53 protein-coding genes (2 of these 53 cut by a window edge) are annotated in these 57,242 nt (G+C 57.7%); 26 read left to right on the top strand and 27 right to left on the bottom strand.

The window, feature by feature from the left end:
* The 5 genes from AC2FGE_RS04765 to AC2FGE_RS04745 all read right to left on the bottom strand — a co-directional run.
* Window positions 1–997, bottom strand: partial view of an aldehyde dehydrogenase family protein gene (locus AC2FGE_RS04765; RefSeq protein WP_496818057.1) — the 5' portion only. It extends 527 nt beyond the left edge of the window; the window shows 997 of its 1,524 coding nt (coding positions 1–997); the start codon lies at window positions 995–997; its stop codon lies beyond the left edge, outside the window.
* A gap of 5 nt (window positions 998–1,002) precedes the next feature.
* Complete coding sequence (locus AC2FGE_RS04760) at window positions 1,003–1,770, bottom strand: enoyl-CoA hydratase/isomerase family protein (RefSeq protein WP_496818056.1); 768 nt, start codon at window positions 1,768–1,770, stop codon at window positions 1,003–1,005.
* On the bottom strand, window positions 1,767–3,338 hold the full coding sequence (locus AC2FGE_RS04755; RefSeq protein WP_496818054.1) for an acyl CoA:acetate/3-ketoacid CoA transferase: 1,572 nt from the start codon (window positions 3,336–3,338) through the stop codon (window positions 1,767–1,769). The genes AC2FGE_RS04760 and AC2FGE_RS04755 overlap by 4 nt, the downstream gene beginning before the upstream one ends.
* Window positions 3,338–4,339 (bottom strand): Gfo/Idh/MocA family protein, encoded by a 1,002-nt coding sequence (locus AC2FGE_RS04750; RefSeq protein ID WP_496818053.1) that lies wholly within the window; start codon window positions 4,337–4,339, stop codon window positions 3,338–3,340. The genes AC2FGE_RS04755 and AC2FGE_RS04750 overlap by 1 nt, the downstream gene beginning before the upstream one ends.
* 133 nt (window positions 4,340–4,472) lie before the next feature.
* On the bottom strand, window positions 4,473–5,597 hold the full coding sequence (locus AC2FGE_RS04745; RefSeq protein WP_496818296.1) for an ROK family transcriptional regulator: 1,125 nt from the start codon (window positions 5,595–5,597) through the stop codon (window positions 4,473–4,475).
* Window positions 5,598–5,851: 254 nt separating this feature from the next.
* On the opposite strand from AC2FGE_RS04745, the gene AC2FGE_RS04740 reads away from it, so the two are divergent.
* The 4 genes from AC2FGE_RS04740 to AC2FGE_RS04725 all read left to right on the top strand — a co-directional run bounded on the left by AC2FGE_RS04740 (window position 5,852) and on the right by AC2FGE_RS04725 (window position 9,465).
* Entirely contained in the window at window positions 5,852–6,868 is a 1,017-nt protein-coding gene (locus AC2FGE_RS04740; RefSeq protein ID WP_496818052.1) for a sugar ABC transporter substrate-binding protein, read from the top strand.
* A gap of 112 nt (window positions 6,869–6,980) precedes the next feature.
* Entirely contained in the window at window positions 6,981–8,054 is a 1,074-nt protein-coding gene (locus AC2FGE_RS04735) for an ABC transporter permease (RefSeq protein ID WP_496818051.1), read from the top strand.
* The gene (locus AC2FGE_RS04730; RefSeq protein WP_496818050.1) at window positions 8,054–8,830 is read left to right on the top strand and encodes an ATP-binding cassette domain-containing protein; all 777 of its coding nucleotides are present in this window, start codon (window positions 8,054–8,056) and stop codon (window positions 8,828–8,830) included. Before AC2FGE_RS04735 ends, AC2FGE_RS04730 begins: the two co-directional genes overlap by 1 nt.
* Complete coding sequence (locus AC2FGE_RS04725; protein WP_496818049.1) at window positions 8,827–9,465, top strand: nucleoside/nucleotide kinase family protein; 639 nt, start codon at window positions 8,827–8,829, stop codon at window positions 9,463–9,465. The genes AC2FGE_RS04730 and AC2FGE_RS04725 overlap by 4 nt, the downstream gene beginning before the upstream one ends.
* Window positions 9,466–9,477: 12 nt before the next feature.
* Here AC2FGE_RS04725 and AC2FGE_RS04720 read toward each other — a convergent pair whose 3' ends face one another.
* The gene (locus AC2FGE_RS04720) at window positions 9,478–10,263 is read right to left on the bottom strand and encodes an ABC transporter permease subunit (protein WP_496818048.1); all 786 of its coding nucleotides are present in this window, start codon (window positions 10,261–10,263) and stop codon (window positions 9,478–9,480) included.
* Window positions 10,264–10,407: 144 nt separating this feature from the next.
* Between AC2FGE_RS04720 and AC2FGE_RS04715 the strand changes: the two genes are divergently transcribed.
* The 3 genes from AC2FGE_RS04715 to AC2FGE_RS04705 all read left to right on the top strand — a co-directional run bounded on the left by AC2FGE_RS04715 (window position 10,408) and on the right by AC2FGE_RS04705 (window position 12,182).
* On the top strand, window positions 10,408–10,917 hold the full coding sequence (locus AC2FGE_RS04715; RefSeq protein WP_496818047.1) for an MbcA/ParS/Xre antitoxin family protein: 510 nt from the start codon (window positions 10,408–10,410) through the stop codon (window positions 10,915–10,917).
* A complete protein-coding gene (locus AC2FGE_RS04710; RefSeq protein ID WP_496818046.1) occupies window positions 10,914–11,603 on the top strand; it encodes an RES family NAD+ phosphorylase in 690 nt (229 codons plus the stop codon). The genes AC2FGE_RS04715 and AC2FGE_RS04710 overlap by 4 nt, the downstream gene beginning before the upstream one ends.
* Before the next feature lie 147 nt (window positions 11,604–11,750).
* Window positions 11,751–12,182: a hypothetical protein gene (locus tag AC2FGE_RS04705; protein WP_496818045.1), complete on the top strand. Its 432-nt coding sequence runs from the start codon at window positions 11,751–11,753 to the stop codon at window positions 12,180–12,182.
* 9 nt (window positions 12,183–12,191) lie between these two features.
* On the opposite strand, the gene AC2FGE_RS04700 is transcribed toward AC2FGE_RS04705, so the two are convergent.
* From AC2FGE_RS04700 to AC2FGE_RS04680, 5 genes are read right to left on the bottom strand one after another with little or no spacing between them, the layout of a single operon-like run.
* Window positions 12,192–13,262: a polyprenyl synthetase family protein gene (locus AC2FGE_RS04700; protein WP_496818044.1), complete on the bottom strand. Its 1,071-nt coding sequence runs from the start codon at window positions 13,260–13,262 to the stop codon at window positions 12,192–12,194.
* A 4-nt stretch (window positions 13,263–13,266) separates the two neighbouring features.
* Window positions 13,267–15,390 (bottom strand): hydroxysqualene dehydroxylase, encoded by a 2,124-nt coding sequence (locus AC2FGE_RS04695; RefSeq protein ID WP_496818043.1) that lies wholly within the window; start codon window positions 15,388–15,390, stop codon window positions 13,267–13,269.
* Window positions 15,383–16,213: a DUF3237 domain-containing protein gene (locus tag AC2FGE_RS04690; protein ID WP_496818042.1), complete on the bottom strand. Its 831-nt coding sequence runs from the start codon at window positions 16,211–16,213 to the stop codon at window positions 15,383–15,385. Before AC2FGE_RS04690 ends, AC2FGE_RS04695 begins: the two co-directional genes overlap by 8 nt.
* Window positions 16,214–16,226: 13 nt before the next feature.
* Window positions 16,227–17,105: an encapsulin gene (locus tag AC2FGE_RS04685; protein WP_496818041.1), complete on the bottom strand. Its 879-nt coding sequence runs from the start codon at window positions 17,103–17,105 to the stop codon at window positions 16,227–16,229.
* A gap of 25 nt (window positions 17,106–17,130) precedes the next feature.
* Window positions 17,131–20,361 carry an adenylate/guanylate cyclase domain-containing protein gene (locus AC2FGE_RS04680; protein WP_496818040.1) on the bottom strand — a complete coding sequence of 1,077 codons (3,231 nt, stop codon included), beginning with the start codon at window positions 20,359–20,361 and terminating at the stop codon, window positions 17,131–17,133.
* Between the two features lie 335 nt (window positions 20,362–20,696).
* On the opposite strand from AC2FGE_RS04680, the gene AC2FGE_RS04675 reads away from it, so the two are divergent.
* Genes AC2FGE_RS04675 through AC2FGE_RS04665 form a run of 3 tightly spaced genes read left to right on the top strand, consistent with a single transcriptional unit; the run spans window position 20,697 to window position 24,521 of the window.
* On the top strand, window positions 20,697–22,286 hold the full coding sequence (locus AC2FGE_RS04675; RefSeq protein WP_496818039.1) for a DUF4153 domain-containing protein: 1,590 nt from the start codon (window positions 20,697–20,699) through the stop codon (window positions 22,284–22,286).
* A 13-nt stretch (window positions 22,287–22,299) separates the two neighbouring features.
* Window positions 22,300–22,992, top strand: coding sequence for a response regulator transcription factor (locus tag AC2FGE_RS04670; RefSeq protein WP_496818038.1), 693 nt, complete (start codon window positions 22,300–22,302; stop codon window positions 22,990–22,992).
* Window positions 22,977–24,521 (top strand): sensor histidine kinase, encoded by a 1,545-nt coding sequence (locus tag AC2FGE_RS04665; protein WP_496818037.1) that lies wholly within the window; start codon window positions 22,977–22,979, stop codon window positions 24,519–24,521. Before AC2FGE_RS04670 ends, AC2FGE_RS04665 begins: the two co-directional genes overlap by 16 nt.
* A 20-nt stretch (window positions 24,522–24,541) precedes the next feature.
* Here the strand turns inward: AC2FGE_RS04665 and AC2FGE_RS04660 are convergent, their stop codons facing one another.
* Genes AC2FGE_RS04660 through AC2FGE_RS04640 form a run of 5 tightly spaced genes read right to left on the bottom strand, consistent with a single transcriptional unit; the run spans window position 24,542 to window position 29,397 of the window.
* Complete coding sequence (locus AC2FGE_RS04660) at window positions 24,542–26,005, bottom strand: aldehyde dehydrogenase (protein ID WP_496818036.1); 1,464 nt, start codon at window positions 26,003–26,005, stop codon at window positions 24,542–24,544.
* 14 nt (window positions 26,006–26,019) lie between these two features.
* Window positions 26,020–27,057: an LLM class flavin-dependent oxidoreductase gene (locus AC2FGE_RS04655; RefSeq protein WP_496818035.1), complete on the bottom strand. Its 1,038-nt coding sequence runs from the start codon at window positions 27,055–27,057 to the stop codon at window positions 26,020–26,022.
* Between the two features lie 6 nt (window positions 27,058–27,063).
* Window positions 27,064–27,999, bottom strand: coding sequence for a flavin reductase family protein (locus AC2FGE_RS04650; RefSeq protein ID WP_496818034.1), 936 nt, complete (start codon window positions 27,997–27,999; stop codon window positions 27,064–27,066).
* Window positions 27,996–28,823 carry an alpha/beta fold hydrolase gene (locus tag AC2FGE_RS04645; RefSeq protein ID WP_496818032.1) on the bottom strand — a complete coding sequence of 276 codons (828 nt, stop codon included), beginning with the start codon at window positions 28,821–28,823 and terminating at the stop codon, window positions 27,996–27,998. Before AC2FGE_RS04645 ends, AC2FGE_RS04650 begins: the two co-directional genes overlap by 4 nt.
* Window positions 28,795–29,397: an amino acid synthesis family protein gene (locus AC2FGE_RS04640; RefSeq protein ID WP_480544699.1), complete on the bottom strand. Its 603-nt coding sequence runs from the start codon at window positions 29,395–29,397 to the stop codon at window positions 28,795–28,797. Before AC2FGE_RS04640 ends, AC2FGE_RS04645 begins: the two co-directional genes overlap by 29 nt.
* Before the next feature lie 121 nt (window positions 29,398–29,518).
* Between AC2FGE_RS04640 and AC2FGE_RS04635 the strand changes: the two genes are divergently transcribed.
* Entirely contained in the window at window positions 29,519–30,178 is a 660-nt protein-coding gene (locus tag AC2FGE_RS04635; protein ID WP_496818031.1) for a GntR family transcriptional regulator, read from the top strand.
* A gap of 144 nt (window positions 30,179–30,322) precedes the next feature.
* Window positions 30,323–31,357: a GlxA family transcriptional regulator gene (locus AC2FGE_RS04630; RefSeq protein ID WP_496818030.1), complete on the top strand. Its 1,035-nt coding sequence runs from the start codon at window positions 30,323–30,325 to the stop codon at window positions 31,355–31,357.
* A gap of 7 nt (window positions 31,358–31,364) precedes the next feature.
* On the opposite strand, the gene AC2FGE_RS04625 is transcribed toward AC2FGE_RS04630, so the two are convergent.
* The 5 genes from AC2FGE_RS04625 to AC2FGE_RS04605 form a co-directional block, all read right to left on the bottom strand.
* Complete coding sequence (locus AC2FGE_RS04625; RefSeq protein WP_496818029.1) at window positions 31,365–31,937, bottom strand: sarcosine oxidase subunit gamma; 573 nt, start codon at window positions 31,935–31,937, stop codon at window positions 31,365–31,367.
* Window positions 31,930–34,890, bottom strand: a complete 2,961-nt coding sequence (locus AC2FGE_RS04620) for a sarcosine oxidase subunit alpha family protein (protein WP_496818027.1) — start codon at window positions 34,888–34,890, stop codon at window positions 31,930–31,932. Before AC2FGE_RS04620 ends, AC2FGE_RS04625 begins: the two co-directional genes overlap by 8 nt.
* A complete protein-coding gene (locus AC2FGE_RS04615; protein ID WP_496818026.1) occupies window positions 34,887–35,174 on the bottom strand; it encodes a sarcosine oxidase subunit delta in 288 nt (95 codons plus the stop codon). The genes AC2FGE_RS04620 and AC2FGE_RS04615 overlap by 4 nt, the downstream gene beginning before the upstream one ends.
* Before the next feature lie 12 nt (window positions 35,175–35,186).
* The gene (locus AC2FGE_RS04610) at window positions 35,187–36,437 is read right to left on the bottom strand and encodes a sarcosine oxidase subunit beta family protein (RefSeq protein WP_496818025.1); all 1,251 of its coding nucleotides are present in this window, start codon (window positions 36,435–36,437) and stop codon (window positions 35,187–35,189) included.
* A gap of 116 nt (window positions 36,438–36,553) precedes the next feature.
* Window positions 36,554–37,426, bottom strand: a complete 873-nt coding sequence (locus tag AC2FGE_RS04605) for a LysR family transcriptional regulator (protein ID WP_496818024.1) — start codon at window positions 37,424–37,426, stop codon at window positions 36,554–36,556.
* Window positions 37,427–37,525: 99 nt separating this feature from the next.
* On the opposite strand from AC2FGE_RS04605, the gene AC2FGE_RS04600 reads away from it, so the two are divergent.
* From AC2FGE_RS04600 to AC2FGE_RS04580, 5 genes are read left to right on the top strand one after another with little or no spacing between them, the layout of a single operon-like run.
* The gene (locus AC2FGE_RS04600; protein ID WP_496818023.1) at window positions 37,526–38,971 is read left to right on the top strand and encodes an aldehyde dehydrogenase family protein; all 1,446 of its coding nucleotides are present in this window, start codon (window positions 37,526–37,528) and stop codon (window positions 38,969–38,971) included.
* Window positions 38,971–39,945: a membrane dipeptidase gene (locus tag AC2FGE_RS04595; protein ID WP_496818295.1), complete on the top strand. Its 975-nt coding sequence runs from the start codon at window positions 38,971–38,973 to the stop codon at window positions 39,943–39,945. The genes AC2FGE_RS04600 and AC2FGE_RS04595 overlap by 1 nt, the downstream gene beginning before the upstream one ends.
* 4 nt (window positions 39,946–39,949) lie before the next feature.
* Window positions 39,950–41,638, top strand: coding sequence for a hypothetical protein (locus AC2FGE_RS04590; protein WP_496818022.1), 1,689 nt, complete (start codon window positions 39,950–39,952; stop codon window positions 41,636–41,638).
* Window positions 41,635–42,264: a DUF3726 domain-containing protein gene (locus tag AC2FGE_RS04585; RefSeq protein ID WP_496818021.1), complete on the top strand. Its 630-nt coding sequence runs from the start codon at window positions 41,635–41,637 to the stop codon at window positions 42,262–42,264. Before AC2FGE_RS04590 ends, AC2FGE_RS04585 begins: the two co-directional genes overlap by 4 nt.
* Before the next feature lie 12 nt (window positions 42,265–42,276).
* Window positions 42,277–43,287 (top strand): Ldh family oxidoreductase, encoded by a 1,011-nt coding sequence (locus AC2FGE_RS04580; protein ID WP_496818020.1) that lies wholly within the window; start codon window positions 42,277–42,279, stop codon window positions 43,285–43,287.
* A 42-nt stretch (window positions 43,288–43,329) separates the two neighbouring features.
* Here the strand turns inward: AC2FGE_RS04580 and AC2FGE_RS04575 are convergent, their stop codons facing one another.
* On the bottom strand, window positions 43,330–43,941 hold the full coding sequence (locus AC2FGE_RS04575; RefSeq protein ID WP_496818019.1) for a TetR/AcrR family transcriptional regulator: 612 nt from the start codon (window positions 43,939–43,941) through the stop codon (window positions 43,330–43,332).
* A gap of 188 nt (window positions 43,942–44,129) precedes the next feature.
* Here AC2FGE_RS04575 and AC2FGE_RS04570 point away from each other — a divergent pair, with 188 nt between their 5' ends.
* From AC2FGE_RS04570 to AC2FGE_RS04555, 4 genes are all read left to right on the top strand, one after another.
* Window positions 44,130–45,074, top strand: a complete 945-nt coding sequence (locus AC2FGE_RS04570; RefSeq protein WP_496818018.1) for a homocysteine S-methyltransferase family protein — start codon at window positions 44,130–44,132, stop codon at window positions 45,072–45,074.
* A gap of 35 nt (window positions 45,075–45,109) precedes the next feature.
* Window positions 45,110–45,775 (top strand): hypothetical protein, encoded by a 666-nt coding sequence (locus AC2FGE_RS04565; protein WP_496818017.1) that lies wholly within the window; start codon window positions 45,110–45,112, stop codon window positions 45,773–45,775.
* Between the two features lie 70 nt (window positions 45,776–45,845).
* Entirely contained in the window at window positions 45,846–46,439 is a 594-nt protein-coding gene (locus AC2FGE_RS04560) for a GNAT family N-acetyltransferase (RefSeq protein ID WP_496818016.1), read from the top strand.
* Between the two features lie 211 nt (window positions 46,440–46,650).
* Window positions 46,651–47,469 carry a sulfotransferase domain-containing protein gene (locus tag AC2FGE_RS04555; protein ID WP_496818015.1) on the top strand — a complete coding sequence of 273 codons (819 nt, stop codon included), beginning with the start codon at window positions 46,651–46,653 and terminating at the stop codon, window positions 47,467–47,469.
* Here AC2FGE_RS04555 and AC2FGE_RS04550 read toward each other — a convergent pair.
* Entirely contained in the window at window positions 47,460–48,353 is an 894-nt protein-coding gene (locus AC2FGE_RS04550) for a LysR family transcriptional regulator (RefSeq protein ID WP_496818014.1), read from the bottom strand. The two genes, AC2FGE_RS04555 and AC2FGE_RS04550, sit on opposite strands and share 10 nt — an antisense overlap.
* A gap of 78 nt (window positions 48,354–48,431) precedes the next feature.
* On the opposite strand from AC2FGE_RS04550, the gene AC2FGE_RS04545 reads away from it, so the two are divergent.
* The 5 genes from AC2FGE_RS04545 (at window position 48,432) to AC2FGE_RS04525 (ending at window position 53,659) form a co-directional block, all read left to right on the top strand.
* Window positions 48,432–49,553, top strand: a complete 1,122-nt coding sequence (locus AC2FGE_RS04545; RefSeq protein ID WP_496818013.1) for an ABC transporter ATP-binding protein — start codon at window positions 48,432–48,434, stop codon at window positions 49,551–49,553.
* A complete protein-coding gene (locus tag AC2FGE_RS04540) occupies window positions 49,553–50,473 on the top strand; it encodes a carbohydrate ABC transporter permease (RefSeq protein ID WP_496818012.1) in 921 nt (306 codons plus the stop codon). Before AC2FGE_RS04545 ends, AC2FGE_RS04540 begins: the two co-directional genes overlap by 1 nt.
* Window positions 50,466–51,401 (top strand): carbohydrate ABC transporter permease, encoded by a 936-nt coding sequence (locus AC2FGE_RS04535; protein WP_496818011.1) that lies wholly within the window; start codon window positions 50,466–50,468, stop codon window positions 51,399–51,401. Before AC2FGE_RS04540 ends, AC2FGE_RS04535 begins: the two co-directional genes overlap by 8 nt.
* A 103-nt stretch (window positions 51,402–51,504) precedes the next feature.
* On the top strand, window positions 51,505–52,764 hold the full coding sequence (locus AC2FGE_RS04530) for an extracellular solute-binding protein (protein ID WP_496818010.1): 1,260 nt from the start codon (window positions 51,505–51,507) through the stop codon (window positions 52,762–52,764).
* 70 nt (window positions 52,765–52,834) lie between these two features.
* Window positions 52,835–53,659: a metallophosphoesterase gene (locus AC2FGE_RS04525; RefSeq protein WP_496818009.1), complete on the top strand. Its 825-nt coding sequence runs from the start codon at window positions 52,835–52,837 to the stop codon at window positions 53,657–53,659.
* Between the two features lie 42 nt (window positions 53,660–53,701).
* On the opposite strand, the gene nagA is transcribed toward AC2FGE_RS04525, so the two are convergent.
* The 4 genes in view from nagA to AC2FGE_RS04505 are tightly spaced (at most 12 nt apart) and all read right to left on the bottom strand, a layout consistent with a single transcriptional unit that may run on beyond the window.
* Complete coding sequence (nagA, locus tag AC2FGE_RS04520; protein ID WP_496818008.1) at window positions 53,702–54,832, bottom strand: N-acetylglucosamine-6-phosphate deacetylase; 1,131 nt, start codon at window positions 54,830–54,832, stop codon at window positions 53,702–53,704.
* Window positions 54,829–55,857, bottom strand: a complete 1,029-nt coding sequence (locus tag AC2FGE_RS04515; protein ID WP_496818006.1) for an SIS domain-containing protein — start codon at window positions 55,855–55,857, stop codon at window positions 54,829–54,831. Before AC2FGE_RS04515 ends, nagA begins: the two co-directional genes overlap by 4 nt.
* Window positions 55,858–55,869: 12 nt before the next feature.
* Entirely contained in the window at window positions 55,870–56,625 is a 756-nt protein-coding gene (locus AC2FGE_RS04510; RefSeq protein WP_496818005.1) for a GntR family transcriptional regulator, read from the bottom strand.
* Window positions 56,612–57,242 carry the 3' portion of a glucosamine kinase nucleotide-binding domain-containing protein gene (locus AC2FGE_RS04505; RefSeq protein WP_496818004.1) on the bottom strand. It continues 257 nt past the right edge of the window, so 631 of the gene's 888 nt are visible here — the last part of the coding sequence; the start codon falls outside the window, past its right edge; its stop codon occupies window positions 56,612–56,614. Before AC2FGE_RS04505 ends, AC2FGE_RS04510 begins: the two co-directional genes overlap by 14 nt.

Genomic DNA, 57,242 nt, shown 5'->3' with positions numbered 1-57,242 from the left:
GCGGGTCGCCAAATTTCACCTTCCGCGACAGCGCGATGACCTTATCGGTAAAGGCTTGCGCAATGTCCTCGTGCACAATGATGCGACTGCTGGAGTTGCAGCACTGACCGACATTGAAATAGACGCCAAACACCACCGCATCTGCGGCTGAGTCGAGCTTCGCATCGGGAAAGATCACCTGGGGGTTCTTGCCGCCCAACTCCAGCGCAACTTTCTTCAGAGTATCCGAGGCGGTCTTGCTGATGGTTTTGCCCACAGCGGTCGAGCCAGTGAAGCTGACCATGTCCACGGCCTCATGGCTGGCCAGTGTACTTCCGACTGGTTGGCCATAGCCCAGAACAATGTTGCAGACCCCTGCAGGCAATCCAGCCTCCATCAGCAGTTCGCCCAGCATTAGCGTAGTCGAAGGCGTCATCTCGGACGGTTTCACCACTGCCGTGCAGCCAGCCGCCAGTGCAAATGGCAGCTTCTGGCTGAGAATCCAGAACGGGAAATTCCATGGCGTTATGATCGATACGACGCCGATGGGTTCCTTCAGAACCACGCCCACCATATCTGCGCCCAGCGTATTGTGGCTGTCGCCATGGGTGCTGCGCGCCAGTGATGCTGCATAGCGCCATAGATCAGCGGCACCTCCTACCTCACCTTTGGACTGGCTGATCGGCTTGCCGCTTTCCAGTGTTTCAATCACAGCGATCCGGTCGACGTTTTGTTCGATTAGATCAGCCACCTTCAGCAAAACCTCGGCGCGGTCTTTGCCCGAAGCGCGGCTCCAAACGCCGCTATCGAAAGCGTCCCGCGCTGCGAGGATCGCAGCTTCGGCTTCGGCCTCAGAGCCAAGTGCTGATCGGCTGACAATATGCCCATGTGAAGGTGAGCGGCGCTCGAAGGTCTCACCCGACGCGCTGTCCCGCCACCGACCGTTGATCAGGTGGCGACCCTCGAACAACTGGGGCAGATCGTAGGGGATCGCTGGGTTGATCGTGAGGTCTTTCATATGCGTCAGAGCCCTGAAAACTGAGGGTTACGTTTTTCCATGAAGGCCGCGACGCCTTCGTCACGGTCGGTTGAGGCCGCCGCAGCAGCGCTGCCAAGTGCCTCGATTACCGCATCGGTGTCCTCGCCCACTGCTGCATGGATCATGTTCTTGGCAATCTCGGTGGCGCGCGGGGACAGAGCCTGTGCCTCAGCGGCGATCTCAAGCGCGCGGGTCAGGACATCGTCGGCCAGTTCGACGGCATAGCCCAGGGCAACCGCGCGGTCCGCGCCGAGGCGACGACCAAACAGAGCCATCTCTTTAACGGCCGCTTCCGGCATCAACCGCGCCACGCGCTGTGTCCCCGACCAACCCGGTACGATCCCAATCCGCGCTTCGGGCAGGGCCAGAGTTGCGCGCGGTGCCAGCAAGCGCAGATCGCAACAACTGGCCAATTCCAGCCCGCCGCCAAAGGCATGGCCGTTGATTGCGGCAATCGTTGGTTTGCCGAGTCGCGCGAGGCGGTCAAAAATCCGATGCCCGTCGCGCACCCAGTGCCGTGCAAACTCTGCAGGGCTCAGCCCACCCCAGGCACCAATATCCGCGCCGCAGCAAAACGCCTTTTCTCCGGCTCCGGTCAGCACCAAAGCCCGGATCGCATTGTCCCGCTCGACCTGCTGCACATGCGCCTCAAGCGCATCCAGCATGTCAATGGTCAGCGCATTCAGCTTGGAGGGATTGTCCAGCGTCAGGATGGCGGTGCGCCCGTCGATATGAAAGCCAATCCCGCTCACACCGTCATCCCCATGGGACCTTCGGCGAACAGCGAAGTCGGCATCAATATCGCGTTTTCCGCCACTTTGACGCGGCCTTGTGATGCCGCCACAATGTCGTGCTGCACGTTGATGCCCGGCATGAGCTCGGTCGCGACCAGCCCCTGATCGGTCAGGCGGATGACACAGCGCTCGGTCACGTAGATCACATCCTGCCCAAGCTCGCGCGCCCGGCGGCCCGAGAAGGTGACGTGCTCCACCTGATCCACCATCTTGGTAAACTTACCGGGGGCTGCGACGCTGATCCCGTCCGAACCCAGGGCGATCTTGGCGCCAGCCTCGAACCAGCCCGAAAACACGATCTTTTTCGCGCCTGCAGTGATGTCGACAAACCCGCCGCACCCGGCAGTCAAATACGGTTTCTTACCCAGTTTCGAGACATTCACATTGCCTTCCACATCGACCTCAAGGAAAGACAGGAAGGACATATCGAACCCGCCGCCCTGAAAGTAGATGAATTGCTGCGGCGAGGGCACATAGGCGTGCGCGTTAGACGCACAGCCGAACGCGAAACCGGTCAGCGGCACGCCCCCAACAGCCCCTTGTTCAATGGCCCATGTTACGGCTTTGGGATGCCCTTCCTCCAGCAGAATGCGAGGCACCATAGCGCTGATACCGAAGCCCAGATTTGCGCTCATCCCGGCGCGCAATTCCATCGCGGCGCGGCGTGCGATCACCTTTTCGACCCCATGTTCAGCCAATGAGAAACTGTCCCATGGGCGCATGATCTGGCCTGAGATAGCGGGATCATAGGGTGTTTCGGTGGTCTGTTTCTGATCAGGGTCTTCGACGATCAGATCCACCAGATGGCCCGGTACGCGTACATCATGCGGGCGCAGGCTACCCTCGGCAGTCACCCGTTGAACCTGAGCGATCACCAGACCGCCATAGTTGCGCACGCAGATGGCCTGTTCCAGCCCGCCCAGATAGGCCCCTTCATGCTCATAAGTCAGGTTGCCGAATTCATCCGCCGTGGTGGCGCGCAGGATGCAGACAGTCGGGATGATGTTGGGAAAGTGCAGCCAAGTCTGACCGCCAAATTCGGTGCGTGTGACGATTGGCGAAGCAGCACCGCGTGCATTCATCGCACAACCCTCTCGGAGCGGGTCAACAAACGTGTCCAGCCCGACCTGTGTCAGGACACCCGGTCGCCGGGCCGCCGCTTCGCGATGCATGTCGAACATGATGCCCGAAGGTACGTTGTAAGCGGCCACGCGATTTTCGACGATCATCTTCCAGATCTCGGGCATATCAAGGTTTGATGGTCCCGAGGGGTAAGACCCGGCCAGCACACGGGCTAGCAACCCATCCTGCGCCAGATGCTCCATGCCTTTCACGCCATACATATCGCCTGCAGCAATCGGGTGGAGCGTAGTGATATTGCGTGGATGCCCTTCTGCCCGGAACCGTTCGCCCATGGCTTTTAGGACCAGATCGGGGCATCCCAGCGCCGAAGAGGACGAAACCGTGACAATCGCATCGTCCGGGATGCGGGATACGGCGTCAGAGGCTGAAACAAGCTTGCTCATCAGAAGCCACCATAGTCGATGTCAACGCGCTGCCCGGTTGCCGCTGCCTCGCGCACGCTGAGCGCGACAGACAGGGATTTGACGCCATCCGGGCCATCGGCAGCGGGGCGTCCCTGCCCTGCCGAGGCGGCGACGAATTCCGAGACGCCCTGCACGTAAAGGTCATGGTTGGAATAGGGGATCGCTTCGCTGCCCTTTACGGTGATGAGGGTGATTTCACCGACCGGCTGCTGGGTCATGACGCCGTTAGCAAAGATCGACCCTTCGGTACCGTGCACCTCAAGACCCGAGCCCGCATATGGATGGGTGAAACTTTCATGGGTCATCACCATCGCGCCCGAGGGCATGGTCCAGACCGACATGCAGGAATCCTCGACCCCCTGCCCCATGCCGGAACTGGTCATCTGCGCCACGACGCTTGCGGGGTCTTCCTTTAGCAGGAAGCGGGTAACGTCCGCGTCATGCACAACGATATCGGGGATTACGCCGCCACCGGCGCCCGCATCATTGATCCGCCAGCCCTGCAAGTGCCCCGGCAGGTGAACTGCGTGATGAATGCGCAGTGACAGCACCTTACCAACCCGGCCGGCCGCGATGAGATCGCGGATCGCGCGGTGGGTGCCCGAGCAGCGCAGGTGGTGGTTGGTTCCGAAGGTAACACCAGCGGCATCAGCCGCTCGCACCATCTCAACCGCTTCGTCCTGCGTCATGCCAAGGGGCTTTTCACACAGAACATGTTTGCCTGCGGCAATCGCAGCCATAGCCTGGGAATGGTGCTTTTCATTGGTTGATGAGATGTAGACCGCCTGCACGTCCGGATCAGCGAGCGCTTCGGTTAGATTGGTCGAGGCGTTTGCAATGTGGTGATCCTTGGCCCACACCCTCACCCGATCGGGTGAGGTGCTGACAACCCATGTGACATCATTACCAGGCTGCTTTCGCACGGCATCCAACATGTGTTGTGACGCAATCGTGCTTGCCCCCACAAATACCCAGTTCATTGCAACCCTCATTACTGGAACGTTCCAGAATTATGCTTACTGGAACGTTCCATATTGATCAAGATGAATCTTGGAACCGACTTTTTTAGTGTACGTTTCGCGTCGCCAGCAGTCTTGTTTCTTGTTGGCAGGCCTATGCTTCTACTAAATATCGCTCGGACAAAGGCAGGCTGGCCGCACCAAGCGATCGCGCATTCGGACCTACGGTACCAGCTGCAATCACCGGTCGTTCTAAACCAGTAAGGTTGAGGCGCGAGATCTGCGATTCGACCTCGGCGATCAACCGGTCTTTAACATCGGAGGGCATCCAGCCATCGATTATGACACATTCAAAATCGATCAGGCTGCACGACGACACAATCGCATGGGCCAGTCCAATCGCTGCGTGGTGCAGCCAGTTGTTCAGTTCCTCTTTTGGGATGTCCCAGTGATCGGTCGTCTCCCAAATCAGCCCGGCGGTTTGACCGACCCCGGCAATGGCGCGTTCAAGGGTATAGAGGCTGGCAAGGTCGATCAGAGGCTTCACGTCACCGGCCCCGATTGACACTGGCATCGGACCCAACGCGCCCGCATTTCCGCGACCCGAATAGATCGCACCATTCAAAACAACGCCGCCACCTATGAAGTAGCCGACGTAGAAATACAGAAAATCACGTGGGCCACCCGTTGGTCCGAATACAAGTTCGGCCCCGCAGGCCGCTGTGGCGTCATTTTGCAGAAACACCGGGAAATCATAGATATCCGCCAGTTCCGACTGTATGTCGGCGGTACGCCAAGGCTCCATCTCTTCCTGCGGTACCTGCAAGGTCTGGGCCCAATCCCACAGATAAAACGGCATGGCGATCCCCAGCCCCGCGATGCGGTCTCGTGCTTCGGGCGCCAGCGCGGATATCATCTGGTCCAGGGCCTTTTTGGCAAAGACCAACGTCGCCTGTGGTTGCGGGTATTCATAGGTCTGCCGCTCATGCATGAGCACCCGGCCGAGAAAATCGATCAATACCAGCTCAGTGCTGCGTCGCCCGATTTTCAGCCCAAAAAACAGTGCCCCATCCGGGTTGAGTCGCATCGGGATTGATGGCTGGCCGACCTTACCCCTCACAGGTTCGCCCCGCAGCAAGAGCCCATCTTTTTCAAGCTGCCGCATGATCACGGAAACGGTCTGCGCGGAGAGGCCCGTCATGCGCGCAATTTCAGCTTTGGCCAGCGCTTCATGCCTGCGCACCAGGGTCAGGACCAAACGCTCATTACGCGCCCGCATCCCGCTTTGGTTGGTCCCGCGCACCTCGGAAACCTGATCCAAAGGCGTGCTGCCCTGTGGCACCTCAACAGACACGGCTAGTCCTCCCCTGTCAAAGGATGAGAATAAGCGGTCATTCTGTCAATAATAAATAAGAGTGATTTATTTATTGACTCATTTTGAGATTCTTGTGATGATTTTCGGGTGTGATCGGGCCCGACCCGGACGATTGCGCATATGCCAACACGGCATGGGAGAAACTGGGAGGATACTTCATGAAACTTGCGACTTTCGCAGGCGCGACAGCAATGGCCCTGACCGTCACGGCGGGTAGTGCGTTTGCTGATACCACCGTATGTTTGATCACCAAGACCGACACCAACCCCTTCTTTGTGAAGATGAAAGAGGGCGCAACTGCCAAAGCAGAAGAGCTTGGCATGACGCTCAAGGCCTTCGCGGGTAAGGTGGATGGCGACCACGAGACCCAGGTTCAGGCGATTGAAACCTGCATTCTGGACGGCGCTAAAGGCATTTTGCTGACTGCCTCGGACACCTCATCGATCGTACCCGCCGTACAGCAAGCGCGCGATGCAGGTGTACTGGTGATTGCGTTGGATACTCCGCTTGAGCCTATCGATTCAGCGGATGCGACCTTTGCTACTGATAACTTCCTGGCCGGGCTTCTGATTGGCCAATGGGCCAAGGCAACGCTGGGCGATGCCGCAAATGACGCCAAAATCGCCACATTGGATTTGGCTGTAAGCCAACCAACAGTGGACGTGCTGCGCAATCAGGGCTTCCTAAAAGGGTTTGGCGTTGATCTGGCCGACCCAAATGTGATCGGTGATGAGGATGACCCGCGTCTGGTTGGCAGCGACGTGACCGCTGGTAACGAAGAAGGTGGTCGCCGCGCGATGGAGAACCTGCTGGCCAAGGATCCGACGATTAATGTGGTCCATACGATCAACGAACCAGCTGCCGCGGGCGCGTATGAGGCGCTCAAAGCCATTGGGCGCGAGAATGACGTGCTCATCGTTTCTGTTGATGGCGGTTGCCCCGGCGTTCAGAACGTGGCGGATGGCGTGATCGGCGCAACATCGCAGCAATACCCGTTGCTGATGGCCTCGCTTGGTGTTGAAGCTGTCAAGAAATGGGCCGATGAGGGTGTGAAGCCTGAAAACACGCCGGGCAAAGACTTTTTTGACACCGGAGTCGCGCTTGTCACGGGCGCAGCCGCCGATGGGGTCGAGTCCATCTCTGTCGAAGAAGGCATGAACCTCTGCTGGGGTTAAACTGATCATGCAGGAGGCTGCGAAGTGGCCTCCTGCCATCTCATCACATTCTCACCCAAAAACTTGCTAAAGTGGTCCGCAGACGGGCTCTTGACGCTTGGGGGATCCATTTATGTCCGATACGCCACGACACTCCGATGATTTCGAATCTGCCGCACAGGGCAGCCCGGAACAGGTCGCTGAGTTTGAAGATCATCACCGGGGTTTTGTCGGGACGGTTCAGCACTTTTTGCATATAAACCCGTCGCTTGTTCCACTGATCGTCCTTGTGGTTGCCATTATCATATTCGGTGTGTTGCTTGGGTCGAAGTTCTTCTCACCTTTTGCGCTGACACTGATCCTGCAACAGGTGCAGATTGTCGGCATCGTCGCCGCCGCACAGAGCCTGGTTATCCTGACTGCAGGCATAGATCTGAGTGTGGGCGCGATCATGGTCATGTCATCGGTGGTGATGGGGCAATTTACATTTCGGTACGGCTTGCCGCCCTCAGTTGCAATTCTCTGCGGATTGGCCGTTGGTACAGCCATCGGAGCGATCAATGGCTATCTGGTGAGCCGGGTCAAGCTGCCACCGTTCATCGTAACACTCGGCATGTGGCAGATCATTCTGGCCGCGAACTTCCTGTATTCGCAGAACGAAACAATCCGGTCGCAAGATATCGAGGCGAACGCTCCGATCCTTCAGATCTTTGGTGAGAAATTCAATATCGGTGGGGCGGTTTTCACCGTCGGTGTGATCTTCATGCTGGTCCTGATTTTGGTGCTGGCCTACGCGCTCAGGCATACGGCCTGGGGGCGACATGTTTATGCGGTGGGCGATGATCCCGAAGCGGCTGAACTTTCTGGCGTGAACGTGCATCGCACCCTGATGTCCGTCTATATGCTATCCGGTCTAATCTGCGCCTTTGCGGGCTGGGCCTTGATCGGTCGCATCGGTTCTGTTTCGCCAACCTCGGGCCAATTGGCCAATATCGAAAGCATCACGGCGGTTGTGATCGGGGGCATCTCTCTGTTTGGCGGGCGCGGCTCGATCTTGGGGTCGCTATTCGGGGCGCTCATCGTTGGGGTGTTCACGCTAGGTCTGCGCCTGCTCGGAGCGGATGCGCAGTGGACCTTCCTGTTGATCGGTATTCTCATCATTGCAGCGGTCGCGGTCGACCAATGGATCAGAAAGGTATCAGCCTGATGGAACCCATTCTCAAAGGACGCAACCTTGTGAAACGCTACGGCAAGGTCACAGCACTGGACCAGTGTGATTTTGACCTGATGCCGGGTGAGATTCTGGCTGTGATCGGGGACAACGGTGCAGGTAAATCCACGCTGATCAAAGCGGTTTCTGGGGCGGTAACCCCGGACGAGGGCGATGTCTGGTTGGATGGGCAGAGGGTCCAGTTTCAGTCGCCCATCGATGCGCGCGAAGCCGGGATTGAAACGGTATATCAAACACTGGCCATGTCCCCTGCCCTGTCGATTGCCGACAACATGTTCATGGGGCGCGAGATTCGTCGCAAGGGCCCGATGGGGTCGCTGTTTCGCATGCTCGACCGACCCGCGATGGAAAAATTCGCACGCGACAAGCTGAGCGAACTGGGCCTCATGACGATCCAGAACATCAATCAGGCGGTTGAGACGCTGTCGGGCGGTCAGCGTCAGGGCGTCGCCGTCGCGCGGGCGGCAGCCTTTGGATCGAAGGTCATCATTCTGGACGAACCCACAGCGGCGCTTGGAGTCAAAGAAAGCCGCAGGGTTCTGGAACTGATCCAGGATGTGAAATCGCGCGGCATTCCGATCATTTTGATCAGCCATAACATGCCCCATGTGTTTGAGGTCGCCGACCGCATCCATGTTCATCGTCTTGGTAAACGGCTTTGTGTCATTGATCCCAAAGACTACACAATGTCGGACGCGGTGGCCTTCATGACCGGCGCCAAAGAACCCTCGAGTGAAGGCATGGCGGCGTGAGCAACGACCGCTCTAGCGCGTCGGCTTTGGCGCACCGTATTGCTGATACGGTCCGGGCGTTGCCGCAGAGGCAAACGCGAAATCTGGCCGCAATAGCAGGTCCGCCGGGGGCGGGTAAATCAACCGTAGCGGCCCTGACGCGTGATCTTTTGCAGCAACAAGGGATCGCCACAGGCCTCGTGTCGATGGACGGGTTTCACTATGATAACGCCATTCTTTCCGCCCGCGATCTGCTTCCTCGCAAAGGTGCCCCTGAGACATTTGATGTTGCGGGGTTTCAAGCCTTGTTGCACCGGTTGGTGACTGAGGGTGAGGTTGCCGTTCCGGAATTCGACCGTGAGATCGACAAATCCATTGCCGCCCGTGGGCTAGTGACACCCGACCAGAGGCTTGTTCTGGTCGAAGGCAACTACTTGTTGCTACAAGAACCCGGCTGGTCCAATTTATCCGAGCATTGGGCGCTCAGCGTTTTCCTCGATATTGATCTGGAAACGCTTGAAGCGCGGCTGCAGCAACGCTGGTTGGATCATGGTCTATCCCCGGACGCCGCCAGAGATCGGGCATTCGCCAATGACATCCCGAATGCAAAACGCATTCTATCAAACTCTTGCCGCGCTGATCTGGTTCTGAACTAAGCCGCCTCGCTGTTAGTGAATTCCGGCGGTCAGGGTGCGCACAAGCTGACGTTGAACCAGCAACAGGATAAGGGCTGGTGGCCCCAAGGCCATCAAGGCCAGCGCCATTCCGGACGGGCTGCCTACCCCGGCATAGGTCATCCCGCTGACCAGTGTACTGTGGGTCAGACTGGTTGTTGTGATGATGATTGGCCAGGCATATTGGTTCCAGCCAAATACAAACAGGATCGCAAACAGTGCGGCAACCATCGGCAGGGACAAGGGCAGCACTGTATCCCACAAGAAACGCATTGGCCCGGCCCCGTCCATTCGGGCAGCCTCCATCAATTCCACCGGGATCTGCCGCAGGAACTGGTTCAGGACCAGCACGCCCAGGCCGCTGGCGGTAACCGGCAGGATCATCCCTGCGTAAGAGTTCAGTAGCCCAAGATCGCTGGTAACGGCAAAGGTTGGTAGCATTCGGCTTTCGATGGGAAAGAACATCGCCATCAGAATTGCCCCAAAGATCAGGTTGTTCCATCTCAGGCGGAAAAAGACCAATGCATAGGCCGCCAGCATGGAAACGGAGCATTTCAGAATGGCGACTCCAAGGGCTATAACTAATGAATTCCACAGCATCGCGCCTGCGCCGATCGCATTGCTACTGACGCCGTTAACCCAGAGGTTCGTGAATAGCGCGCCCAGCTGTTCCGCCCCGACACTAGCCACCAGTTGCCAGCCCAAAACAACAATCGGACCGGTCATCACAGCCGCCCCGATCATCAGTATTGCATGGTCCAGAAGGCTGGTTTTTTTCAAGACACTGTCCAATGTCGCTGTTTTTGCGCCCTTCAGCCTATTCGGCATAGGCAAACTGGCCTGCGTGGTCAACGCGTGAGATTGTTGATATTTGACCACCTTGTCTATATATAGACATTGCATCCAATAAAGGACAATAGGGCCATGGAAATCGCAACCTTGCCGCAGGATACTACTACTGCCCCGCGGCTGATCCCGGTCGGCGCGGCTGATCGCGCACGTCTCAGCGGGCCAGGGCTGCGCACATTTCGCAACATCGCCGAAGCCTGGGGGCTGAGCGAGGCACAAAGGATCGCGGCGCTGGGGTATCCTGGTCGATCAACCTATCATGCCTGGATCAAGAAAGCTTTGGATCACAAACCGATTTCTTTGCCCTTTGACACACTGGTGCGCATTTCAGCTGTTCTGGGAATCTACAAGGCCCTGTCGATCCTGTTTCTGGATCAGGATCAGGCCGTGAAATGGCTGAGCAACCCGCATCAGGGCACGATCTTTGCCGGGTCCTCGCCCCTGGAACTGATCGTCGGCGGCGGGCAGGACGGGATGATGAATGTGCGCCGGTATCTGGATGCCTGGCGCGGGGGTGACATGGGTCATGGTGTGCCCGAGGGCAGTTTTGAGCCGGTTACCGAAGACGATGTGGTCTTTCTGTGAGTTGGAACCTGACCGCCTATCCCGGCGTGCAAGCCCCAACACACACTCGTCGCATCATCCCAACCCGGTTTCCCCCTGTTCCAGCCTTCGAGGCCGTGACCAGCGAGGACGATCTGGCTGATATCTTTGAGCTTGAAGGTTGGACCAATGACCGGCTGGTGGCCACGCGCTTGTCGCGGCTGGATCGGTCGCAATGGGTCTATGGCCGACCGAATGCCAGTATTGTCATGTCCTCGTTTCTGCACGGATCGGTCACGGGAATGCGCTTTACCTCATCGGTTTTGGGTGCATGGTATGCCGCAACCGACCTGATAACTTCGGTGCTTGAGGTTGCAAATGGTCTACGCAAGGAAATCGCCTTGTCTGGTTTGACCCATAAGCGCGAAGCCTATCGGGAGTATGAGGCGCGGTTGGTAGGAACCTTTGTCGATGTATTTGGTCAACACCCCGAATTTCATGACCCCGATGATGCGACCTATCCTACCCCTCAACGGTTTGGCGAGTATGTCCGCCGGACAGGGCCTGCAGTTGCGCGCGTGGGTATCCGATACCAAAGTGTACGCCGACCGGGTCATGAGAACTGGGTTTGTTTTGTGCCACCTGCCGTGCAGGATGTTGTGCAGGCGCGTCATTTTGAGATCGATGTGCGCCCGAGCGGCAAAGTCACCGTTGAAGAGCTTCGGTAGGTGGCGCGGCGAAAGTCTAATCAGACTGATAGGGCCTGTCAGAAAACCGCAATTGCCAAGCCATTTCAGTGAGAATCCTGTTTACTGAGCGCCGCAACCGGTGCACATTTAGACATGCCATATTTTGAGCGAAAACCCTATGCCAGCATGATTGACGCCGTCTCTCCGACCGCGCCCATGTTGGATCAGACGCCGATATCTGAACTGGCCCGTCGCGTATTGGATGCAGAAAGTGGTCAGAAACTACCTCTGGACGGACCCTTTCTATGCCGCACAGTTTGTACCCCAGGCAGCAAAGGGACAATTGTTCTGTCCATCGCGGCCCCTGCTGATGGAGAAACCGTGGAATTGCGGTTTGAACCGGGGGACCTGACCAATGAAGAAGGCGCCGTGATCCCGGCAGATCGACTGCGTGTCGACCCACCAGCGGTGCGGCTTGCACCGGGCGAAGTGGGCGAAGTGCGCGTCATACTAACGGTGCATGACCTGGCTGAACCGGGCCGTTATCACGGGCGGGTTCACAGCTTTGGGTCAGAGACATCCGCGATGGTGGTGATTTTCGAGATTGTGGACGGGTGATCCTGTCCGCTAGACCTGTCTTGCGACAAGATAATCCATGAACTGACCCAGGAAGGCGCGCGGCCCGCCCTCGGCACCTGCAAAGACCTGTTCGAACTCCTGACGGGCGGATTGCAACAGATCGTCAGCTCCCCGTTGTGCATATTCGACGCAGCCATAGTGATGCATCCGATCCAAAACCCAATCTACATCATGAGCCGAGCGATCCTGCCTGGGATTGGACAGAAAATGCATCAGCCGGTCTTTCTCGCGGGTCTCGCCATGTTGACTCAGCTGGCTTAGCATCAGGGTCCGTTTACCTTCGTAGATATCGCCGCCGATTTCCTTACCGTATTTGTCCTGACTGCCGACAAGGTTCAGAACATCATCCTGAATCTGAAAGGCAGCACCCAGAAAGAAGCCAAACGCGTTGAAATCGTCCAGGTTGAGCTTGCCCGAGGCGACATCTTCTGGTCGCGCTATCAGCGCCCCGATCCGCATCGGATGGATGAAGCTGTACCAGCAGGTCTTTTTCAGACACATGTTAAGATAGTCGGCTGGGGTCACATCCAGCCGGTTGTCTCGAATCCAGCCCAGTTCAATCGCCTGGCCCTCGATAGATTGCATCAGAAGGTGGTCAAACTCATCCAGAACCCGAGCCGAGGTTTCAGGGCCGAGAGGGTCAAGATTGTCGCGCAGCAGACGCAAGGCCATCGCCTGCATACCGTCGCCGGTATTGATGGCCATCGGCACGCCAAGACGTTTGTGCATGCACTCTCTGCCCCGCCGGAAGTCGCTGACATCTTCGATGTCATCATGGATCAGAAAGGCATTGTGCAGCAGTTCCAGTACCGCAGCCGAGACCATGGCGTCATCGGTTTTGCCGCCGAACGCCTCGCATGTGGCCAGCAGCAGCGCGGGACGCAAACCTTTGCCAGAGGTTTCGATGTAGTCGCGCATCGGGCCGTACAGATAATCCTGCGGTTCGGTCATGGGCAAACGTCCCAACAACGCCTGACGCGCCTGATCCCCATATCGGGTCAGCTGTTCCAAAAAGCCCTGCGTCGCCGCCGGGTCCAATTGCGCGGTTGATGCGCCCACCGGTTCAGCCCTTCTGCGTGATAATGACTTTGCGACCCGCTGTGCCGCCTGCAACGCCGCCCTTTGGGTTAGACTTTGAATTCAAAGACGTCCCCATCACCCGGTCTACCCCGGGAAGCGATGAGGGTTCGGCACTGTTTCCGACGACATCCAGGGCCGCCGTTTCGGCCTGTTCAGCACCGGGTATCGGAATGTCGACGCCGGGTACATAAGACGCCATCAGATCGTATAATGCTTCTGGGGGGCAGACCATCCGTAGCGCGTCTGCTACAGCAGGTTCTTCGACAATTCCACCGGGTTTCGAGTACTCTCCGGCCGCTGGTCCCACCGCAGCCAACGGTCCCTCGCCACCGCCGGTTGTGCCGGTTGTATCCTGTACAGACCGCAACGAGGCCTGAACCGCCTCGGAAAATCTCTCGTCCCAAGGCAAGCCAGCCTGATATCGCGCGTAGTCATAGGCGCGCAACGGGCGCAGGATGTCGGGCTCGTGCAGGTCCCAGATTTTGCAGCGCTCCGCATCCGATCCGCAGCGCCGCAGGATACCATTGACGGCACGCCGGGCAGCCTCGTTCGCGCCTTCCATCGTGGCAAGATCGGTATAGGTGCGCACATAGTCAGACGCCAAAAAGAAATTCTGAATCAACGTGGCAGCATTCGGACGCAGGCGCCATGTGTTGATGCGGTTGACCAGCAAAGGCTCGACATTGGTCATACGAGAGGGATGTTCAGGGTCGGCAACGATATCGGGATCGAGGAACCAATAGTGCATATCCTCATCCCGCAGAATGGTTTGGCCATCCACATTGAGGCTGCGTTTGAGTTGTGCCCAGACCTCCTCCGCAATCTCATCGCGGGAACAGTTGCGCGCGGTTTTTCCGTTCAAGCCTGGTTTGTCCCATTCCGAGATATCGATGGACAGCAAGCCCTTGGTCTTACCCTCGGCCCAATTCTCGAAGTTGATACCGGGCCAGAACTGTTTCTGCGATACAGCAGTCAAGGCCCATGGGCTGTCGATAAAGATCACATGACCATGAGTCAGCTCGACCTCTTTCGTCAGATAGTACTGGATGCCATTCATCCACTGAACATTTTCAGCCAGCAGTTTCAGCTTGGCCAAAGCGGGGTCTATGGCGGTCATGGCAGGGGTAACAAGTGGGGCGATCCGTTCGATCGGCAAGGCGCTGATGAACCAATCTCCGGTCACGGTTTCCTGCCGCCCATCGCGTTCGACCGTCGCGCTGACAATACGCCCGTCCTGGCATTCGATCCCCGTCACTTTCGAGTCGAACTTGTAGACCACCCCTTTGCTTTCCAGATAGTTGAGCCAGGGTTGTATCCAAACCAGATTGGTCGGCCCGTTCAGCAATCGGTTGCAATGGGGTTCGGGTGTGGCAATGCCCATCTGCAATTGGATGGCGATGTCGCCGACGGTCTTTGTGCTGGCCGTGTTCGCCTTGGCCGCCACCAGGGATCGCGTCAGGCCGATGGCCAGGAATTTCTGGTATGCTTCCGATCGGTCGTCGGCACCGATGAAATCCCACCAACCGGTACGCTCATATTCGTCATCCCGACGCTCTTTGCATGAGGTTGCGATGCGCCACATGCAACTTAGGAAATGCTCTACGTCCTCAAAACCAATCTGGTCCCGAGGCGATATCGTATAGGCAAAGGTCTTAAGCGCGTCGGCGAATTCCTTCAAAGATCGCGGAAACCGCTCGGGTACGATGATGCCGGGCTTGTCAAACTGGCAGACAAGAACTTGTGTTGTCGGCATTAGATTGTCGTAACAAGTCCCCTTGTCGTAATAGGGCGTGCGCGCCATGGTATCGGTGATATGCCGGTAGAAATTTGGAAAGAACCGGAACCCGTGCTCCCCAGGTAGCCATGGGCGTTTGACGCCGGGCGGGAAATCAGCGCCGTCCATATCAACCCATTGCTGCAATGCTTTGATATGCTTGGCCTTTGACCCGCGATCATCTTCGCTTTTCATCACGGGGATGCTGCGCGCCTTGCCGCCCGCAATCAGCTGGCGTTCGTGAACTTCAACTTCAAAGCCACGTTCGATCAGCTCATGCGCGGCGCTCATCCCGCCGATGCCTCCGCCCAGTATGACGACCTTCTTAGCCATCGGATGTTCCTTTCGCGGAATAGACGTCAAACCGTAGAGTCACATCAGACAGGCTGGCCTGCCCAATCCCAAATCCCTGCACCCGGTTCAACCAGGTATAGCGCGCGTTTGACGTCAGATATCGAGACGCGATGCGCACAGGGGCCGTGGCGGGCAACTGCCCCTTGCAAAGCGCAGCGAATCCAGATTGCCCAAAGTCACAAATGCCGCTGTCATCGAACATGATTGGCGCGTCACCATCTGAGGGTTTGATCATCGCCTTGGCATGCAGATTACCAACGCCGTCCGGACGGACCTGCATCCAATCACCGCCAACGGGTTCAATTGTACCGTTCAGCTTTGGGCCCGTCACGGTGCCGCCTTCGCGGATGGCAAAATGCAGCCAAACACCATCCGGGGTTTCGCCCGTTGCATGGAAATTCGCCTCAAAGGGCACAACAAAATGCGCTATATGTTCCAGAGATGGTGACCGCTGATCCGCCTTTGTTATCTTGGCGGCTTCTGGCTTTGCTATCGTCTGTTGGCCAGGGTCGACCTCTCGCCCACTGGCGGTCAGAACCGGTCGCCATGCCAAAGGGTGCCCTTTCATGGCCATTGGCAACGCTGCCGCAAATTGCTGCATTCCAGTCTGCGGATCACAGCCTACAGGCCACCCTCGGACCGCGCGTTCAGGCCCGCCGTTTGCCGAGAAGATCAGACGCAGCGTGTCATGTGATGACACGGCGGGTCCTGCCTCAACCAGAACCCGTTGTACACCACTGGCCACCTGCGTGACCGCCTCGGACCAACGCAGAGTAACCCCTTTATCGGTGAACTCCCGCATGACCATGTCCAGATCAGAACGAGATTGTGGTGACGGCCTCGCCTTCTTTGACCCTCAGGCGGAATTTCTGCTGCACACGGAAGATATTGTCACCATCGGCCGAAGTTTGCAGATATTTCACCGAGATATCCGATGGCACCACGATCTCAATCGGTGCACCCTGCAGCGAGACCAGTATGGCCTTGTCCTCTGGAATGGCGCTCGAGCGCAGCAGCGGACCATCCAGGAACGGCAGGATGCTGTCGCGCGGCAGAACCATCGAGTTTGGCAAAGGCGTCGTGATCGCCCGGAACAGGGTGTTGCCCATCACACAGGCAAACGGCCCCAGATGTCCTTCGGTTTCCAGTTTGTTGATCCCTGCAACAACCGCCTGAAAGACCTCGTCTCCGGTGGGTGTGGCTCCGGCTTTGGTGCCGGTGGTCGGGTTTTTTGCCCCTTCTTGCAACAGGCCATCATACTTGCCACCACCGCTGACGGTATAGACCTCGGGCAGTTTCTCGGGGCCTACTGGGGTCGGGCCTTTACCCGTTCCCGGTTGGCCGTTGAAAATGATCTGATCTTCGACGCGGGCAACAACGGCTGCTGCGCGGCGAAACATGATCTGTGCCGCAGACAATTCAGGATCCGACATCTGGGCGTTTTTCAGATAAACATTGACTGACACCGTCGACAGTCGGGTTGTGTCATAGTCATTCACCACAAAGCGCTTGGCGGCCCCACCCGGCGATGGGGACAGTTCAAGACTGTTCAGGGGAACGGCCTGGGTGTCGGCGGGCAGAGGGCCATAGAGCGGCAGAAAGCTGGCTGCAACGCGTGCGCGCAGCGCCTCATCATGCACAACCTGACTTACAGTACTCCACTGCTCCTGACTCCAATCAAGTGCTTCGGTCATCAAAAATCCCTCCTGTTGGGACTGCTCAAATAATATTGGCAGCTTTATCAATTGTTGTTTCAGCGCTCAGCGTTTCCAACAGCCGCCGGGCACGATCTTCTAATACAATGGCACCAGTATCTTTGGCCAATTGTAGCGCAGTTTCCGCCTCGGACATAGCTTTGTCTATGTCACCCAGGGCGGCAAAGGCCTTAGCCCGGACGCGGTGATATTCAGGTTTGTTTAGCAGCTCTCCTCGGGTCCATCCGGGTTGGCAAATACGTTCAAGCCGGTCCAGGGCCGGTTCGATATGGCCATGATCGATTTGCAGTTCGGACAAAACGATCTGATTTTGCGGAAAGGTAAAGTTGCCACCCGCGTTCGAGACCATGTCCATATAGGTCTCAACCCGCGTCACGCCGCCGTTGACATCGCCCATTCCGGCCTGCGCAAGGCCCATATAGATGTCCTGCATCGCATGCAGATACAGAAACCCTTCTTCATCCGCGATCTGGCGGGCTTCTTTCATCGTTTTGTCCATCCGTTCCCATTCACCCGCATAGGGCAGGAACATTGAACAGGCGCCCATGATGTAAACCAGATTGGGTGCGTGTTTCAGGGATCGGCTAATTTCGATCGATTCCAGACGGGCGGCTTCGGCCTCGTCAAACTGGCCCAATTGCCACAACAGGCAACCCCGGATCGCATGCAAGGATGCAGCGGTCGAGGATTGGGTCATCGGAAGCGTCGCCGCATCCAGTTCCGGCGAGATCAGATCAAGCCCCCGGGTAACCTGAGCTTGGCATGCTTCGAAATCACCCTGGAAATAGTGCGTGAAACTCAGTGCGCGCGCTGCAAGAACGTTGGTCACAGGATCCTTGGCAACACTTGCCATTCCATCAAGCGCCTGCCCCATTTCCATCGCTCGATTCATTTCGCCAGCTACGAAGAAATGGGTCCAGCGGCAGAAAGTGGCCGCAAACAGCGTTTCGCCATCGCCAAGTGCCCGCGCCAGTTCCATGGCGCGCGCCGCGGTTTGGGCAACCTGATCCGAGGACCAGCCGTAGATCGCCATATAGGCGGGCAGTACGTTCATTTGAACGCGCAATTCCAGCCCATCCCGTTCGGCGGCACCTGGCAGTGTTTCGATGTTCCGCAGTGCGGCCCGGAAGGCGGAGATGGCAGGCAGGTTCGCAAGCCGCGAGAGGGCCTGTTCCCCGGCAGTGATCCAATGCGTCACCGCCTCATCGTTCAGCCCGCCAAGATCGCAGTGGTGTGCAACCGTATCCGGGGCGGGTGTGCCAAAGGCCTTATTGCCGTCCAACAGGGCCTGAGCAATCTTCAGATGGATCTTCTCACGGTCATCACGCAGCAGTGAGCTATAGGCGGTATCCTGAACAAGCGCGTGGTTAAAGGTGTAAGTGGCAGTGCCTGCCTTGTTTGTGGCCAGTACCAGCCCAGCGGCCATCAATTGTATAAGCGCGGAATCGACATCTGTGTCATCCGGTGCAACGGCGCGGATCATCGGCGCGGTGAAGCTGCGGCCGATCACCGATCCAAGCTGTGCAATCGGTTTCGCATTTTCCATGCGGTCAAGACGTGACATTAGCGAATCTTGCAGGGTCGTCGGGATGCTCAGGGCATCCAGAACAGCGGTATCGATCGGCGCGTCCTGTGGCAGCTGATCCAGAACGGCCTTGGTCATTTCCTCGATATAAAGCGGAACGCCGTCCGCCTTTTCGATGATCTGCCTGATCAGGATCACCGGCAGGCTGCGCGGTTCCGCTACGCGACGCACCAGTTCAGAGGCCTCGGTTTTGCCCAGCGGGGTCAAGTCGATGAACTCTGCCCGACCGATGAAATGCTCGGGCGGTTGGTATTCAGGGCGGTGTGACATGACCACAAGGATCGGGAATTGTTCCAAAACGCCGAACAGCGCATCCAGCGCGTCCAGTGTTGTGGCGTCCGCCCAATGCACATCTTCCAATACCAGCAGCATCGAGCCGTTGTAGTCGCAGATGCTGGCCGTACATCGGATCAACATGTCCAAAGACATGCGCGCCTTTTTCATCGGGTCGGATTCGATTGGAGCTTCTGTGGCGAGGCCTGCAAGGTCCACCAACAGGGGAACATCCGCTTCGGTCAGTCGGGATGAGCGTTCAGCAAACTTCGAGATCGCAGCGCGAATGTCTGTTTCATCAGAGCCATGGCGTGACAGGCTGCGTAGCTTTCCCTGAAGCGGATGCAGCGGCAAACTGGCCAGATGCGGCACACATTGCAACGTAATGGGTTCAGTGCCCAGCGTCTCGGAAAGTGACTTTATTAAACGCGATTTGCCAATTCCCGGCGCACCGCCAACAAAGGCCAATTGACCCGTGCCAGCCTTGGCACGCTCCCACAGGTCCGTCAGCGTTGACAGATGGTTCTGTCGAGAAACCAGCGTCACGGCCGATGGCCCTGAACGCGCATCAAAGCGGCTGGATGACAGTGTCTCGGACACCACGCGATACACGGTGCGTTCGTTCTGAAACCCTTTGAGTTCGTGACTGCCGCGCGGCTCGAATTCGAACGTGCCTTTGGTCAGCTGCTGCGTTTCCGAAGAAACGATTACCTCGCCCGGATTGGCAAGGCCTTGCAGGCGCGAGGCCAGGTTTGCAGTTTCACCGACAAGAAAGTCTTCGGTGCCCAGGCTTTTTGAGGTGACAACACCCACAACGACAAGGCCCGTGGCAATACCCGCGCGCAAATTCAGGTTTTCGCCGAATGTCGTATCCAGATTCTGTACGGCTTCGATGGTTTCCAGCACGGCCCGGACCGCGCGTTCGGCATCATCTTCCATCGCTTTGGGGTAGCCGAAATACATCATGATCCCATCGCCCTGGCGATACGCCAAATGGCAACCATGCCGCTTCATCGTGCCGATAGCGGTATCCAGATACAGCGTCATGATCTGCATCAGTTCTTCTGGATCATAACGCTGAGCCAGTTGGGTTGACCCCACCAGATCGCAAAACACCAGGGTCAATTGGCGCCGCTCGGCCACGCGGGAAACCTGGGGGTCGTCCGCAATATCCAGTGTTTTCAATGCGATCTGAGCTTGGCGAAAGCGCTTTCGCTGACCAACTGTAAGGCCTAGATCGCGCAGATCAGGGTCGGTCAGATCGTCGAGAATGTCATCCGAGACTTCTTCTTCAGCAAAACGGGGTAAAAACTCTTCCAGCCCGGCCTGGGCAAGGACTTTCCCAAGACGGGTTGAATGGGTGACAAGTTTTGTCATGACCCCTCGCCCATTTTAATGTCCCCCTGCTGACGCTCGCTCTTTGCGCCAGAATATCGGCAATACCCCACCGAATCCATATTATTGGAAGAGCGTACTTCCAAACGTGTCGACGTATCTTGCAGAAGTTACAGGAAATTTCCAGAGTTTAAGTTACGCGAACGTCAATTCACTAAATTTTAGTGACTTATGTATCGACGCTATTCGCTGTTCCCGTATCGATCCCGATTCTGCTGTAAGCCAAGGTCAGGATGCCCGGGTTTGCGCTGGCCAAACTATCATCCCCGGCCTGCACGAAACCTGCACGAAAGCCCCTCGATCCCTACGCACACGGATTGGCAAAGCTGCATTTGGCACGGGCAGGTTTGCTGACAATCAGACTGGCAATCAAGGGGCAGAACATGAGGCAGGAACTGATCATCCAAGGCGTTCCGGACCGCATCAAACGCGATGCATGGTGGTTGGAAACGATCATCACACCACAAGGGGATCACCATCGCAGCACAAAGCCGGATGGCCCATTGCTCAGCTTGGTTCGTGTGCAGCATGCAATCCCGTTGCTGGCGGCGCTGGTCACGCTGGCGGACTGGTTGTTCTGGAAGCAACCATTGGGCATCTCTGTCGCTGTGTTTGCGCTGGTCTTGTCAGCTGCGATCATGTTTGCCAAACGCGAACGGCCCAGCGGATTAGAATGGATCTGGGCGATCGGATTTGCCGTTTTGTGCAATCTGCCGGTGGCGATTGATCTGCAATTCCTGTCGATGCTGTTCAGCCTGGGCGGCGTTATCTGTCTGGCGGTTTGGGTTATCTATGGCGGGAAGTCGAACGAAGGCGGAGCAATGCGGTTGGCGTTCCGCTTGCCGACCATTGGCGCTGCTTTACTGATCCGAGACGTTCTGTCAGAAAAACACGATGTCAACTTGGGCACGGGCCTGCGCAACCACGCAGCGTCACTGCTGTTGCCGCTGATCATGGGGGTGGTGTTTCTGGCCTTATTGGCCAGTGCGAACCCGGTGCTTGAAAACGTGATTGAGGCGCTTGATCCAGGGTATCTGCTAGCAAGAGAGTTCTGGCTAAGGGTCTTGTTCTGGGGCATATGTGCCTGTCTGATCTGGCCTTATCTGAACCTTAGCGACCCGTGGCTGGGTCCAAGGACCCGCCAACCTGTTGCTCCGATGGCCGGGCCTGCCCGATCCGCTTTCTTGATCAACCCGGCATCTGTGCGCAACTCGCTGATGCTGTTCAATCTTCTGTTTCTTGTGCAAACGGTCATGGACCTCGGTATCCTAACCGGTGGCGTGGCGCTACCAGAGGGGATGAGCTATGCAACCTATGCCCATCGGGGCGCCTATCCCTTGGTCGTGACCGCCTTGCTGGCAGGGTTGTTTACGCTGGCAACCCATTCCATGATCAAAACCGACGCAACGCTGCGGGTGCTGGTCTATTTGTGGCTTGCGCAGAATGTGTTTCTGGTGGTGACTGCGGCCTTTCGATTGCAATTCTACGTTGAGGCTTACGCACTGACCCATTTGCGGGTCGCCGCCTTCATCTGGATGGCGCTGGTGATGGTTGGGCTGGTTCTGACCCTGTTGCAAATCCACCTGGGTCAAACCCGCGCCTGGCTACTGCGGCGGTGCTGTGTGGCAACACTGGTCACATTATATGTCTGTTGCTTCGTAAATTTTGCTGCGATCATTGCCAACTACAACCTGCATCACGGCGATGTAGCCTTGCGCGATGACTACTACGTTTGCAACCTGGGCACCGATGCTTATCCCACCATCCACGCCTACGAGCTTGAGACCAACCAACAGCTGTGTGGCAGACCGATGCGCTACGCGCTAAACCGAAACCGTATCGACACGTGGCGTGAATGGGGCTTTCGGACATGGCGAATCCAAGCCTATTATCAGCAACACATCTAAAGGACCGCGTTTGATGCCCTCTCGCATTCTTGTCGTCGATGACGACCCCAACATCCTGGACGTGACCGGGATCGCGGTTGAAAAAGCCGGTTACGAGACGCTGTTTGCCACCGACGGGGTCACAGCGATCCAAAGCAGCCAAACAGAAAACCCTGACCTGATCGTTCTGGACATTGGTCTGCCCGAAAAAGACGGGTTGGAAGTGTGCCGCGAAATCCGCAAATCCTCGGATGTGCCGATCCTGTTCCTGACGGCGCGAGATGATGAGGTTGATCGGATTGTCGGCCTGGAAATCGGCGCTGATGACTATCTGACCAAACCATTCTCGCCGCGCGAACTTGTGGCACGTATCCGGGCCATCCTGAAACGCACCGGATCATCCAATCCGCCGCCAGAGCAGGGGCTGACACATGGCGAACTGACGCTTGACCCAGACCGTCATCTCTGTCGGTTTGGCGCGACTGACGTGGCGTTGACAGGGTCAGAATTCAGATTGCTGGCCACGTTGATGGCCCGTCCTGATCACGTTCTGTCACGCGCACAACTGGTGGATGCGCTTTATGGCTACAACATCCATGTCTCGGATCGGACCATCGACAGTCATATCCGCAACATACGGGCCAAGTTGACAGCTGTCGGATGCGCCGAAGGGATCGTGACTGTGCATGGTGTCGGCCTCAGGATGGGCCCATGCACACCCAGTTAGCGCGCAGATGGCGGCCCCGGCTTTGGACTGTGGTTCTGTTGGTGCTGGGGATTGTCCTGTGTCTGCCCTTTGCCGGGCTGATCCTGTTTCGGTTCTACGACAGCCAACTGGTGCAACAAACCGAAGAAAGCCTGCTGTCCCAAGCGGCGGTGATGTCTGCCACCTTTGCCGAGCTTTATGCCGAGCAAACAGCATCTCAATCGTCCGACGCGGCATCAAACATCACCTATGATCCTGTTTTCCCGTCCCTGTCGGTCAATCGTGAAACGATCCTTCCACCGCGCCCGGATGCCACACAGGTATCCGCATCGTCTGGGCGCGAGTATCAGGCGATCGCTGCGCCACTGACCCGTATTTCGGACGCTGCACAAGCGCGCACGTTAGCAGGGTATCGGTTTCTGGACACCGACGGCAATGTCTTTGCCGGTACTGCCGAGATCGGCAAAGGACTGGGCCATGTAACCGAGGTGCAGCTTGCTTTGTCAGGCGAAACAGCCTCGGTCGCGCGGACCCGGCTGCGTGAGGACAGGCCCCCTGCCCTCTATACTCTGAGCCGCGGCGCGCGGGTGAGGGTGTTTGTGGCGATGCCAGTTTATAGTGGCGAGACGCTGATTGGCGCGGTCTATCTCAGCCGAACCCCGAACCATATCTTCCGCTTTCTCTATGGCGAACGGTTCAATCTGATCAAGGCCGCCGCCTTTGTTGCGCTGTCGACCGCTCTGATCGGCTATGTTTTCTGGCGCTTCATCACGCAGCCCATTCGCCTGTTGATCCAACGTAGCCAATCCGCCGGGTATGGCGGCCAACCATGGGAGCCGCCAGATCAACTGGGCACACTTGAGCTCGAGGAGCTGAGCCGCAGCTTTCAATCCCTGACCGAGCGTCTGCAAAGCAAGCAGGATGCGCTCAAGACTTATACAGCCCATGTGACTCATGAGCTGAAATCGCCCCTCACCGCGCTGAAGGGCGCGGCCGAGCTGTTGCGCGATGATGATTTGCCCAAATCCCAAAAGCACAGGCTTTTGGATGCCGTGGACAATAGCAGCACACGGATGGAAGATTTGCTATCCAACATGCGCGCCTTCAGCCTGGCCGATCAAAGCGCCCTGACCGGGACCTGTTGTCTGGACGATCTCGCGCCCGAGCTATGGCAGGCCTTTCCACAACTGGCGCTGGAGATTGAAGACAGCACCCAGCCTCTGCCGGTCGACAAAAGCACCCTATCGATCATGCTGACCCATCTGTTGCAAAACGCGCATCAGCATGGCGCAGGCCGTGTGCGCCTGAGCGTCAATCAAGCGGGTGATAAGACTGCACTTTGTATCGACGACGATGGGCCGGGGATCAGTGAGGGGAATATTGAAAAAGTGCTGCAACCCTTTTTCACAACACGCCGGGAAAGCGGAGGCACTGGCATGGGCCTGAACATTGTTAAAGCTACCGCCGAGGCGGTCGATGCAGAACTAAGCGTAGGTTCAAGCGAGGAAGGGGCTTGTTTCGTCATCACATTCGATCAGAAACCTGCCTGAACGTTTGGGCGCGCGCGTGATCAACGCATGACAAACGGATCCGGGATGGGGTCGTCGCTGGTGCGCAGCCAGACGGATTTGATCTTGGTGTAGTCCAGCGCCGCTTGCAGGCCACCCTCGCGCCCATGACCGGACAGGCCGTGGCCCCCGAACGGGGCGATGGGGCTGACGGCGCGATATGTATTGACCCAGACGATGCCCGAACGAATGGCGCGGATCATGCGGTGCGCACGTGTCAGGTTCTGCGTGAACAGGCCCGAGGCCAGGCCGAACTGTGTATCGTTGGCAATGGCGATGGCTTCAGCCTCGGTCTCGAACGAAACAACCGACAGGACCGGGCCGAAGAATTCGTTTGTCAGGCTATCAGCATCCGGCACGTCCGAACAATCCATAATAGTGGGTGGAAAATAGAAGCCATCCCGGTCAATCGGGTGCCCACCAGTGATCAGCCTGGCCCCCTGTGCAATTGAGCGCTGGATCAGGTCGACCGCGTGATCGCGCTGGCGCAAGGTGCAAAGCGGACCAACCTCGGTACCCATGTCATCGGGCGCGCCGATCACGACCGCTTCGGCCTTGATTTTGAGCCGTGAAAGGAATTCGTCTTTGATCGAGGCCTGTATTACCAGCCGCGAACCCGCCACACAGCTTTGCCCGGTTGCCGCGAATATCCCCGACACCTGCGCATTCACCGCGCTTTCGATATCGGCATCCTCGAACACGATGAACGGTGATTTGCCACCCAGTTCCAGAGAGGTCGAGGCCAGGTTTTCAGACGAGTTCCGAACGATATGGCGCGCCGTCTCTGGCCCGCCGGTAAAGGCAACATGCGCCACTTTCGGGTGACTGGTCAGTGTGGCGCCGACGACCGGTCCTCCGGTGATGACGTTCAGCACGCCTTTCGGAAAGCCCGCCTGATCGAAGATGCGGGCAAATTCCAGCATCGGGGCTGGCCCCTCTTCAGAGGCTTTCAGCACAACCGTACACCCTGCCGCCAAGGCAGGGCCGATTTTAACCGCCGATAGGAACAGTTGTGAATTCCACGGCACCACAGCGGCCACAACGCCAATGGGTTCACGGCGCAGCCAGACCTCCATATCCGGTTTGTCGATGGGCAGATGCGCGCCTTCGATCTTGTCCGCCAGCCCGGCATAGTAGCGAAAATAGTCGGCCACATAGGCGATCTGGGCCGCGGTTTCACGGATGATCTTGCCAGTGTCTCGCGTTTCAAGCTCAGCCAAACGCGGGGCGTTTTCCGCGATTAGATCAGCCAGCTGGTACAGCAGCTTTCCCCGCGCCGTTGCCGTCATCCCGGCCCATTCGGTCGAGAAAAACGCACGTTCTGCGGCCTCAACAGCCCAATTGACATCTTCTGCGCTGGCTGCGGGCATCTGTGCCCAAACCGCACCGGTCGCCGGGTTCAGACTGTCAAACTGCTCCGCGCCATCCGAGAACATACCGCCAATATACTGTTGAAACTGCTGCATCTTTCGGCACCTACCTATTGAAACGCGGGCATGACGTCTTTGATAAACCGCTCAAGCGAGGCTTTCTTGCGCTCGAACGGCATGCTGGAATCGATCCAGAACGAATATTCGTCATACCCCAACGCCTGGTAATTGCGCAGACGGTCGATCACGCTGTCAACCGTGCCAATGACCAGATCGCGTTCAATGCTTTCAGGGGAATAAAACGGATGCGCCGCGATTTCTTCGTCGCTGAGCGGATCGATCAGGCCTTGTCTGATTTCGCGTTTGTTCATGAACCAGGCACCGAAATAGTTATAAAAACGGTTCAGCTCGACGGCCGCCTGTTTCACATCAGCCTCATCGCTGGCCACATAAGTGTGCATCAGCAGCATGATGCGCGGGCGCGGGATGTCGGGAAACTTGGCGCAGGCGTCGTTGAACTTGGACATCAGGCTCGTGACCTCTTTATCGCCGTTCCACAGCGGGGTCACCTGCACGTTGCAGCCATTTGATACCGCAAACTCGTGGCTGTTCGGATCACGTGCGGCTACCCAAATCGGGGGGCCATCCTGTTGCACAGGTTTCGGAGCCGCGGTTGTTTTGGGGAATTCAAAATACTCGCCTTTATGTTCGTAATCCCCTTGCCACAGGTTCTGAACGACAGGGATCAATTCGCGCATCCGCTGCCCGGCTTCCCAGGCATCCATACCCGGCATCAGGCGCTCATACTCAAAGCTGTAGGCCCCACGCGCGATACCCAGATCCAGACGGCCATCCGTGATGATATCCGTCATTGCCGCCTCACCCGCCAGTCGGATCGGGTGCCAGAAGGGTGCGATGATCGTACCCGTGCCCAGCCTCACGTTTTTGGTATGGCGCGCCACATCGACCAGATTCAGGAACGGGTTCGGCGCGATGGTGAAATTCATCCCGTGATGTTCACCAGTCCAGACTGCGTGCATGCCACCGTCATCAGCGATTTTGCACAGCTGGATGAACTCATCATATAACTGTTTCTGGTCCTGATCTTCCGAGATTCGTTCCATATGCGCAAAGAGCGAGAATTTCATGCGCCTTTACCTCCTGCCGGACAGCGGCTTGACCTCGCCGCTGACCTCATTGCCGTAATACACCCCAAAGTTCCCGATCTGGCTTTCTGCCGCAAACCGCTCCAACATAGTGCAGAGTGCCGGGTCAGAGACTTCCATCAGGGTCGAGTCGGTGATCTCGGTGAAAACACCATTTGCCGGATTGCCGCTATCGGCCTGACACAGGAACGAGATATGTTGCTGTTTGCGCGCTTCGTCCTGAAAGACAGAATAGATGAACCCGGGCTCGGCATGGATGCCGCTGTCCCGGATCAGCTGCGCCAGAGCAGCGTTTGCACCACCCGCCACATCATCTGTTTTAGGAATGGTCAGGTGGCCGTTCCCATCATCTTGCAGCAGGATTTTTCCATCCCGCTCGATCAGGGCGGACACCACCATGTCGGATCGTTTGCTGAGTGCCCGCGCCTCGGCCGCAGGGGTCACATAGGCCCCGCGCGCATAGCCCAGACCCGGCGCGATATCCTGTTCAAAGGCTTTGACCTGACCGATCAGGATCAGGTGATCGCCCGCATCAACCGTCTTGTGCATCGCGCAATCAAACCAGGCACAGACGCCGCCCAAAATGGGCGACCCATGGGGCCCCGGCTGCCAGTCAACGGTTGCAAACCGATCCTCGACCGGGCGGGCAAAGGTATTGGACACCTCGATTTGTGCCTCGGACAGGATGTTAACTGCAAATTGCTTCGTTGCGGCGAAGCTCTCGTAGTTGCTGGAGGTATTGGCCAGACAGACCAGAACTAAGGGCGGGTCCAGCGAGACCGAGGTGAAAGAGTTCGCGGTGAAGCCCAGCGGATTTCCCGCACTGTCGTGAGTGGTGACAACGGTCACCCCGGTCATGAAACTGCCAAAGGCGGCACGCAAGGCACGCGGGTCATCCAGTGTGCTTGGGTCAAATTCAATCATGTCAGCACGTCCTGCTCGGCGGGCACATGAAGCCAGTCAACCAACGCCTTATTGACGTCATCTGGAGCGGTCAGGTTCACCATATGCCTGTGGGTTTTGATGGTGACAGCATGCCCATTGGGGGTCGCGCTGGCCATCGCTTGCGACATTGCCGGGGTGGAGTTAGGATCGCCTTCGCCCGTCAAAGCCAGCATGGGACAGCGGATTTTGTCAAACCGATCTGCATACAGGGCATCACCACGGGCAAACGCGCCATAGGCCGTTGCGTAGCCGTCGATGTTAACCTCGGATAACCACAAAGCTACATCCCTTCGGGCGGCTTGTTCTGCGGGTGTATCGCCAAACCAGCGTTGCAAGGGGGTTTCCAGGTCAAATGATCCGGCTTTGATCTGTTCGGCCCGCGCGACGACTGACTCTCTGGCGGTCGCATCGCGGCAGAACACGCCGTTCAACAGGGCAACACGCACCACCCGATCAGGGTGATCAATGGCGAAACCGCCCGCGATCAATGCACCCATAGAATGCCCCACCAGGCTCACCTGCTGCAGCCCGAGCGCGTCCAACACGGCACCCAACCAGGCAACAAAGTCCGGCAATTCCGAGTTTGCAAAGATCGGATCACTGCCTCCATGTCCCGGCATATCCAATGCAATCACGTGATGGGTGTTCGACAGCGCTTCGATCTGCGGGGCCCAGGCTGCGGATTGCATACCAACGCCGTGGATCAGCACCAGTGGTACGTGCTTTCCCGCGTGGGCTTGCCCCGCCTCAAGGCATGAGACCTGCCCAAACGGTTTAGACAGCTGCAGGATTGTCGACGTCATGCCCCAATTCCTTCAGATCCTGATACCGGTCGCCAATGCGGTGATGCGGTCGGCCGCCGATCGAGGCCCCTAATGCGATCATGATCTCATCTGGTGCGGGGGCATCTGCCACCTGCAGCTGAATGGTCAGGTAGTGGCTACGCCGCCCACCATCATTCTTGTCCATCAGCGGGATTTGCATCGCGGCATTGGCCGGACCGCGTGTGTTGGTGAATGCCAGATAGGATTTCGCGCCCACGGCCTCGCGGTAGAAATTGCCAAACCGCAGCGTGTGGATCAGGGCCGAGCCGTGCTCGACCTCGCCATTCACGCCGACAATCGCGGCTTTGCCATAGCCTTCGACCTTGTCACCACCGCCAGCAGCCTCCAGCACCATATCGGTCAGCATCTTACCCAATCCCGGCGCGCAATCGTGGATCTCGGGCTTTAGGTCGTCCACAAAACCGCGCCCGGCCCAGGGGTTTCTGATGACTGCAACGGCAGCAATCATCTTCAGCGGGGTTTCCGCCACCTTCCCCCCTTCGATCAGGGTGTTTTCGACATGCAGCAGGGTTTTGCGGATTTCGGCGGGCATGTGGTTGGTCCTTGCGATTCGATATAGAAGAAGATGGTATACCATCATACCACCTGTCAATCATACCTTGTGTGGAAATCGCCAAACCGCTACTGCTTTGGCTATGGCAGCATCGAAACTGATGAAAATAGATCACCCCCCGGCCACCTTGCGCGACATGGTGCAAGAACGGATGCGCGAGGCGATCATCGAAGGCGCGTTCGAGCCAGGTGAACGGCTGGTGGAACGTCCGCTTTGTGATCAATTGGGCGTCAGCCGGACAGTGGTGCGGGAAACCATCCGGTATCTCGAAGCTGAGGGCCTGGTGGAGATTCTGCCAGGGCGCGGACCGATCGTGGCGATCATGACTTGGGACGATGCACGTCAAATCTATGACATCCGCCGCATGCTGGAAACTGCCGCAGCCGAGAACTGCGCACGTAACATGACATCGGAACGTGAAAAGGCACTAAACCAGGCGCTGGATCGCCTCAGACGTGGGTTCAAGGACAACACGTCTGGTGCTGTGTTTCGCGCCACGGCAGATTTCTATTCCCAGATTTTTGACGGCGCGGGGCATCACATCGCTTGGGATATTGTCCAGCGCCTGAACGGCCGGATCAGCCGTTTGCGCATGTTGACCCTGTCGTCGAGCGACCGGGATCAGCCGGGCATCATTCATATGGAACAGATTTGCGATGCGATTGTTTCGGGCAACCCAGCCGCCGCCCGCAAAGCGGTTGAACGGCATCTGGATGACACCACAAAGATCGCGGAACGGCTGTTTACTTCAGACGCATAACCCACAGCCATCGTTTCACTGTAATACATCACTTGCTGGCCTGTTGTTTGAAGATACTCTTGAACCGAGAGTTTTTTGAATCTAGCTCTGAAAAAGGCATGATCCTTTGGGGGAAGCCCTCGGCTACAAACAACGGAGGCTGACATGTCCCAGACGGCGCCACCCCTGAAAGACCTTGGCTTAGAAGGGCGTGATGAGATTTCTGTCGGTTTTCTTCTACTTCCCAGCTTTCCGATGGCCTGCCTGTCATCTGTGATCGAACCACTGCGCGCGGCCAATGAAATCGCGCAGAGAAAGCTGTTTGTCTGGACACTCTATTCCGAGGATGGCGCATCGGTCGATTGCAGCGCAGGCATTCAGTTTCAAGCTGGTGGCGCGCTGAAAGACATTGAAAGCATTGATTTTCTTGTTGTCCTGTCCGAGCCCGACGGGCAATTCAATGCGCAGAATGACGTGTCCGCCAAGCTGCGCTATCTGTCGCGCCATGGCACCAGACTATGCGCAATCAGTGGAGGGGTCTTTCCACTGGCCAAGTCCGGTGTTCTGGACGGGCAAACCTGTTCTGTCCATTGGCTTTATCGCACCGCGTTCGAAAGTGCGTTTCCGCAGATCGCTGTCAGTGATGATGTGATTGCAGTGAACCAGCGTAGCTTTACAGCCTCTGGCGCGGCAGCGGCCTTTGATCTGACTTTGCATATGATCGAAACCACGCTGGGTGACGCAATCATGACCGAGGTGGCCTGCTGGTTTCAGCATCCCGCGATCCGCAGCCCGAACATCCGCCAGAAAACCCCTACCTTTCAAACCGATGAAACCGCCGATCATCTGCCAAACGTGGTCTCACATGCGGTTCGGCTGTTTTCCGAGAATCTTGAGTTTCCACTGACAACGCGAGAGATCGCGCAGCAAGTTGGCGTATCGGCCCGCCATCTGGAGCGCAGTTTTCGCCAAGCGGTAGGCAAAAGCCCTGGCGAATATTACCGGCAGCTGCGCCTGCGCGCAGCGCGGCAGCTGGTGATCTATACGCAGGATTCGCTCACATCCATTGCGCAGGCGGTTGGGTATACAAACCCAACCTCAATGTCGCGGCAATATACAGAGCAGTTTGGCGCCTCGCCCCGGCAGGATCGCCAGGCGCGCAACCAATTCAGGCATACGCGCGACAGCTTCCTGCACTGAATGCCATTCAGCGCGCAGAGATGGAGTGCGCCACCTCTTCCAACGCATGATAGAGCGAACCCGCCGAAGACCTTGGCCCAAAAACTGCAAAACGTGTTCCGGCCTCGATGCACCACAAATAGCAACCGATGTGGTGGATCGCGCAACGCGCCGCCTTCTGTGCCTGCATGGTGCGAATATCCATGTTGCACAGCCGCTCGAACAGATCGCAGGCAGACGGTCCGGTTACATCAAAACGGCACCAGCCATCGGTTTGCTCGACCACCGAGGCCGTGTCCTGCATGGCAGATTTGAGGTCTGCGGCTATTGTCTGATGTGAAACATAGCTGGCGTCGATCATCCAACTGTCGGGGCCAATCCAAAAGGCGGAATAAGGTGACCCTGCCACTGCGCAGCCCGGTTCAGGAAGTGTGATCCCCAATACGTCTCTTACCCGTTTGGCAAATTCCGCATCCTGGCCCAACCGCATTGACAAAGAAGCCAAAGCGCGGTCGGCAACCTCGGTCAGGGTGATATCGCCGATGGTCGACACATTAGGGTTGCTCGCGCCCAGTGCGGTGATGGCTTTGAGTTTATGCACGAAGACGCTCCCCTTCCGGATCGACAAAATGGGCGCTGACAACCTCAACTTCGGTCTCAACCCCTTCCAGCGGATTGACCAGGCGCATGACTTCTCCCATCCGTTCAGCCCCGTTTTTCAGGAAACCGAGCCCAATCGATGATCCCAGATTTGGCGAATACGCGGCCGAGGTGACATAGCCCTGATCATGGGCCGCATCGACCGGCCCGCCCTTGTTCATCAGATGTCCGCCAGCGGCAATCGTTTGTGTCGCGTTCACCGGTTTCAGACCGACCAGCCGCAACGCGTCCGGTTCGTTTAGCCCACCCCGTTCGCTGAGCGTGTTGCCGATACAGTCCTTCTTTTTGCTGACCATCCGCCCCAGGCCGAGGTTCAACGCCGTCGTTGTTCCGTTGATTTCATTGCCCGTGGCGTGGCCTTTTTCGATCCGCAAGACACCCAAGGCTTCGGTGCCGTAAGGGGTTGCGTCAAACTCTTCACCTGCCTCCATCAGCGCCCGGATCAGTGCATCGCCATAACGGGTAGGCACGGCGATTTCGTAGGCCAGCTCACCACTGAACGAGATGCGGAACAGTCGCGCGCGGCAGCCGCCGCAAACCGTGATTTCGCCGCAGGCCATGAAGGGGAAGGCGTCGTTTGAGATGTCAAACTCGGCATCAACCAGCTTTTGCAACAGTTTGCGCGAATTCGGCCCCGCAACGGCATATTGCGCCCACGCCTCGGTGGTCGAAATCAACTGCACATCCAGATCGGGCCAGAGACATTGCCGCGCGAATTCCATTTGGCGATAGACCAATACCGCGTTCGCCGTAGTTGTTGTGACCACGAAATGGTCCTCGGCAAAGCGCGCGGCGGTGCCGTCGTCATAGGCGATCCCATCCTCGCGCAGCATCAGGCCGTAGCGCACTTTGCCCACCGGCAGTTTGGCAAACCCGTTCGCGTAAATCTTGTTCAAAAATTCCGCCGCATCCGCGCCCTGAACATCGATCTTGCCCAGCGTGGTCACATCGCACACACCGACCGACTTGCGGGTGGCCAGCACCTCGCGATCCACCGACTGCCGCCAATGGGTTTCACCCTTGCGCGGATACCATTGTGCACGCAGCCAGTCTCCAACCTCGGTGAAGACCGCGCCTTGTTCAACTGCCCATTTATGGCTGGGGGTCTTGCGGGTTGGATGGAAATGCTCGCCGACCGCTCGGCCAGCCAGCGTGCCCATCGCAACCGGGGTATAAGGCGGGCGGAAGATCGTCGTGCCGGTTTCGGGGATCGACTTGCCTGTCATCTCGGCCATCACCGCCAGGCCGCCCATGTTGGAAGTTTTGCCCTGGTCCGTCGCCATCCCAAGGGTCGTATAGCGTTTCAGATGCTCGACCGAGACAAAATTTTCTTGATGCGCCAGCTTCACATCCTTGACGGTCACGTCGTTCTGCTGGTCGATCCAGGCGCGGCCTTTGCTGTCTTTCACATACCAGAACGGTTGCAGATTGACCGGCGCATCCTCAGCCTCTGGCAGGTCACTCGGCGCGGCCTGAATGTCCAGATCGGCCAGCGCGTCTACCGCGCGCGCAGCGCCAGTTTCCAACGCCCCATGGGTGGAAAGCACACCAGCCGCTGCACCGGCAACCGACATCCCAACCGGCAGCGTTTCACCCGGCACGAAGGCGGCCAGAGCCTCGTTCCATTGCGGGCGCCCGCGCTGATGGCAGGTCAGATGCACATTCGGGTTCCAACCGCCGGAGACAGCCAAAGCGCCGCAGATGATCTCGCGGGTAAAGCCTTGCGCCGTGCGGATTGTGATTGTGTCCAGACCCAGGCGGCCCTTGCTGCCAATAACCTGCGCCCCTGCGACACACTCGGTGCCGTCAATCGCGGGCGCATCGGCTCGTGTATCGATCACAGCCGCAACTTTAACGCCTTTCGCCATAAGATCCGCAGCCGTTCTGTGCCCGTCGTCATTGTTTGTGAACACAGCGACACGCTCATGCGGCGTCACCGCCCATCGATTGGCATAGGATCGTACAGCCCCTGCCATCATGATCCCGGGCCGGTCATTGTTCGGGAAGGCGATGGGACGCTCGGTAGCGCCCGCGCACAGCACTGCCCGCTTCGAGTAAATCCGCCAGAAGATCTGACGCGGCTCTGCCGCACCGGGTTGTGGTTTGTGGTCAGCCACGCGTTCGACCGCACCGTAAATGCCGTGGTCAAACGCCCCGATAACTGTTGTGCGTGGCAACAGGCGGACATTGCCCATGGACATCAATTCGGCCACGGCTTGGGCAGCCCAATCCGAACCGGCCATTTCACCAATGGCGAAGCTTTCGGAATTCAACCGCCCGCCGAGGGCGAAATCCTCATCCGCCAGAATGACCCGTGCGCCGGCACGACCAGCCGTCAGGGCGGCAGACAGACCCGCAGGACCAGCCCCGATCACCAGCAGATCGCAATGCAGAAAACCCTTGTCATAAACGTCCGGGTCATCATCACCCGACACGCTGCCCAGCCCAGCGGCGCGGCGGATGATGGGCTCATAAAGCTTTTCCCAGAACGCCTTGGGCCACATGAAGGTTTTGTAGTAGAAGCCAGCAGTCAGGAAATTGCTGAACAGATCATTCACAGCCATCACGTCGTGCTGCAATGAAGGCCAGCGGTTCTGAGACTGTGCCTCTAGCCCGTCATACAGCTCAGCCACGGTTGCGCGCGTATTCGGCTCCTGCCGCCCACCTTGGCGCAGTTCGACCAGCGCGTTGGGTTCTTCAGATCCTGCGGTCAGCACTCCGCGCGGGCGGTGGTATTTGAACGACCGGCCCATCAGACGTACGCCATTGGCTAACAATGCCGAAGCAAGCGTATCGCCGGCAAGACCCTGATAGTTTTGACCATCAAAGGTGAAGTTCAGGCTTTGTCCGTGGTCAACCAGACCACCTTTCAATCGATTGATCTGTCCGCTCATCTGCCGCGCCCCTGTGCCCGGGCCACGTCGCGGGCCAGTTCAACTTTGGTAATTTCATGTGTCAGCGTGTTGCGCGTGACAACCAGCCAAGACCGGTCACCTTGCTCGTGATACCAAAGCTCACGATGCTCACCTGCCGGGTTGTCGCGCAGATAGAGGTAGTCATGAAACGCTTCGGCCGCGTTGTCCGCTTGCCAGTCAGGGCGATCAATCATTGCAGCGTCGCCCAGATAGGTGAATTCCTGCGCATCACGAGGACCCAAGTGAGGGTGATTAATGATCATCTTTAAACTCCCTCAGTGCAGGTTGGGCTGCGCGCCCATCCCTTTTTCATCGATCATGTGACCGGTGCGGAACCGATCCAGCCGATAGGCGGTTGCCACTTCATGCGGGCGGTCGGTGGATAACAGGTGCGCAAAACACCAGCCCGAGGCCGGGGTCGCCTTGAACCCGCCATAGCACCAGCCGCCATTGAAATAGAGCCCGTCTATCCCGGTGCGGTCGATAAAGGGTGAGCCGTCCATCGACATATCCATTATACCTCCCCAAGCCCTCAAAAGGCGCACACGGCCCAGGGCCGGGATCAGTGAGATACCGCTTTCGATCACATCTTCGATCACTGGCAGGTTTCCCCGCTGCGCGTAGGTATTATACATGTCGATGTCGCCACCAAAGACCAGCCCACCCTTGTCGGACTGGCTGCAATAGAAATGCCCGGCACCATAGGTGATCACGCCATCAATCAGCGGTTTCAGCCCTTCCGACACAAATGCCTGCAGCACATGGCTTTCGATGGGCAGGCGCATGCCCGCTTTCTCCATCACTCGGCTGGACGAACCCGCAACGGCCACGCCGACTTTCTTGGCCCCGATATATCCGCGCGAGGTCTCGACACCCTGAACCCTGCCGTTTTCAATACGGAAACCGGTGACCTCGCAATTCTGAATGATGTCCACTCCGCGCATATCTGCGCCGCGCGCATAGCCCCAAGCCACCGCATCATGGCGTACCGTGCCGCCGCGCCGGTGCAACAGGCCGCCCTTGATTGGGAACCGCGCATTGCTGAAGTTCAGGAACGGGTACATCGCCCGGACGCCCTCGGTATCCAGCAATTCGGCATCCGAGCCGTTCAGGATCATCGCGTTGCCACGCCGCCGCGCCGCATCGCGCTGCGCGTCGGTATGCACAAGATTTAGAATGCCGCGCTGGCTGACCATGGCGTTGAAGTTGAAATCCTGCTCCAACCCTTCCCACAGTTTCAGCGAGAACTCATAGAACGGCTCATTCCCGTCCAGCAAATAGTTCGAGCGGATAATGGTCGTGTTGCGCCCGACATTCCCGCCACCGATCCAGCCTTTTTCCAGCACCGCGATCCGGGCTTCTCCAAATTCTTTCGCCAGATAGTAAGCCGTGGCCAGCCCGTGGCCACCGCCGCCCACGATGATGATATCATAGTCGCTTTTGGGCTCGGGATCGCGCCAGGCTGGTCGCCAGCCTTTGTGCCCTGTCAACGCTTCTTTAATGATCCGAAATCCGGAATACTGCATGGCTCACTCGTGTCAGTTTGATGACAAGATGCGCGATTCGAAGCGATCCGGCTTAGATGAAATGCGGTGTAGACTTGTCTTTTTGCGACCTGATGTCGGAACGCGGGGTCTTCGCCTCAACCCAGATTCTGACTCAGAATAAAGGCGCTGCATTCGTTGGTCAGCTGTTTGAACCGCGATTTTTCTTTCTTGTACAAATAGACTTGGCGCTTGTCCGGCAGATCAGACAGCAGACGGAACGCAGTGGTTTCCGGGATGAAGCGCGCGACAGTTTGGGGCAATATGGTGACCCATTTTCCGGTACGAACCATGGTGATCAGCGAATGAGTGTTGTGAATGGTGACCTCGGCATCGGCGATGGCTTTCACGAATTTTGGGGTCTGGATCAGATCGCACAGCGCATTGCGCACGAATGAGGCCGCAATCACATCCTCAACCGTGGGCAGTTCGGGCTGGGCCATCAGCGGATGATCCGAGGCACAGACCAAGCCAAACTGATCTTCGAACAATGGGATCGCATTGATGCCTTTGAGCGGGTGGAAACCCGATGCGATGCCAATATCGGCTTTGCCTTCGGATAGCGCGTCCAGCACCTGTTGCGTGTCCGTATCCCGCAGCTCGACCTTTACGCCCGGAAACCGCTGCGTCATATGTTCTAGAACCGACGGGAAGATCAGCGCCGCAACCGAAGGCACCGAGGCGATACGGATCAGCCCGTGCGAGGCATCCGCCGCCGCTTCGATCGATTGTACGGTCTGGTCGAACTGACGCACCTGTTTCTGGGAAATCTCGAACACCTGCTCGCCAAGCGCGGACAGATGGTTCTTACGCTCACCAACAAATAGTTTCTTGCCCAGGTGGCTTTCGAACTGCTTGAGGGTCATCGAAACAGCAGATTGCGTGCGCCCCAGCCTGTCGGCAGCTTCGGACAGGTTGCCCGTTTGCGCAACTGCACAGAAACAGCGCAGCATTTCAATTTTTATTGCCATATTTCAGCTTTTCTGAAGTTGGGTCAATTTATTTGAGTTTGACTGATATCGCCTATCGAGTCCATTCTGCAACAAACTTTCTTTGACCTGGGGCCCATTGTGACCAATCTGAACCTGATCGCCGGCGAATGGCTGGCTGGCGAAAGCGAAATCGAAAACCGCAACCCGTCTGATCTGACCGATGTGATCGGACATTACGCGCAGGCCAGTGCCGATCAGCTGGAGGCGACGCTGGATCAGGCACGTGCAGCGCAGACGGAATGGGCCGCCTACGGGCTGGAGCGCAAGCAGGCCGTGCTGATGAATATTGGCAATGAACTGATGGCCCGCGCCGAAGAGTTGGGCACCCTGCTCAGCCGCGAAGAAGGCAAGCCGCTGGCCGAAGGCAAGGGCGAAGTGTTCCGGGCCGGGCAGTTCTTTACCTACTATGCTGCTGAATGCCTGCGCCAGATTGGCGAGAATGCTGATTCCGTGCGCCCGGATATCGAAATTGACGTGCGCCGCGAAGCCGTTGGCGTTGTCGCCGTGATCAGCCCATGGAACTTTCCAACCGCAACCGCGTCTTGGAAAATTGCGCCTGCACTTTGCTATGGCAACGCGGTGGTCTGGAAGCCTGCCAACATCACCCCGGCTTCGGCCGTCGCGCTGACCGAGATCATCAATCGTCAGGACATTCCCAAGGGTCTGTTCAGCCTTGTGATGGGCTCGGGCCGGTCGGTCGGGCAACGGTTGGTGGAAAGCCCCAAGGTCAACGCCATCTCGTTCACCGGGTCGGTTCCGGTGGGCAAAGGAATCGCTTCCGCAGCCATTCAGAACCTGACCAAAGTGCAGATGGAGATGGGGTCCAAGAACGCGCTGGCCGTGATGGATGACGCCGATCTCGACCTTGCCGTCTCGCTGGCCTTAGGTGGCGCCTTTGGGGGCACCGGTCAGAAATGCACGGCCTCATCGCGCCTGATCGTTCATTCGGCCATTCACGATGCGTTTGTTGAAAAACTGGTCGCGGGTACGCAGGCGATGAAGGTTGGTCACGCGCTGGAAGACGGCACGCAGATGGGCCCCGTTGTCAGCGAACAGCAGTTGTCGGAAAACCTGGCTTATGTTGATCTGGGCAAATCCGAAGGGGCTGAGTTGGCCTGTGGCGGCCAGCGCTTGGACATGGCGCATGACGGCTACTACATGAGCCCCGGCGTGTTCCTGAACACCACCAATGACATGCGTATCAACCGGGAAGAAATGTTCGCGCCGCTGACCTCGGTCATCAAGGTTAGCAGCTATGATGAGGCGCTGGCCACGGTCAATGACACAAACTTCGGACTGACCTCGGGCATCGTCACACAGAACCTGGCGCGCGCCACTCATTTCCGCCGCAACGCCCGCACCGGGGTTGTGACCGTGAACCTGCCGACGGCGGGCACGGACTACCACGTACCCTTTGGCGGACGCGGCGACAGTTCGTACGGCCCGCGCGAACAAGGCAAGGCAGCGGCCGAGTTCTATACCACAGTCAAAACCGCCTATATCAGCGCTGGAAAGCCGATGTGATGCGGATCGACGGGCTGCAATACGCCAATTGGTCGGAAAAGATCTTTCGGCAATTGCGCGAAGGTGGCGTGGACGCGATCCATGTCACCATCGCCTATCATGAGAATTTCCGCGAAACGGTTCTGAACTTTGAAAAGTGGAACCGCTGGTTCGAGCAATATCCGGACCTGATCATGAAAGGGCAATGGGCCAGCGACATCGACACAGCGCGGGAAACCGGGCGCACGGCAGTGTTCTTTGGTTTTCAGAACCCCTCACCCATCGAAGACGACATCGGTCTGGTCGAAATCGTGCATACGCTTGGCGCGCGTTTCATGCAGCTGACCTATAACAACCAGTCCCTGCTGGCGACGGGTTGCTATGAAGCAGAAGATACCGGCATCACCCGCATGGGCAAGCAGGTGATTAAAGAAATGAACCGCGTAGGTCTTGTTGTCGACATGAGCCATTCGGCGGATCGGTCGACGATTGAGGCCGCCGATCTGTCCGAGCGTCCCATCGCCATCACGCACGCGAACCCGCATGATTGGTCGCCCGCTCTGCGCAATAAGCGTGACGACGTGATCCGTGCGGTGACAGAAAATGGTGGAATGCTCGGCTTTTCGGTCTACCCTCATCACCTGAAAGATAAATCAGACTGTACGCTCGAAAGCTTCTGCGAAATGATCGCGCGAACGGCTGAGAAATTCGGCGCCGAACATCTGGGGATCGGTACCGACCTGTGCCAGGACCAGCCCGACAGCGTAGTCGAATGGATGCGCGTTGGTCGCTGGACCAAGGAAATTGACTATGGTGAAGGGTCGGCCAGCAACGCAGGCTTCCCCCCGATGCCTGGCTGGTTCCGCGACAACCGCGACTTTGGCAACATCGAGGACGGGTTGCGTGCAACCGGTCTGAACAGTGACGAAGTGGCCGGAATCATGGGAGGCAACTGGTACAGGTTCTTTGCTGAAAACTTCGTCGCTCAGGGGTAGCTGAATGGAAACTCAGACCGAGACACAGATCGAAAGACGAGACCCAGCGACCGTCATGCGCCTGTCGCGGTTGGGGTCGCTGCATCAATGCCGCTTGAGTTTCATGCGGCAATTGACCCGCCGTCTGGCGCACGAAAACTGGAGTTTCTCACGCCCGGTCTTTGACATTGACGCCAATGGTGTAGGTCGGGCGGTCTATACGGCGCAAGGGCCGGAACGGGCCTATTCTCTGGTGGCCTTTGCCCATGATCTGCCACCAGAAAAACGATCTGACCGCGTGATTGCCGAAGCCTGGGATGCCACCTTTGCCCTGTTCGACGGCATCCCGACCGAAGCCGATATTGACCGTTTGTCCCAAAACGTACCCCTGCAAGAGGCCGGGCGCGTAAGCGAGAGCGAACTGTCGCTATCGCGCGCCAACCGTTCTGTACGTTTGTGGGCGCATGTCGTTGACGCTCTGGCCGCCGGGCAGCAACCGGATTTGGCACAGATACATCAGGTCGGCTACTTGATGCGCACAACAGCGGTCTACGGTTCAGGCAAGTTTGGTGCAGCGGATCGGGAAAAGGTGGCCAATCGCCCCGAGGCGCAAGCTCCGTTTCAGATTGAGATGCTGTCGGTCTTTCTGACCCGAACCTTTGTGCGCGATCTGGTGCAGCACATGGCCAATGCCAAAGGCGGCGATCAGGCCGTGCAGCTGGACCCCGAGATCGCGCGTTGGCTGGGGATCGGGAACTCCACAGGGTTGGGCATGGCCCCCTTTATCGTTAACCACCCGGTTCTGTTCAACAACTGGATCATGGCGCGAGAGGAGGCGATCGCTCGTGTCCGATCGGTCGCCAGCGCAACACGGGACGAAGCGGATCGGTTCCGCAACCTGTTTCGTCGCAGCCAGCTGTCGATTTCATGGTGGCAGTCTGAACACCCGATACAGATCAAAAAACTCGCCCAGCTGAACGTCGATCTCAAGGCGATTGAGGCCTATCTGGACGACGATGACCTGAGCGGCGCAAATCCGTGGGATCGATTGGTCAACTGGTCGGAAACCGCGCTGAGCGAGGAGGGGCAGGAGTTTCTGGCTTCGCTGATCCTGGAACCCTATCCGGATCTTGCGGACGGGCTGACCTCTTGCATGGCAGACAGCCGGACCAACGCTTTTGTGATCGATGGCAGGATGTCGGTTGGCCACGCTCGCGATCTGATCCGCAATACCCATGGCTGGGCGCTTGATCTGGATTGGTCAGCACGGGAAAACTGCGCCCGCGCCTGGTACGTGTCCGAAGAAAAGCTGGAACCCCGACTGGGCGAACGGTTCGAAGAGCCCATCGAGGCGTATGAACAACCCTTGGCCCCGGCGCGCGATGCGGCTGCGGCTTACACCGCGCTGCGCGCGTGGGATGACAGCCAGACAATTGCCGAATTTCTGCTGCGCCACCCTGAACACAGGCACACAATCCGCCGCGTCCAACTGGCGCGTTCCGCACCCTACGGGGAAATCCGCGACAACACGATTGGCGACACAGTGCTGCCCATCGACATGTTGCGGGCAAAACTGTCCTTCTTTGGCGCCACCCATTTCGACCCGCGCTCGGACAGATGGGTACGGATCTGCATGTATTCCGGCGCGCCCTATCCCGAAGAACTATCATCTGAAAACGCAGATCTTTGGGTTTATCCGCAGGAACCCGCATGAACTTTTCACTGAACGAGATGGCGGCGACCGCCAAACGCGCCACCCGGGGTGCGGGCTATTCCTGGGGTCAAGCCGAGGAAGCAGCTAAGGCAACAAGATGGCTCTGCGCACAAGGCTTGGACGGGGCTGGAACGCTCGCAGCTTTGTTGAACCTTGATTTCGCATCCAATCCCGATTTGCATCGCCCTGGGCAAGTTGAGGGTGTTTGGACGGGCGAAACAACCCTCTGTCCGCTTTCAGTTGGGCCTTTGCTTTCGGACTGTGTTCACCTGCTGGAAAACGGTCAGATCGAGATTCACGATCTGGCAGCCCCTGCCCTGTTGCTGCCCTTTGCATCTTATGCCGCGCGCGCGTTGAATGGCGCCGTCGCTGTTGAGATTGATCGGGTCCACGCCATCACAGATGGTGTCACTCTATCGGTAACCGATATGTCTGCGGCCCCGGCACAACGCGTTACAGTTCAACGCAGCGCAGATGCGGTTTCGCCCCGCGATCCGCATACGCGCGCTGTTCCGACCCAAAAGGATTGGGACACGCTACTCACCTTTGCTCACCGCACCTATGCCCCTGCGACCGAGGAATCCCGTTTGCTGGGTGCCGGTGCCGGGCTTTCCGACAATGACTAAAGAGAGATACACGTGACCGAAACTCGCACCCTGACCCTCGCAGAAATCGAAGACCTGTCGTTCCGCGCCCTTGTGGCGGCCGGGACATCCGAGGCAAATGCCCGTCCGCTGGCGCAAGCCACGGCAGCGACCGAAGCGGATGGTGTTGCCAGTCACGGGCTGGCCTATATCCCAATCTATTGCGAGCATGTGCAATGCGGGAAGGTCGATGGAAAGGCAGAGCCCGTATTGTCACGCCCGAAACCGAGTGTTGTGGCCGTAGACGCCGCCACCGGCTTTGCGCATTCTGCGATCGATACGGGATTCGAGGCGCTGATCCCTGCTGCCCGCGAACAGGGTGTTGCCGTATTGGCCATCCGAAACAGCTATAACTGCGGCGTTCTGGGCTACCACACGCATCGTCTGGCTCAGGCCGGTCTGGTTGGGTTGGGCTTTACCAACGCCCCGGCATCAATCGCGCCATCAGGAGGCTCAAAACCCGTTGTCGGGACCAATCCGTTCTCAATCGCGGCACCGGGGTCCGATGGCCAGCCCGCATTACTGATCGACCAAAGCGCCAGCACCATCGCCAAAAGCGAGGTGATGAAACACGCGCGCGAAGGTAAGCCGATCCCTGTTGGCTGGGCCCTGGATGCCGACGGCAATCCAACAACCGATCCCGAAATTGGTCTGAAAGGGTCCATGGCGCCTTCGGGCGGCTACAAAGGCGTTGGCGTCGCGCTGATGGTCGAGCTTTTGGCCGCCGCGATGACAGGGGCCACGCTGGGCATCAATGCCTCACCGTTTTCAGGAACCGCAGGCGGTCCGCCAAAAACCGGTCAGTTCTTTATTGCGATTGATCCCATGGCAACAGCAGGTGGCGCGTTCGATGCCGGGATTTCCAACCTGATCGAAGCGATCCGGTCACAGGAAGGCGCGCATCTGCCTGGTGACGGGCGCGGTTCAAAACGCATCGTTGCTCAGGTCGAAGGTGTTGCGGTGAACGCGGCAACACTGGCCAAGGTCGAAGCAATTTTGGGGTGAATCAGTCATGCGGCGCAGGGGCTGGACGCTCCAGCCTCTGCGCTATTTGGGTGCAAACAGCAGCTTCAGATAGGTTCTGAACAGCATGATCTGTTCCGAGACGTTGTTGTGTTCCCGCAAGGCCCGTTGCAGTACAAGCCCGCCCTCGACCACGCCAGATACCATATCGCCAAGCGCGTCCATGTTGACGGCTTCGCGCGGCTCGTAAATCTCGGCAATTTCTTCGAACATCCCCCGGAACCGCTTGCGCCAACCAAGGATGGCCTGACGGTTTAGCTCACGCACGCCCTCATCGAACAGTCGATCCTGATAGGCGGTTGATGCAATGACGCATCCAGGGTGGCCGGTTGGCATTTCTTCAAGCATCTCCGCCAAAAGCTTCAAACCAATCAGCATGCAGTGCAGCGGGTCGTCATTCAGCTCGCGTGCACGCGCGAACAGGTCATCATAAAGCTTGTTCTCCACTTCAATGTAACGCTCCAACATGGCCCGCGCCAACGCGTTCTTATCCTTGAAGTGATAGAAGAACCCGCCGCGTGAAATCTCTGCACCGGCAACGATTTCTTCGATCGAGGTCGCCTCGAACCCCTTTTCCAGCACCGAAGCCTCAGCAATGTCGAGGATTCGGCTACGTGTGTCCAGTTTCTGATCCATTGCGCCTCTCCCTACTGTACTGCAAGTCCAGTTCACATGGTCCACACGCTCGGCCCGGCAGTCACGATTCGGGTTACTGCCTGAAATGACAGTGAAAATTTAACCACAACAACCGAACCACGCGGCAACTATCGGCCCGGTCGGGTTCAAGAGTACCACTTTCGCATCAACGGACAAGGATTGCTTCGATGCGACTGAACGCTTTCAAAGACACGCAACGCTTCTTCCTCTCAGACGGAGGGTTGGAGACTTTTTTGATTTTCGACAAAGGCTATGATCTGCCCTGTTTTTCTGCAGCCGTGTTGCTGGATACAGAACAGGGGCGTGCGGATCTGGCCGCCTATTTCACCCGCTTCATCGATATTGCGAAATCAACTGGGCGCGGGTTCATTCTGGATGCGCCAACCTGGCGTGCAGGAACCGCCTGGGCCGGACCGCTGGGTCAGACGCTGAAAGAGGTAATGGATACAAATACCCACGCGGTTTCCTTCGTATCCCACCTGCGTACGCAACATGAAACTGAGGGTTGTCCCATCCTGATCAACGGCTTGGTTGGGCCCGCGGGCGATGCCTATGCGCCAGATACCGAGATTTCGCGACAAGAGGCGCTGCTGATTCACGCGCCTCAGATTCAGGCCTTGGGCAAGGCCGGGGTCGACATGATCAGCGCGATGACTTTGACCCACGCGGCTGAGGCCATCGGGATCGTGCAGGCTGCAAAGGAAATCGACTTACCTGTTGTCATAGCGTTTACGCTGGAAACGGACGGCCGGCTGCCTTCCGGCCAAAGGCTGCAAGACGCGATTGCCGAGGTGGATGCGGCCACCAACAAGGGCCCGCTTTACTACATGATCAACTGCGCGCATCCGGACCATTTTCGCGACGTGCTCGATGCGGGCGCAGACTGGGCGCTTCGGATCGGCGGTGTTCGCGCCAATGCTTCTCGTCAAAGTCACGCGGAACTCGACGCAGCAGAGGTTCTGGACGATGGCGATCCGGTCGAACTGGGGCAACTGAGCGCCGATCTCTTGGCGCACCTTCCGAATATCCGGGTTTTGGGCGGTTGCTGCGGCACCGACCACCGGCATGTGGGTTGCATCGCGGGGCATGATCCATCGCGTCCTGCGGCCTGAGCTTTCTCAAATCTACCTCCCTGAAAGGAAAACCAATGTTTAAGACATTTCTAACCTCGACCGCGCTGATGTTGTCACTGGCCACCTATGCCAAGGCCGAAGCGCCCATGGCCTTTGACGTGGCCGAGGATCACACACGTATCCATATGGCAACTGCGCCTTTGCACGAAAACGGCATGCCTGCACATGGCAATGCCTTTGTCAGCCAGGGCTATATCTATCCTGCCGGCACGCTTGCCAAAGGCACTGTTGGTGTTCTTGAAGATGGCAGCCCTGCCTTTCCCGATCTGGTTCTGGGCACGTGGACATGTGACGGGTATTTCGTTGGCGAAGGTGGCAATGCCACCACCGGAGTCTGGATCATCAGTCGCCAAACCTTTGCCTTCGATGATGGCGCAACAGTCGTGACCCAAGGCACCGAGATCGCGGATATAGGGCAGCCAAACCTGCGGCCTGTGACTGGCGCAACAGGTGAATTCGCCAACATCGATGGTGGGTTGATCCAGACAACGCTTGGTTTCAACGACTTTTGGGGGCTGAGTGCGACCTATGTGTTTGAAGGCCGCACGCCTGATCACGTATCGGGGCCGGATCATGCCAGCTATGGCACTGACCAGATTGATAAAACGGATCATCTGGAATGGGATTCGGGCGTGCCCGTGGGCCCGATCTTTGACGACGGCCTGAGCCCATCGACCTAGCCCCTCCAAAAAGAGCGATCGGGCCGAATACCGGCCCGATCTAATCTATTGCTTCACAAAGAGCGCGAAGATGAACATTCAAAATCAAACCCTTATCCGGCAAGCGGATGTTTCTGATGCCGAACACCTCGCCAAGCTGATCAACCTTGCGGGCGAAGGTATCCCGAATTGGCTGTGGACCCGTTCCTGCATCGAAGGGCAAACACCGCTTGAAGTTGGCATCGAGCGTGCCAAACGCAAAAGCGGCGGCTTTTCTTATACAAATGCGCTGGTCGCGGAGCGCACGGGACAGGCCCTAGGCATGGTTCTAAGCTACGCAATCGCCGAGGCGCCAACCGACAACCCAGACGACCTGCCTGCCCCGATTGCGCCATTTGTGGCGCTTGAAAAGCTGTCGGTCGGTACCTGGTTCATCAACGCACTGTCGGTTTTCCCTGAAGGACGAAACCAGAGCATCGGGACGCAGCTGATGGCCGCAGCCGAAGACCAAGCGAAGATGCAAGGATTCAGCAAGATGAGCATTCAGGTATACGCCCAGAACACGGGTGCGGTTCGCTTGTATGACAGGCTGGGATATTCGCTGCTGGCGCGCGAACCCGTGCGCCTGCACCCCTGCCCGCCCTACTATACTGGGGATGTTCTGCTGTTGATGAAAAGCATCTAGTTCATGTCTTGTGTTTGGTTGCTTTGGCAGGTCCAAACCGGGAACCTGTTGCCGGGACCTATTGGCGCTTCTAGACTTGGTGCACTTCATTTGATCGCACCGGCATGGGTCGCAAGACCTGTTCTATGGGCCAAGTCACTAGGCGGAGGTAGCACTCTTGACGCATCGAAAGCTTTATCTTGGTCCCCTGACAGACAACAGGCGCTGGGATATGGTCAATATTCGACCTGATGATGTGTTTGTTGTGACACCCCCGAAATGCGGCACAACCTGGATGCAAACCATCGTGGCCTTGTTGCTTTCAGGCGATCCCGAGGTCGAAACAGAGCTGTCGATCAAGATGCCCTGGGTCGATATTCGCCTGCGAGAAATGCCCGAGGTTGCTGCACGGCTTGAGGCAATGACCTGCCGCCGCAGTATGAAAAGCCATACCCCGCTGGATGGCCTGCCATTGGATGATCACGCACATTATATCTGCGTGTTCCGGCATCCGCTGGACGCGCATTTTTCATTCCGAAATCACATACGGAACATTCCCATACCTTGGTTTGATCACTGGTATCCAGAACAGGATGACGACGGCATCACATTCCGCCGGTTTCTGGATGGTGGTTCCGAAGGCTTCGATGCAGACGCTATGCCGCTTGCGCATATCCTGCGACATTTCAAAGCGGCAAAGGCGATGTCTGATCGGCCCAATATCTCTTTGTTTCACTATTCTGATATGAAACGAGATTTGGCAGGCGTGTTTGCGCAGCTTTCAGAACTTCTGAATACGCCTCATTCAACACCGGTGATGCAACAGCTCATCGCGGCCGCGACATTCGATCATATGAAGGAGAATGCCGAACGGTATGCCCCCAGTGGAGGCAAAGGCTTTTTCAAGTCAGATACAGAGTTCTTTCACAGCGGTTCCAGCGGAAAGTGGCATGATCAACTGTCGGATCAGGAACTTGCCGCCTACGACGCCATCATGGACGAACATCTGAATCTGGAAGAAAGGTTCTGGCTTGAAAATGGTCAAGGCTGATCTTCGGCGACCTGACAAAAACTTCGCACCAGTTTCAAATCCATTCTATGGCGTGGCACGACCAGACTGGTTTCGTAGTGCTTCTCCAACTCCCGGATCGGGACCTGAGTCAGCCCGGCCTCTGACCCTGCGCTGTTTTCCAGAAAGATACCGACGCCTAATCCGGCCATGATCGCCTCTTTCATCACTGGAAATGTGGTGGTTTTGACAATCCGGCGCGGCGTCAGCCGCAGTTTATCCAACGCTGTGGTTACGACCCTTTGCGTTAGCGATCCACTTTCGGGTAGCAGAAGCGTTTCGTCCATGATCTGGGTAAGGCTCAGCACTTTGCGCCGCGACCAGTCATGCGTTTCCCTGACATACAGCACAAAGCGAGACGTGCAGAGCGGCTGAAGATACCACTCGGTGCTGATTGTAGGCTCGGTGATGACGCCAAAATCCACCTTGCGTTTCTGCAACAACTCAATGGCGCTGCTCCAATCGCATAGCGCAAAATCGATATCGACATTGGGATACATGTCGGCAAATTGGGCGATCAGGCCCAACGCGGGTTGAGGGGCGTTTGCGATAATCTTCAAATGACCGCGTTCCAGTTCTGAAAAGCCCTGAACCTTTTCTTCGATGATCATGTGCAGTGTCGCAAACCTGTCGGCGAGGTCAAAGAATTCCTGCCCTGTTGCGGTTAACTCGACCCCATCGCGAGCCCGCACCAGCAAACGCGCACCCACACGTGCCTCAAGCTTGGCAATATGCTGCGAAACAGCGGATTGCGACACGCCCAACGCGCGGGCCGCGTTAGTCAGGCTGCCTTCTCGCACGACATAGGCGAAGGCTTTGAACTGATACGGATTTATGTTCATGTCGCCGCGCAGTTTAGCTGGCATAAGCAACACTTATATGTCGTCACAGAATCGCGACATGAACTTCTTAAGCTACGCCCGGTCAGTTGGGGTAGCCGCGCTATGGGTCAAATCAGCCTTCAAGGTATTCAGAAAACATTCGGGCCAACACCTGTGCTTAAGGGTGTCGATCTGGAAATCGAAGAGGGTGAGTTCCTGACCCTTGTGGGCCCGTCCGGCTGCGGTAAATCCACCTTGCTCCGCATCCTTGCTGGGCTCGAAGCTCCGACGGCGGGCCAGGTGATGATTGACGGGCAAGACGTGACCCGAATGCGCCCGGCCAGCCGCAATCTGGCGATGGTGTTCCAGTCTTACGCGCTTTACCCGCATCTGACGGTTGCCGAAAACATGATGACGCCGCTCAAACTGCGGGACATTGGGACAGCCGGGCGCCTGCCCGTGCTGGGTCCCTTGATTGCCCGCTCGGCCTACCGAGGGCTTCGGGCCAAGGTCGATGAAACCGCTGAGACTTTGCAGATCCAAAACCTGTTGGATCGCAAACCGGGCCAGTTGTCGGGTGGTCAGCGTCAGCGTGCAGCTTTGGGCCGGGCTATGGTACGCAATCCGGTCGCCTTTTTGATGGATGAACCACTGTCCAATCTGGACGCAGCCTTGCGGGTTCACATGCGGGCTGAACTGTCCGATCTGCACCGCCGTCTGAAAACAACCTTCGTCTATGTCACCCATGATCAGGCCGAGGCGCTGACCATGTCGGATCGGATGGCCGTCATGATGGATGGTCATATTCTGCAGCTTGGCAAACCGGATGATATCTATCGCAATCCACAATCCTTGGCCGTCGCCCGCTTTGTCGGATCACCCGCAATCAACACCCTGCCTGCCGAAATCGATGGCGCCGGTGTATTGCGGGCGCTGGATGTCAGTTTGTTGGGCACCAACGCCCAGTCAGGTCCCGTCACATTGGGCATCCGGCCTGAACATCTGAGCATCGATCCCGCGGGCGCGTTTTCCGGGGTCGTGACCCATCGGGAAAACCTAGGTTCCGATCTGTTCATTCATCTAGGTGTTAACGGGTTAGAGCAAAAGATCGTTGTTCGGGCTGCCCCGGACACGCAAGCCGAGATTGGACAGACTCTGCGGTTTTCTGCGATCCGGGATAAAATCATGATGTTTGACGACAGCGGTGCACGACTGTCCGAGCAGACAATGCTCGAGGTCGCCTGATGCCCGGTTCGCGCGCTTATCTTTGGTTCATCGCCCCGGCGCTGATCCTGATGATCGTGATCCTGATTGTGCCAATTGGCATCGCGGGTGTGCTGAGCTTTACCAACTATTCGCTGGGAAATGCGGGCATGGACTATGTCGGTTGGGAGAATTTCGAGAAAATCTTTACCCGGCGCAGCTATGAAAAGATGTTCGGGGCGACGTTCCGATATGTCTTTGTTGTTGTGCCGCTTACAGTTCTTCTGGGTTTGGGTGCCGCCCTTCTGATTCATTCACTTACCCGCTTTGGGAACCTGTACAAGACGATCTATTTTCTGCCGGTCATGGCCGCGCTGATCGCTATGGCCATCGTGTGGGAATTTGCCCTGCACCCGACCATCGGCATTGTGAATGCAACGCTGGAAAAAGGATGCGGCACGTGGCTCGAGGGCTGGGGCTGGTACGCGCAAGGCTGTGCCAAGACTTTCCCGCTTTGGCTGACTGATCGGGATTATGCGATCTGGACAGTAGCGTTCATCGGCGTTTGGCAGGGTTTCGGCTTTAACATGGTCTTGTATCTGGCCGGGCTCAGCTCGATCCCACCCTCGCTCTATGATGCTGCCGAAATGGATGGCGCACCCACTGGGTGGGAGCGTTTCCGGCTGGTGACCTGGCCGATGCTGGGTCCCACAACCGTGTTTGTCGTCACAATCTCATTCATCCGATCCTTTCAGGTCTTTGACACGGTCGAGGCATTCTATCCGCAAGGCGGTGGGCCGTCGAAATCTGTCTATGTGATGATGTTTGCGATCTACGAAAAGGCGATCCAGCAAAACCTGATGGGGATCGGCGCTGCCATCACCGTGGTGTTCCTGGCCTTTGTCATGTTCCTGACGCTGGTGCAGCGCTGGCTGGTGGACCGGAGGACTCATTATGTCTGATACAACTTCCACCCCCGCCACCGCCCTACCCGAGATCGGGTATCGGTTTTCCACCGCCGAGACGATCAAACATGTCATCCTGATCCTGGGCGCAATCGTCGTCCTGCTGCCCTTCTATGTGATGGTCAGTTACTCGTTCAAAGCGCCGCATGAGATCATGCAAAACCTGGGTGGTTTCTTCGGTAGCCAGCAACCGTTCCGGGATGATTTCTGCGTCAAGCTCGGCAATGCTGCGGCGGATTGCATGGTCAATCCGACTGTCTACAATTACACGACCGCTTTCGCCAAAGCGCCCTTGCTGCGCTATTTGGCCAATGGGATCTTCGTAACCCTGTCGATCTTTCTGATCCAGGTCATCGTCGCCCTGCCCTGCGCTTATGCTTTGGCCAAGCTCCGGTTCTGGGGGCGCGAGGCGGTGTTTGCGCTGGTGCTGTTCTGCCTTCTGATCCCTGTACACGCAATCGCGTTGCCGCTGTACATCATGCTGGCCAAAGTTGGGCTGACAAACACCTATGCGGCGCTCATCGTGCCCTGGACCATCTCGGTGTTTGGGATATTCCTGATGCGTCAGTTCTTTATGACCGTGCCCGACGATCTGATCGATGCCGCCCGGATGGATGGGATGAGCGAGTATTCCATCGTCTGGAACGTCATGCTGCCCACCGCCATTCCCGCCTTGCTGGCCTTTGGGATCTTTTCGGTTGTCGCGCATTGGAATGATTATTTCTGGCCGCGCATCGTGATCACCGGCAATCGCGAGCTGTTCACGCCACCGCTGGGCTTGCGAGAATTCAAAGGGGACGCGGATGGTGACAATTTCGGTCCGATGATGGCCACGGCCTGCATCATCGTGACCCCGCTGATCGTTGTTTTCCTGCTGGCGCAACGCCGCTTTATCGAAGGGATAACACTATCCGGAATGAAGTAGGGCGGGATATCCCCGCCCCACCACGAGATCCCAAATCGGGATACCCACCAGGGGGCTGCCAATCGCCAAACCGTCAGACCCCTCAGTTCAACTGGAGAGAGTAATGAAAACCCTCACAACTGCAATGGCTTTGGTACTTGCCGGAGGGGCAGCCACTGCCCAAGACAAGATCGTCGTCGAGTTTGCCTATCCCTATAGCCATCTCTTTGACGTTACCTACGAAAAGATACTGCCAAAGTTCTATGCTGAGAACCCGAACATCGAAATCAAGATGCGGGCGACCTATGAAAGCTATGAAGATGGCACCAACACGATCCTGCGCGAAGCCGTTGCCGGCACACTGCCAGACGTGACAATGCAGGGCCTGAACCGTCAGGCGATCCTGGTGGAAAAAGGCATCGCAAAATCGCTGGAGCCTTTCATCGCGAAAGAGGCCGATTTCGCCAAAGACGGCTATCACAAGGCGATGCTGGACCTTGGCACCTTTAACGAAGATGTCTACGGCCTGCCCTTTTCGATCTCGCTGCCGGTTGGCTACTACAACATGGAGACCATGGCCAAGGCTGGCTATGACGAAACCAACCTGCCCACAACCTGGGCTGAGGTGATCGAAGCCTGTGGCCGCCTGAAAGAAGCCGGTGTCGAAAACCCCATGTTCTGGGGCTGGAACATCACCGGCAACTGGTTCCTGCAAGCGCTGATGTGGAGCCAGGACAAACCCACCGTCATGGGTACCGACTTCACCCTGGACGAGCCCGAAGGCCTGCAGGCGCTGAACACGATGAAAGATCTGTTCCAGGGTTGTGAAATGCAGAACCTGGAATGGAAAGGCGCTTTGGCTTCGTTCTCGGCCGGTGAGATTGGCATGATGTACTGGTCCACATCCGCCGTTGGCGCAGTTGAGCGCGCGATGGGTGATTTCACCTTAGTGACGCACGAATACCCCGGCTTTGCCGCAGAAGGACCCATGGGCCTGCCTGCGGGCGGAAACTCGGCCCTGCTGGTGTCGACGTCTGAGGATCCGGCAGAGCTGGAAGCGGCATGGAAATGGCTGAAATTCATCACCTCCGGTGAAGGTGCCGCCGATGTGGCGCGGACCACAGGTTACATGCCGCCGAACCAGGCCGCGAATGAGATCATTCTGGCCGATTTCTATGCCGAAAACCCGGCCAAGGCGACAGCGGTACGTCAGCTGCCCCTGCTGCGTGAATGGCAGGCCTATCCGGGCGACAACGGTCTGGCCGCAACGCAGGTCATCTATGACGGGATCGAAGGCATCGTGACCGGCGAATATGATGACATGGAAGAGTTGCAGCAAGACCTGACCGAAGAAGTGCAGGATCTGCTGCCCTCCGGGTCGTAAAACTCAAGGCCCGTGCCATAGGCTGGCGCGGGCCAATTCCTCTTAGATTAATACTCAAAAGGCGCCGTCCATGAAGCTGCTTCAATTCACCGATATTCACCTGACAACGCCGGGCGATACCATCAGCGGTCGCGATCCATTGGCCAATCTGAACAAAGCACTGGATCACGCGATGCAAAGCCACAGCGATGCCGAGGCGTTGTTTATCACAGGTGATCTGTCCGATTGGGGTGAAGCTGCAGATTATGCGTTGCTGAAGGAACGGATGGAAAGCATCCCGCTTCCCGTCGAGTTGCTGATCGGCAACCACGATGATCGCCCGACCTTTTTGCGCTGTTTCCCGGAACTGGAAGGTGAAGGCGGATTTGTGCATCGCACGGTACCACTGAGTCTGGGTCATGCAGTGCTTCTGGATACATGGGGCCCGAACACCCATGCTGGTCATTTCTGCACAAAACGTGCCGATTGGCTGTCCCGACAGTTGGAAACCCTGCCTGGTTCGGTCTGGATATTCATGCATCACAACCCGGTTCCGATCGAAATAGCCCCAATGGATGAGATTATGCTGCTGGACGCGGGTTTATTTGCTGAAACGATTGCGCCACATACAGCCAAAATCCGGCACATATTCCACGGGCATTGCCACTTACCATTGTCTGGCTCTTTGCTGGGCGTTCCATTGTCGGCCCCCCGAGGCACCAATCATGCCGGGTGGGCCGACTTCTCTGCAACCCGCTTTCTGTCGTCCTCTGACCTGCCGGAAAGCTATGCGGTGATCTTTGCAACCGAGACCACAACGATGACCCATATGGTAGAATTCGGGTATGCGGGCGAGATCAAGGGCGAAGGCACCCCCGATTATGCCGATTGGAATAAGCTCACGATGGTGCGGTAACAGGCTGATAGTCAGTCGGTGATCGACCCCTGAAAGGGTCGATCAGGCCACAACCGGCTGGGCCGCCGACAAATCCGGCGCGATCAGGATCATGTGTGATAGGTCCATCGGCATCCTGTCGCCCTGTTTTGAAATGAACTGATGCGGAATGCTGGTGGCTGCGGCCAAAGCCCGTGACAATGGGATATCGACCTGTTCGGTCAGAACCTTCACCGCTTGCGTCAGACACAGGTCGGCCCCGGCCAGAGTTCCATCCTGCAAGGTCAGCCTGCCTTCTCTGCGTTGAATCGGGCGACCTTCCAATTGGAATTCTGTCAGATCTGTCCCTGCCACAGCCATCGCGTCGCTGACAAGAAAAATGCAGCCCGGCCCCTGCTTGGCAGCCCAGGCGGCGCGCATGGTTTCGGGATGAACATGCACACCATCCGCAATCAGCCCCGCTGACATCGTCCCGCATGCTAGGGCGGCACCGACCAGGCCCGGCTCTCGGTTGCCAAGTTGGCTCATGGCGTTGAACAGATGCGTAACACAGCGCGCGCCTGCTTCGGCGTAAGCCAAACAGGTGTCAAAGGATGCATCGCTATGGCCGAGCGAGACAAGCACGCCAGCCTGCGCCAGTGCCTTGACTTGTTCAGGCGTTGTTGTTTCGGGGGCAACCGTAACCATCAAAGCGGGCAGATGCCTTGCCGCACAAACAATGGCTTCCAGATCAGTCTGCTCCATCGTGCGGATCAGGGCTGCGTCATGCGCCCCTTTGCGCCGCTCCGACAGGTGTGGGCCTTCCAAATGCAGGCCAGCAATACCCGGCACACCCGCCTGTACGGCTTTGATTGCGGCCTCAATTGCATCCCGCGTTTTCTGGGCCGTATCCGTGATCAGGGTAGGCAGGATACGGGTCGCGCCCAACCCTCGATGCGCCTTTGCGATCCGGCTGAGTGTATCAACGGATGGGTCGTCGTTGAACATCACGCCGTCACCGCCATTGACCTGCAGATCCACATATCCGGGGCTGAGGATGCGCCCGGCCAAATCCTCGATTTGGTCGCCGGTGGCCTGCGCCTCGGGGATCAATGCGTCCATCACACCGTTGCGGAACCGCGCAGCGTAACCGACATGCAGGTCGCTTCCGTCGAATATCGGGCCGCCCGCAAAGGTAATCGAAGGGCCGGTCATACCGTTTCCGTCACTTTCTTCAGGTGACGCGGCATATCTGGGTCGACACCACGCCGGGTGGCCACACTTTCAACCATTCCGTAGAAGGAAGCGATTGTGGGGATCGGGTCGGTCATCCAATGCGAGGTTCTGACATGTGGCAGCACCGTTGCCTGCTTCACGCGGCTGGTGGTGGCAAAGACATCCGCCCCTTTGGCGGCGAGCTTATCTGCAACCTCGGCCAGGTTGGACTCAGCTGCATCGCCTGAGGACAAGGCCAGCACCGGAAAGCCCTGATCGACGATGGAAACAGGGCCATGCAGTACTTCGGCCGCCGAATAGCTTTCAGCGTGGATCTGGCATGTTTCTTTAAATTTCAACGCAGCCTCGTTCGAGATCGCCAGCGACAGGCCGCGCCCCAGGGTAAACAGCGAACGGCCATCCACCGCTTCCGCCACCGCGCTCCAGTCACAGGCAATCGCCGCTGACAGGCTGTCCGGCAGGCCGCGGATGGCGCGTAACAACTCATCGTCGCGTTTCACCTGCGCGATTAGCCACAGGCCGGCGACTAAAGAGGTGACGAACGTCTTGGTCGCAGCCACACTCAGCTCGGGACCCGCGTGAATTGGAAGTGTCGCAGTGGACGCTTCGGCCAGAGCGGAGGCCGTGTTGTTGGTGATCGCAACTGAATAGGCCCCGCCGGAGGTTACGGATTGCGTAAGCTGCACGATGTCAGGGCTCTGCCCCGATTGTGAGACCGAGATACAAACCGCATCCTCGCAGCGCATGTCGACGCCATAGATCGATTTGACCGACGGCCCGACCGAGGCCATGGGCAGGCCCAACAGCAGCTCGGATGCGTATTTCAGAAAGCTACAAGCGTGATCCGAAGACCCCCGCGCGACTGAGATCAGGAATCGTGGATCACGGGCCCGGATTTCATCAGCCGTTTGCGCAATCCGGCTTGCGCCTTCGGTCAGCAGGCGGTCGACAGCGTCGGGTATCTCGTTGATTTCCCGCCGCATTTGAGTGGTTTTGTCAGACATGGTCCCAGGCTTTCAATTAGATAGGCGCAGTTCAGCTACAAAGTCGTAGGCATCGCCGCGATAGATTGAGCGGGTCAATTCAGCGACCCGCCCGCTTTCCAGATACGAGGTACGTTGAATCCGAAGCCCGGCTGTGCCCTCGGCAACATCCAGCAGTTCGGCCTCAGGCGCTTCGAGGTTGATGGCCGAGATCTTCTGGATCGCGCGTACCGGTCGGAACCCCGCGTGCTCAAGCACAGCATACAGCGATCCGGTCACTTCGGTCGGGTTCGGCAGGATGTCCAGCGGCAGCGCCGCGCGCTCCAGCGCCATCGGCCGCCCCCCTGCCGCACGCAGGCGGTGGATGCGGGCAACTTGCTCGTCGGTTGACAGGCCCAGGGCCATCATCTCTTCGGGTGAGGGCAGAAAAATTCCACGTTCCAGCCAGGTTGAAGTGGTCTTGAGGCCCCGCCTCTCCATATCTTCGGTGAACGAAGTCAGATGAGACAGTGACTGTTCGACCCGCGCTACCGGTTCGCGCACGAAAGACCCCGAACCTTGCCGCTGTTCAACCGCTCCTTTGCGGACCAGTTCCTGAATGGCCTTGCGCACGGTCACACGCGACAGATCGGTCAGTTCGGCAATCTCTCGTTCAGGTGGCAGCGAGCTATTGGGCGGAAGAATCCCATCCTGAATCCCTTGTTCCAGCCGTTGACGCAGCTGCACATAACGCGGGCCAGAACTTTGACCCAGCCATCCCTCAGGTCGCAGGAAATCAGCTACACTCATGTTCGATCTCCTCCTGATAAGCGCGGGCCAAAGCCAGCGCGCCGGATAGCGGGTCGCCCAAAGGCTGGGTCAGCGCGGATTGCATGTTCTGCGGCAAATAGGGCGCATAATGCGGCCCGATGCCTCCGGTCAGGCAAATCGGCAGACCCGGGGTCCAACCCATCTTATGCATCATGCCTGCCAGATAATCGGCGCCGTCCTGCAAAAGCACGACGGCAAGCACGTCCTTCTGGCTGGCCAGTTCCGTCACCTGAGGGGCGATTGCGCCGAATTCGGTTGGCGCCATTTGAGCGGCTGCTTTGACCAACCCCGGCGCGCCACCGTGGTAGGACAGTAAGTCCTGCGCCAATTGCGAAGGCTGGCTTACGCCATCGACATGATCCAAAGCCTTGGACAGCGCGCGTTTGCCGATCCATTGCGCAGAAGCCTGATCTCCCAACACGGGCCCCCACCCTCCGACCAAGCGAATCGCGTCTGCCTGTTGCGTCGCGATGAACGACCCTGTCCCGCAATGCGCAACAAACCCGTCTGCCGGACCAAGTGCCCCGCGCAAGGCGGCCGCGCGGTCATCTTCGATACGCACGTGGCGATATGGCAAAGCCATCGCCAGTTTCTGC

The organism is Ruegeria sp. YTSA075 (assembly GCF_059610245.1).
Note: the sequence above shows the minus strand (reverse complement) of the source record. Positions and strands in the feature narration are given on the sequence as shown.

Excerpts from the sequence above, each read along its gene's own strand:
- AC2FGE_RS04755 (WP_496818054.1), bottom strand. The coding sequence starts at position 3,338 with ATGAGCAAGCTTGTTTCAGCCTCTGACGCCGTATCCCGCATCCCGGAC.
- AC2FGE_RS04750 (WP_496818053.1), bottom strand. The coding sequence starts at position 4,339 with ATGAACTGGGTATTTGTGGGGGCAAGCACGATTGCGTCACAACACATG.
- AC2FGE_RS04745 (WP_496818296.1), bottom strand. The coding sequence starts at position 5,597 with ATGCGGGCGCGTAATGAGCGTTTGGTCCTGACCCTGGTGCGCAGGCAT.
- AC2FGE_RS04740 (WP_496818052.1), top strand. The coding sequence starts at position 5,852 with ATGAAACTTGCGACTTTCGCAGGCGCGACAGCAATGGCCCTGACCGTC.
- AC2FGE_RS04735 (WP_496818051.1), top strand. The coding sequence starts at position 6,981 with ATGTCCGATACGCCACGACACTCCGATGATTTCGAATCTGCCGCACAG.
- AC2FGE_RS04730 (WP_496818050.1), top strand. The coding sequence starts at position 8,054 with ATGGAACCCATTCTCAAAGGACGCAACCTTGTGAAACGCTACGGCAAG.
- AC2FGE_RS04715 (WP_496818047.1), top strand. The coding sequence starts at position 10,408 with ATGGAAATCGCAACCTTGCCGCAGGATACTACTACTGCCCCGCGGCTG.
- AC2FGE_RS04705 (WP_496818045.1), top strand. The coding sequence starts at position 11,751 with ATGATTGACGCCGTCTCTCCGACCGCGCCCATGTTGGATCAGACGCCG.
- AC2FGE_RS04695 (WP_496818043.1), bottom strand. The coding sequence starts at position 15,390 with ATGGCTAAGAAGGTCGTCATACTGGGCGGAGGCATCGGCGGGATGAGC.
- AC2FGE_RS04690 (WP_496818042.1), bottom strand. The coding sequence starts at position 16,213 with ATGCGGGAGTTCACCGATAAAGGGGTTACTCTGCGTTGGTCCGAGGCG.
- AC2FGE_RS04685 (WP_496818041.1), bottom strand. The coding sequence starts at position 17,105 with ATGACCGAAGCACTTGATTGGAGTCAGGAGCAGTGGAGTACTGTAAGT.
- AC2FGE_RS04680 (WP_496818040.1), bottom strand. The coding sequence starts at position 20,361 with ATGACAAAACTTGTCACCCATTCAACCCGTCTTGGGAAAGTCCTTGCC.
- AC2FGE_RS04670 (WP_496818038.1), top strand. The coding sequence starts at position 22,300 with ATGCCCTCTCGCATTCTTGTCGTCGATGACGACCCCAACATCCTGGAC.
- AC2FGE_RS04665 (WP_496818037.1), top strand. The coding sequence starts at position 22,977 with ATGCACACCCAGTTAGCGCGCAGATGGCGGCCCCGGCTTTGGACTGTG.
- AC2FGE_RS04660 (WP_496818036.1), bottom strand. The coding sequence starts at position 26,005 with ATGCAGCAGTTTCAACAGTATATTGGCGGTATGTTCTCGGATGGCGCG.
- AC2FGE_RS04655 (WP_496818035.1), bottom strand. The coding sequence starts at position 27,057 with ATGAAATTCTCGCTCTTTGCGCATATGGAACGAATCTCGGAAGATCAG.
- AC2FGE_RS04650 (WP_496818034.1), bottom strand. The coding sequence starts at position 27,999 with ATGATTGAATTTGACCCAAGCACACTGGATGACCCGCGTGCCTTGCGT.
- AC2FGE_RS04645 (WP_496818032.1), bottom strand. The coding sequence starts at position 28,823 with ATGACGTCGACAATCCTGCAGCTGTCTAAACCGTTTGGGCAGGTCTCA.
- AC2FGE_RS04640 (WP_480544699.1), bottom strand. The coding sequence starts at position 29,397 with ATGCCCGCCGAAATCCGCAAAACCCTGCTGCATGTCGAAAACACCCTG.
- AC2FGE_RS04635 (WP_496818031.1), top strand. The coding sequence starts at position 29,519 with ATGAAAATAGATCACCCCCCGGCCACCTTGCGCGACATGGTGCAAGAA.
- AC2FGE_RS04630 (WP_496818030.1), top strand. The coding sequence starts at position 30,323 with ATGTCCCAGACGGCGCCACCCCTGAAAGACCTTGGCTTAGAAGGGCGT.
- AC2FGE_RS04620 (WP_496818027.1), bottom strand. The coding sequence starts at position 34,890 with ATGAGCGGACAGATCAATCGATTGAAAGGTGGTCTGGTTGACCACGGA.
- AC2FGE_RS04615 (WP_496818026.1), bottom strand. The coding sequence starts at position 35,174 with ATGATCATTAATCACCCTCACTTGGGTCCTCGTGATGCGCAGGAATTC.
- AC2FGE_RS04610 (WP_496818025.1), bottom strand. The coding sequence starts at position 36,437 with ATGCAGTATTCCGGATTTCGGATCATTAAAGAAGCGTTGACAGGGCAC.
- AC2FGE_RS04605 (WP_496818024.1), bottom strand. The coding sequence starts at position 37,426 with ATGGCAATAAAAATTGAAATGCTGCGCTGTTTCTGTGCAGTTGCGCAA.
- AC2FGE_RS04595 (WP_496818295.1), top strand. The coding sequence starts at position 38,971 with ATGCGGATCGACGGGCTGCAATACGCCAATTGGTCGGAAAAGATCTTT.
- AC2FGE_RS04590 (WP_496818022.1), top strand. The coding sequence starts at position 39,950 with ATGGAAACTCAGACCGAGACACAGATCGAAAGACGAGACCCAGCGACC.
- AC2FGE_RS04585 (WP_496818021.1), top strand. The coding sequence starts at position 41,635 with ATGAACTTTTCACTGAACGAGATGGCGGCGACCGCCAAACGCGCCACC.
- AC2FGE_RS04575 (WP_496818019.1), bottom strand. The coding sequence starts at position 43,941 with ATGGATCAGAAACTGGACACACGTAGCCGAATCCTCGACATTGCTGAG.
- AC2FGE_RS04570 (WP_496818018.1), top strand. The coding sequence starts at position 44,130 with ATGCGACTGAACGCTTTCAAAGACACGCAACGCTTCTTCCTCTCAGAC.
- AC2FGE_RS04565 (WP_496818017.1), top strand. The coding sequence starts at position 45,110 with ATGTTTAAGACATTTCTAACCTCGACCGCGCTGATGTTGTCACTGGCC.
- AC2FGE_RS04560 (WP_496818016.1), top strand. The coding sequence starts at position 45,846 with ATGAACATTCAAAATCAAACCCTTATCCGGCAAGCGGATGTTTCTGAT.
- AC2FGE_RS04555 (WP_496818015.1), top strand. The coding sequence starts at position 46,651 with ATGGTCAATATTCGACCTGATGATGTGTTTGTTGTGACACCCCCGAAA.
- AC2FGE_RS04550 (WP_496818014.1), bottom strand. The coding sequence starts at position 48,353 with ATGCCAGCTAAACTGCGCGGCGACATGAACATAAATCCGTATCAGTTC.
- AC2FGE_RS04545 (WP_496818013.1), top strand. The coding sequence starts at position 48,432 with ATGGGTCAAATCAGCCTTCAAGGTATTCAGAAAACATTCGGGCCAACA.
- AC2FGE_RS04540 (WP_496818012.1), top strand. The coding sequence starts at position 49,553 with ATGCCCGGTTCGCGCGCTTATCTTTGGTTCATCGCCCCGGCGCTGATC.
- AC2FGE_RS04535 (WP_496818011.1), top strand. The coding sequence starts at position 50,466 with ATGTCTGATACAACTTCCACCCCCGCCACCGCCCTACCCGAGATCGGG.
- AC2FGE_RS04530 (WP_496818010.1), top strand. The coding sequence starts at position 51,505 with ATGAAAACCCTCACAACTGCAATGGCTTTGGTACTTGCCGGAGGGGCA.
- AC2FGE_RS04525 (WP_496818009.1), top strand. The coding sequence starts at position 52,835 with ATGAAGCTGCTTCAATTCACCGATATTCACCTGACAACGCCGGGCGAT.
- nagA (WP_496818008.1), bottom strand. The coding sequence starts at position 54,832 with ATGACCGGCCCTTCGATTACCTTTGCGGGCGGCCCGATATTCGACGGA.
- AC2FGE_RS04515 (WP_496818006.1), bottom strand. The coding sequence starts at position 55,857 with ATGTCTGACAAAACCACTCAAATGCGGCGGGAAATCAACGAGATACCC.
- AC2FGE_RS04510 (WP_496818005.1), bottom strand. The coding sequence starts at position 56,625 with ATGAGTGTAGCTGATTTCCTGCGACCTGAGGGATGGCTGGGTCAAAGT.